The 48,148-nt window shown below is 71.1% G+C and carries 46 protein-coding genes; 32 read left to right on the forward strand and 14 right to left on the reverse strand.

Annotation, left to right across the window (positions count from 1 at the left end):
- Positions 1-327 precede the first annotated feature (327 nt).
- Positions 328-930: a carbonic anhydrase gene (locus tag D3P35_RS11510; protein ID WP_118134869.1), complete on the forward strand. Its 603-nt coding sequence runs from the start codon at positions 328-330 to the stop codon at positions 928-930.
- A 31-nt stretch (positions 931-961) separates the two neighbouring features.
- Here the strand turns inward: D3P35_RS11510 and D3P35_RS11515 are convergent, their stop codons facing one another.
- The 4 genes from D3P35_RS11515 to rpsF form a co-directional block, all read right to left on the reverse strand.
- Positions 962-2,437 (reverse strand): replicative DNA helicase, encoded by a 1,476-nt coding sequence (locus D3P35_RS11515; protein WP_118134870.1) that lies wholly within the window; start codon positions 2,435-2,437, stop codon positions 962-964.
- Positions 2,438-2,579: 142 nt separating this feature from the next.
- Entirely contained in the window at positions 2,580-3,203 is a 624-nt protein-coding gene (gene rplI, locus D3P35_RS11520; protein WP_118134871.1) for a 50S ribosomal protein L9, read from the reverse strand.
- A gap of 12 nt (positions 3,204-3,215) precedes the next feature.
- Positions 3,216-3,443, reverse strand: coding sequence for a 30S ribosomal protein S18 (rpsR, locus tag D3P35_RS11525; protein ID WP_118134872.1), 228 nt, complete (start codon positions 3,441-3,443; stop codon positions 3,216-3,218).
- A 17-nt stretch (positions 3,444-3,460) separates the two neighbouring features.
- Entirely contained in the window at positions 3,461-3,847 is a 387-nt protein-coding gene (gene rpsF / locus D3P35_RS11530) for a 30S ribosomal protein S6 (protein WP_118134873.1), read from the reverse strand.
- Positions 3,848-4,061: 214 nt separating this feature from the next.
- On the opposite strand from rpsF, the gene fabD reads away from it, so the two are divergent.
- The 23 genes from fabD (at position 4,062) to D3P35_RS11640 (ending at position 23,678) form a co-directional block, all read left to right on the forward strand.
- Positions 4,062-5,000 carry an ACP S-malonyltransferase gene (gene fabD / locus D3P35_RS11535; protein ID WP_118134874.1) on the forward strand — a complete coding sequence of 313 codons (939 nt, stop codon included), beginning with the start codon at positions 4,062-4,064 and terminating at the stop codon, positions 4,998-5,000.
- 10 nt (positions 5,001-5,010) lie between these two features.
- Positions 5,011-5,748, forward strand: coding sequence for a 3-oxoacyl-[acyl-carrier-protein] reductase (gene fabG, locus D3P35_RS11540; RefSeq protein ID WP_118134875.1), 738 nt, complete (start codon positions 5,011-5,013; stop codon positions 5,746-5,748).
- A 187-nt stretch (positions 5,749-5,935) separates the two neighbouring features.
- A complete protein-coding gene (locus D3P35_RS11545) occupies positions 5,936-6,169 on the forward strand; it encodes an acyl carrier protein (protein WP_118134876.1) in 234 nt (77 codons plus the stop codon).
- Between the two features lie 147 nt (positions 6,170-6,316).
- A complete protein-coding gene (gene fabF, locus D3P35_RS11550; protein ID WP_118134877.1) occupies positions 6,317-7,576 on the forward strand; it encodes a beta-ketoacyl-ACP synthase II in 1,260 nt (419 codons plus the stop codon).
- 4 nt (positions 7,577-7,580) lie between these two features.
- A complete protein-coding gene (gene mltG / locus D3P35_RS11555; protein ID WP_118134878.1) occupies positions 7,581-8,579 on the forward strand; it encodes an endolytic transglycosylase MltG in 999 nt (332 codons plus the stop codon).
- A gap of 222 nt (positions 8,580-8,801) precedes the next feature.
- Positions 8,802-9,068, forward strand: coding sequence for a hypothetical protein (locus D3P35_RS26160; RefSeq protein ID WP_157982117.1), 267 nt, complete (start codon positions 8,802-8,804; stop codon positions 9,066-9,068).
- A 22-nt stretch (positions 9,069-9,090) separates the two neighbouring features.
- Entirely contained in the window at positions 9,091-10,356 is a 1,266-nt protein-coding gene (locus D3P35_RS11560; protein WP_198670583.1) for a DNA-packaging protein, read from the forward strand.
- Positions 10,357-10,516: 160 nt separating this feature from the next.
- Positions 10,517-11,701 carry a phage portal protein gene (locus D3P35_RS11565; protein WP_118134879.1) on the forward strand — a complete coding sequence of 395 codons (1,185 nt, stop codon included), beginning with the start codon at positions 10,517-10,519 and terminating at the stop codon, positions 11,699-11,701.
- Positions 11,698-11,943: a hypothetical protein gene (locus D3P35_RS11570; protein ID WP_118134880.1), complete on the forward strand. Its 246-nt coding sequence runs from the start codon at positions 11,698-11,700 to the stop codon at positions 11,941-11,943. Before D3P35_RS11565 ends, D3P35_RS11570 begins: the two co-directional genes overlap by 4 nt.
- 44 nt (positions 11,944-11,987) lie before the next feature.
- Positions 11,988-12,539: an HK97 family phage prohead protease gene (locus D3P35_RS11575; protein ID WP_118134881.1), complete on the forward strand. Its 552-nt coding sequence runs from the start codon at positions 11,988-11,990 to the stop codon at positions 12,537-12,539.
- Between the two features lie 99 nt (positions 12,540-12,638).
- Positions 12,639-13,838, forward strand: coding sequence for a phage major capsid protein (locus tag D3P35_RS11580; RefSeq protein WP_118134882.1), 1,200 nt, complete (start codon positions 12,639-12,641; stop codon positions 13,836-13,838).
- A gap of 196 nt (positions 13,839-14,034) precedes the next feature.
- On the forward strand, positions 14,035-14,619 hold the full coding sequence (locus tag D3P35_RS11585; protein WP_118134883.1) for a head-tail connector protein: 585 nt from the start codon (positions 14,035-14,037) through the stop codon (positions 14,617-14,619).
- The gene (locus tag D3P35_RS11590) at positions 14,616-14,966 is read left to right on the forward strand and encodes a phage head closure protein (RefSeq protein WP_232830471.1); all 351 of its coding nucleotides are present in this window, start codon (positions 14,616-14,618) and stop codon (positions 14,964-14,966) included. The genes D3P35_RS11585 and D3P35_RS11590 overlap by 4 nt, the downstream gene beginning before the upstream one ends.
- The gene (locus D3P35_RS11595; protein WP_118134884.1) at positions 14,963-15,385 is read left to right on the forward strand and encodes a DUF3168 domain-containing protein; all 423 of its coding nucleotides are present in this window, start codon (positions 14,963-14,965) and stop codon (positions 15,383-15,385) included. Before D3P35_RS11590 ends, D3P35_RS11595 begins: the two co-directional genes overlap by 4 nt.
- A gap of 105 nt (positions 15,386-15,490) precedes the next feature.
- Positions 15,491-15,904 (forward strand): phage major tail protein, TP901-1 family, encoded by a 414-nt coding sequence (locus D3P35_RS11600; RefSeq protein ID WP_118134920.1) that lies wholly within the window; start codon positions 15,491-15,493, stop codon positions 15,902-15,904.
- Positions 15,904-16,227 carry a gene transfer agent family protein gene (locus D3P35_RS11605; RefSeq protein WP_118134885.1) on the forward strand — a complete coding sequence of 108 codons (324 nt, stop codon included), beginning with the start codon at positions 15,904-15,906 and terminating at the stop codon, positions 16,225-16,227. Before D3P35_RS11600 ends, D3P35_RS11605 begins: the two co-directional genes overlap by 1 nt.
- The gene (locus D3P35_RS11610) at positions 16,220-16,432 is read left to right on the forward strand and encodes a rcc01693 family protein (RefSeq protein ID WP_118134886.1); all 213 of its coding nucleotides are present in this window, start codon (positions 16,220-16,222) and stop codon (positions 16,430-16,432) included. The genes D3P35_RS11605 and D3P35_RS11610 overlap by 8 nt, the downstream gene beginning before the upstream one ends.
- A complete protein-coding gene (locus tag D3P35_RS11615) occupies positions 16,425-17,057 on the forward strand; it encodes a phage tail tape measure protein (RefSeq protein ID WP_232830472.1) in 633 nt (210 codons plus the stop codon). The genes D3P35_RS11610 and D3P35_RS11615 overlap by 8 nt, the downstream gene beginning before the upstream one ends.
- Before the next feature lie 15 nt (positions 17,058-17,072).
- Positions 17,073-17,696 carry a DUF2460 domain-containing protein gene (locus D3P35_RS11620; RefSeq protein WP_118134888.1) on the forward strand — a complete coding sequence of 208 codons (624 nt, stop codon included), beginning with the start codon at positions 17,073-17,075 and terminating at the stop codon, positions 17,694-17,696.
- A gap of 1 nt (position 17,697) precedes the next feature.
- Positions 17,698-18,588: a DUF2163 domain-containing protein gene (locus D3P35_RS11625; RefSeq protein ID WP_118134889.1), complete on the forward strand. Its 891-nt coding sequence runs from the start codon at positions 17,698-17,700 to the stop codon at positions 18,586-18,588.
- Entirely contained in the window at positions 18,563-19,009 is a 447-nt protein-coding gene (locus D3P35_RS11630; protein WP_118134890.1) for an NlpC/P60 family protein, read from the forward strand. The genes D3P35_RS11625 and D3P35_RS11630 overlap by 26 nt, the downstream gene beginning before the upstream one ends.
- A gap of 15 nt (positions 19,010-19,024) precedes the next feature.
- Positions 19,025-22,972 (forward strand): glycoside hydrolase/phage tail family protein, encoded by a 3,948-nt coding sequence (locus D3P35_RS11635; protein ID WP_118134891.1) that lies wholly within the window; start codon positions 19,025-19,027, stop codon positions 22,970-22,972.
- Positions 22,965-23,678 (forward strand): DUF2793 domain-containing protein, encoded by a 714-nt coding sequence (locus D3P35_RS11640; RefSeq protein ID WP_118134892.1) that lies wholly within the window; start codon positions 22,965-22,967, stop codon positions 23,676-23,678. Before D3P35_RS11635 ends, D3P35_RS11640 begins: the two co-directional genes overlap by 8 nt.
- A gap of 41 nt (positions 23,679-23,719) precedes the next feature.
- On the opposite strand, the gene D3P35_RS11645 is transcribed toward D3P35_RS11640, so the two are convergent.
- On the reverse strand, positions 23,720-25,378 hold the full coding sequence (locus tag D3P35_RS11645) for an NAD+ synthase (RefSeq protein ID WP_118134893.1): 1,659 nt from the start codon (positions 25,376-25,378) through the stop codon (positions 23,720-23,722).
- A 221-nt stretch (positions 25,379-25,599) separates the two neighbouring features.
- Between D3P35_RS11645 and D3P35_RS11650 the strand changes: the two genes are divergently transcribed.
- Positions 25,600-27,090 carry an MORN repeat-containing protein gene (locus D3P35_RS11650; protein ID WP_370031058.1) on the forward strand — a complete coding sequence of 497 codons (1,491 nt, stop codon included), beginning with the start codon at positions 25,600-25,602 and terminating at the stop codon, positions 27,088-27,090.
- Positions 27,091-27,094: 4 nt separating this feature from the next.
- Here D3P35_RS11650 and D3P35_RS11655 read toward each other — a convergent pair whose 3' ends face one another.
- Positions 27,095-27,511, reverse strand: coding sequence for a metallopeptidase family protein (locus D3P35_RS11655; protein ID WP_118134894.1), 417 nt, complete (start codon positions 27,509-27,511; stop codon positions 27,095-27,097).
- 185 nt (positions 27,512-27,696) lie between these two features.
- On the opposite strand from D3P35_RS11655, the gene gltX reads away from it, so the two are divergent.
- Both gltX and D3P35_RS11665 read left to right on the forward strand, forming a co-directional pair.
- Positions 27,697-29,040, forward strand: a complete 1,344-nt coding sequence (gene gltX, locus D3P35_RS11660; protein WP_118134895.1) for a glutamate--tRNA ligase — start codon at positions 27,697-27,699, stop codon at positions 29,038-29,040.
- The gene (locus D3P35_RS11665) at positions 29,037-30,032 is read left to right on the forward strand and encodes a glycosyl transferase family protein (RefSeq protein WP_118134896.1); all 996 of its coding nucleotides are present in this window, start codon (positions 29,037-29,039) and stop codon (positions 30,030-30,032) included. Before gltX ends, D3P35_RS11665 begins: the two co-directional genes overlap by 4 nt.
- Positions 30,033-30,441: 409 nt before the next feature.
- On the opposite strand, the gene D3P35_RS11670 is transcribed toward D3P35_RS11665, so the two are convergent.
- Positions 30,442-31,218, reverse strand: a complete 777-nt coding sequence (locus D3P35_RS11670; RefSeq protein WP_118134897.1) for a helix-turn-helix domain-containing protein — start codon at positions 31,216-31,218, stop codon at positions 30,442-30,444.
- Positions 31,219-31,333: 115 nt separating this feature from the next.
- Between D3P35_RS11670 and D3P35_RS11675 the strand changes: the two genes are divergently transcribed.
- A complete protein-coding gene (locus tag D3P35_RS11675; protein ID WP_118134898.1) occupies positions 31,334-32,530 on the forward strand; it encodes an MFS transporter in 1,197 nt (398 codons plus the stop codon).
- Between the two features lie 61 nt (positions 32,531-32,591).
- On the opposite strand, the gene rpoD is transcribed toward D3P35_RS11675, so the two are convergent.
- From rpoD to D3P35_RS11690, 3 genes are all read right to left on the reverse strand, one after another.
- On the reverse strand, positions 32,592-34,598 hold the full coding sequence (rpoD, locus tag D3P35_RS11680; RefSeq protein ID WP_118134899.1) for an RNA polymerase sigma factor RpoD: 2,007 nt from the start codon (positions 34,596-34,598) through the stop codon (positions 32,592-32,594).
- A gap of 90 nt (positions 34,599-34,688) precedes the next feature.
- Positions 34,689-36,722 (reverse strand): DNA primase, encoded by a 2,034-nt coding sequence (dnaG, locus tag D3P35_RS11685; protein ID WP_118134900.1) that lies wholly within the window; start codon positions 36,720-36,722, stop codon positions 34,689-34,691.
- Between the two features lie 416 nt (positions 36,723-37,138).
- Positions 37,139-37,498 carry a DUF6476 family protein gene (locus D3P35_RS11690; RefSeq protein ID WP_118134901.1) on the reverse strand — a complete coding sequence of 120 codons (360 nt, stop codon included), beginning with the start codon at positions 37,496-37,498 and terminating at the stop codon, positions 37,139-37,141.
- Between D3P35_RS11690 and D3P35_RS11695 the strand changes: the two genes are divergently transcribed.
- Both D3P35_RS11695 and rpoH read left to right on the forward strand, forming a co-directional pair.
- The gene (locus D3P35_RS11695; protein WP_118134902.1) at positions 37,497-38,549 is read left to right on the forward strand and encodes an RluA family pseudouridine synthase; all 1,053 of its coding nucleotides are present in this window, start codon (positions 37,497-37,499) and stop codon (positions 38,547-38,549) included. The genes D3P35_RS11690 and D3P35_RS11695 overlap by 2 nt on opposite strands.
- A 104-nt stretch (positions 38,550-38,653) precedes the next feature.
- Complete coding sequence (rpoH, locus tag D3P35_RS11700) at positions 38,654-39,553, forward strand: RNA polymerase sigma factor RpoH (RefSeq protein WP_118134903.1); 900 nt, start codon at positions 38,654-38,656, stop codon at positions 39,551-39,553.
- Between the two features lie 273 nt (positions 39,554-39,826).
- Here the strand turns inward: rpoH and D3P35_RS11705 are convergent, their stop codons facing one another.
- Complete coding sequence (locus D3P35_RS11705) at positions 39,827-40,948, reverse strand: NADH:flavin oxidoreductase (protein ID WP_118134904.1); 1,122 nt, start codon at positions 40,946-40,948, stop codon at positions 39,827-39,829.
- Between the two features lie 204 nt (positions 40,949-41,152).
- On the opposite strand from D3P35_RS11705, the gene D3P35_RS11710 reads away from it, so the two are divergent.
- Positions 41,153-41,512, forward strand: a complete 360-nt coding sequence (locus tag D3P35_RS11710) for a helix-turn-helix domain-containing protein (RefSeq protein ID WP_232830473.1) — start codon at positions 41,153-41,155, stop codon at positions 41,510-41,512.
- Positions 41,513-41,515: 3 nt separating this feature from the next.
- Here D3P35_RS11710 and D3P35_RS11715 read toward each other — a convergent pair whose 3' ends face one another.
- The 3 genes from D3P35_RS11715 to D3P35_RS26935 form a co-directional block, all read right to left on the reverse strand.
- Positions 41,516-43,006, reverse strand: coding sequence for a carboxypeptidase M32 (locus D3P35_RS11715; RefSeq protein WP_118134906.1), 1,491 nt, complete (start codon positions 43,004-43,006; stop codon positions 41,516-41,518).
- A 1-nt stretch (position 43,007) separates the two neighbouring features.
- On the reverse strand, positions 43,008-44,765 hold the full coding sequence (locus D3P35_RS11720) for a M3 family oligoendopeptidase (RefSeq protein WP_232830478.1): 1,758 nt from the start codon (positions 44,763-44,765) through the stop codon (positions 43,008-43,010).
- Between the two features lie 669 nt (positions 44,766-45,434).
- Entirely contained in the window at positions 45,435-46,064 is a 630-nt protein-coding gene (locus D3P35_RS26935) for an OmpA family protein (RefSeq protein ID WP_157982118.1), read from the reverse strand.
- A gap of 542 nt (positions 46,065-46,606) precedes the next feature.
- On the opposite strand from D3P35_RS26935, the gene D3P35_RS11730 reads away from it, so the two are divergent.
- On the forward strand, positions 46,607-48,025 hold the full coding sequence (locus D3P35_RS11730; RefSeq protein WP_118134922.1) for a sigma-54 dependent transcriptional regulator: 1,419 nt from the start codon (positions 46,607-46,609) through the stop codon (positions 48,023-48,025).
- The last annotated feature ends 123 nt before the right edge of the window (positions 48,026-48,148 follow it).

Consider the following 48,148-nt stretch of genomic DNA (forward strand, 5'->3'; position numbering starts at 1 on the left):
GCGATTGTGCACCCCGAGAGTGTTGCCCGGCCTTCATGGCCCGGGTCCGGAAGCTCGACGCGCAAGCGGGCAGCTGTGCGCCGCGGGGCGCCGGTAAGCCATCCTCTCAGCCGGTCACGAAGGGAGCCAGGCCTTCGGCGCCACGGGGCATCGGCGGGCCGGAAGGGGCACGTCATCATGGTGCGGGCCGGGCAGATGCCCGGGGCGGTCGGCGCCCTTGCGGAGGCGCCCGGCGTTCGGAACCCTTGTCAACCGGGCCCCGGGGCGGCATTAGACTGCCAGCGGGGCGTGGCCCCGTTTCGTGGCACAATTGCAGGAGATCCGGGAATGGACAGGCTCGTCGAAGGGTACAGGCGGTTTCGCGAGGGGGTGTGGCCGGAGCAGCGCGCGCGCTACGAGACCCTGTCGGAGATCGGCCAGAGCCCCGAGGCGCTGGTGATTTCCTGCTCGGATTCGCGGGTGGACCCGGCGACGGTGTTCAACGCCCGGCCCGGCGAGATCTTCGTGGTGCGCAACGTGGCGGGCCTGGTGCCGCCCTATGAGCCCGATGGCCGGCGGCACGGCACCTCGGCGGCGCTGGAATACGCCGTGCGGGTGCTGAAGGTCGACCGGATCGTGGTGCTGGGCCATGCCCAGTGCGGCGGCGTGCAGGGCCTGGTGCAGGGCATGCCGGCGGAAGTGAGCGACTTCCTGGAGACCTGGATGAGCACCGCCTCGGAGGTGCTGAAGAACAGCCCGCCCGAGGGCGTGGACCCGCTCGAGTTCTACGAGACCGAGGTGGTGCGCGTGTCGCTTGCCAACCTGATGACCTTCCCCTGGGTGCGCGAGGCGGTGGAGGCCGGGCGGCTGCAGCTCGCCGGGTTCCGCTTCGGCATCGCCGAGGGCAAGCTGCTGCGCCTGGTCGACGGCGCCTTCGTCGAGGTGGAGTGAGCCTCCCGGGGCCGGGCGGCTGCGCCCGGCCTCAGAATTCGCTCTCGTAGCCCTGCTGGTAGGGTTTCACCAGGTTGCCGAACCGGGTGAAGCGGCCTTCGAAGGAGAGTTCCACGGTGCCGATGGGCCCGTGGCGCTGCTTGCCGATGATCACCTCGGCCTTGTTGTGCACGCGCTCCATCGCCTCCTGCCAGGCGATCATCTTCTCGGCGTCGTGTTCGGAGGGCTTCTCGCGCTCCTTGTAGTATTCCTCGCGGAACACGAACATCACCACGTCGGCGTCCTGCTCGATCGAGCCGGATTCGCGCAGGTCGGAGAGCTGGGGGCGCTTGTCCTCGCGGCTCTCGACCTGGCGGGAGAGCTGGGAGAGCGCGATCACCGGCACGTTCAGCTCCTTCGCGATGGCCTTCAGGCCCTGGGTGATCTCGGAGACCTCGTTCACGCGGCTGTCCTTCGCGGTGGCGGGGCGGACGAGCTGGAGGTAGTCGATCACCACCACGTCGAGCCCGTGCTGGCGCTTGAGGCGCCGGGCGCGGGCGGCGAGGGTGGAGATCGGCAGGGCCGGCGTGTCGTCGATGTAGAGCGGCATCTTCTCGAGCGCCTTCGCGGCCTCGACGAAGCGGCGGAACTCCTCCTCGGTCATGTCGCCGCGGCGGATCTGCTCGGAGGGCACCTCGGCCTGCTCGGAGAGGATGCGCGCGGCGAGCTGCTCGGCCGACATCTCGAGCGAGAAGAAGCCGACAACGCCGCCGTCGACCGTGCCTTCGGTGCCATCGGGGCGCAGGCCGCGGCGGTGGGCCTTGGCGATGTTGAAGGCGACGTTGGTGGCAAGCGACGTCTTGCCCATCGAGGGGCGGCCGGCGAGGATCAGCAGGTCGGAGGGGTGGAGGCCGCCGAGCTTGCGGTCCATGTCCACCAGCCCGGTGGAGATGCCAGCGAGGCCGCCGTCACGCTGGTAGGCGGCGTTGGCGACGTTCACCGCCTCGGTGACCGCCTTGAGGAACGACTGGAAGCCGCCCTCGTACTTGCCCTTCTCGGCGAGGGTGTAGAGCTGCTGCTCGGCATCGGTGATCTGCTCGCGGGGGTCGGAGTCCACGTCCACCGTGCCGGCCTTGCCGGTGATGCCCTCGCCGATGCGGATCAGGTCGCGGCGGATGGCGAGGTCATAGACGATCTGGGCGTAGTCGCGCGCCGCGAAGGCGGAGATCGCCGCACCCGAGAGGCGGGTGAGGTAGGCGGGGCCGCCGAGTTCGGCCAGGCCCGGGTCGTCGGAGAGGAAGGTCGCCACGGTGGTGGGCGTGGCGAGCGTGTTCTTGAGCACGCGCTGCTGGATGATCTCGTAGATGCGCTTGTGGACGGGGTCGAAGAAATGGTGGGGGTCGATGATGCTCGCCACCTGGTCGAACACGTCGTTGTTGTTCAGCAGCACGCCGAGCAGGGCCTGCTCCGCCTCGATGTTGTGCGGGGCGGGGGTGGTGCTCTGCGGGGTGTGTGATCCGTCGGCCATGTGAATCGCTCTCCTCGGGCCCGGTATAACCCGGGCGCGCATTTTTCACAGGGTGTGAATGTCGGGGATAACTCGCCCGCACAAAAAAGCACGGCGCCCCGAGGGCGCCGTGCTCGTGTCTTTCCGGCAGGGCCGGGAGCGATCAGACGTTGGGCTGATCGTCGGCCTGGCTGTCGCCGTCCTCGATCGGGGACTCGTCGTCCTCGCGGGTGGCGCCGCCGATGTCGTCGAACAGCTCGGAGATCTCGAACTCGGCTTCGGCATCGGCCTCGGCGCGCAGGTCCTGGATCGAGCGGCCGGCGGCCTGGAGCTCGGCTTCATCCATCGAGCGGGCCACGTTGACCGTGATGGTCGCTTCCACTTCCGGGTGCAGGGACACGACCAGCGGGTGCAGGCCGAGTTCCTTGATCGGGCGGTCGACGACGATCTGCTTGCGGTCGATGGTGACACCGGCCTCGTCGGCGGCATCGGCCACGTCACGCGGGGTGACGGAACCGTAGAGCGCGCCGGATTCGGCGGCGGAGCGGATCACGATGAAGGTGAGGCCGTCGATGCGCTCTGCAGCGGCTTCGGCTTCCTTCTTCGTCTCGAGGTTGCGGGCCTCGAGCTGGGCGCGCTGCGCCTCGAAACGCTCCATGTTGCCCTTGGTGGCGCGGAGCGCCTTGCCCTGGGGCAGGAGGTAGTTGCGGGCGAAGCCATCCTTGACGGCGACGACGTCGCCCATCTGGCCCAGCTTTGCCACGCGCTCAAGAAGAACGATCTGCATGTCGTCTGCTCCTTATTTCACGGCGTAGGGCAGCAGGGCGAGGAAGCGGGCGCGCTTGATGGCGCGCGCGAGCTCACGCTGCTTCTTCGCGGAGACCGCGGTGATGCGGGAGGGAACGATCTTGCCGCGCTCGGAGATGTAGCGCTGCAGGAGCTTCACGTCCTTGTAGTCGATCTTCGGGGCATCGGCACCGGAGAACGGGCAGGACTTGCGGCGGCGGAAGAACGGTTTGCGTGCCATTGTGTCTGCTCCCTTTCTCAGTTGTCGCGGTCGCGGCGGGGACGATCGTCGCGGTCGCGCCGGGGGCGCTCGTCGCGGGCGTTCTTGGCCTGGATGACCGCGGTCGGGCCTTCCTCGTGCTCGTCGACGCGGATGGTCAGCACGCGCATCACGTCGTCGTGGATGCGGGCGAGACGCTCCATCTCGGCGACGGCCGGGGCCGGGGCGTCGGAACGCAGGAAGCCGTAGTGGCCCTTGCGACCCTTGTTGATCTTGTAGGCGAGGGTTTTCAGGCCCCAGTATTCGGTGCCGATGACGGACCCGCCATTGTCCTTGAGGATCTGGCCGAGATGCTCGATGAGCCCTTCGGCCTGCGCGTTGGACAGGTCCTGACGCGCGATGAAGACATGCTCGTAGAGAGCCATGTGCCACCTGTTCTATGGGCGTGCTTCGCCATGCGGTCTGCCGCCCCGGCCGGCCCGCATTCGAGAGGCTACGCGAGTTCATCTGACCCGGGGAAGCGTGCCTTATACACGGAACGCCCCGCTTTGCAAGGCGCGGCCGGGGCTGCGGCACCTTGTTCTGGGCCCCGCGAGTGATTACACGGAGGCCTCGGAGAGCGGAACCGAAAGGAAGCAGATGAGCCGAGCATTCGTATTCCCGGGGCAGGGCGCCCAGGCCGTGGGCATGGGCAAGGACCTGGCCGAGGCCTATCCCGCGGCCCGGGCCGTGTTCGAGGAGGTCGACGAGGCCCTGGGCGAGAAGCTCAGCGCGCTGATCTGGGAGGGTTCCGCCGAGGATCTCACCCTCACCGCCAACGCGCAGCCGGCGCTGATGGCGACCTCGATCGCGGCGCTGCGCGCGCTGGAGGCCGAGGGCGTGACGGTGGCGAGCGCGGCATACGTGGCCGGGCATTCGCTGGGCGAGTACTCGGCGCTGTGCGCGGCGGGCACGCTGGGCCTGTCGGACACCGCGCGGCTGCTGCGCATCCGCGGCATGGCCATGCAGGAGGCGGTGCCGGTGGGCATCGGCGCCATGGCCGCCCTGCTGGGGCTCGACTTCCGCACCGCGGTGGCGGTGGCCGAGGAGGCCGCGCAGGGCGAGATCTGCCAGGCCGCGAATGACAACGACCCCGGGCAGGTGGTGGTCTCCGGCCATCGCCCGGCGGTGGAGCGGGCGGTGGAGATCGCCAAGGAGAAGGGCGCGAAGCGCGCCATCCTTCTGCCGGTGAGCGCGCCCTTCCATTGCGCGCTGATGCAGCCCGCGGCCGAGCGCATGTCCGAGGCGCTGGCGGGGGTGACCTTCGAGAAGCCCGTGGTGCCGCTGGTGGCGAACGTGCTTGCCACCCCGGTGAGCCATCCGGACGAGATCCGCGCCCTGCTGGTGCGCCAGGTAACCGGTGCCGTGCGCTGGCGCGAGAGCGTGGCCTGGATGGCCGGCGAGGGCGGGGTGACCGAGTTCGTTGAGATCGGCGCCGGCAAGGCGCTCAGCGGCATGATCCGGCGCATCGCGAAGGATGCGGCAACGGTGGCGGTGAATCGCCCGGCAGACGTGACCGCCTACGCGGGCGCGCAGTGAGGAGAGACAGATGTTCGAACTGACAGGCAAGACCGCGCTGGTGACCGGCGCCTCGGGCGGCATCGGCGGCGCGGTGGCGAAGGCCCTGCACGCCCAGGGCGCCACCGTGGGGCTGAGCGGCACCCGCACCGCGCCGCTGGAGGAGCTGGCGGCCGAGCTCGGCGAGCGCGCCCATGTGCTGCCCTGCAACCTTTCCGACAAGGATGCCGTGGAAGCGCTGCCCAAGCAGGCCGCGGCCGCCATGGGCTCGGTCGACATCCTGGTGAACAATGCCGGTGTCACGCGCGACAACCTGTTCATGCGCATGTCGGATGATGAATGGCAGACGGTGCTGGACATCAACCTCACCTCCGCCATGCGCCTCGCGCGCGGGGTGCTGCGCGGCATGATGAAGGCGCGCTGGGGGCGTATCGTCTCCGTCACCTCCATCGTGGGCGTGACCGGCAACCCGGGGCAGGGCAACTACGCCGCCTCCAAGGCCGGCATGATCGGCATGTCCAAGAGCCTTGCGCAGGAAGTGGCCAGCCGCAACATCACGGTGAACTGCGTGGCGCCCGGCTTCATCACCACCGCGATGACCGATGCGCTGAACGACGAGCAGAAGGCGCGCCTGCTGGCGGGCATCCCGGCGGGCCGCATGGGCGAGGCCGGTGAAATTGCCGCCGCCGTGGCCTTTCTGGCGAGCCGGGAAGCCGCATATGTCACGGGGCAGACCCTGCATGTGAACGGCGGCATGGCAATGATCTGACGGTGCTTTCCGGCACGCGCAATCAGGATTTGCACGTGCCGGAAGGTGTGGTATAGGCCCGGCAGAATACAAGCCGGGGGCCTTGCCTACGGGTCTGTTTCTGTGCGGCCATCTGACAATCGCCCGGCCGGCCGCACTCCCACATCGAGGCAACCCCCGCGGGGGGTCAAACTGCGAGGACAGGACTATGAGCGATATCGCTGAGCGCGTTAAGAAGATTGTTGTCGAGCACCTGAGCGTTGACGAAGACAAGGTGGTCGAGGGCGCGTCCTTCATCGACGATCTGGGCGCGGATTCGCTGGACACCGTCGAGCTGGTGATGGCTTTCGAGGAAGAGTTCGGGATCGAGATCCCCGACGATGCCGCCGAGACCATCCAGACTTTCGGCGACGCGGTGAAGTACATCTCCGAGAACGCCTGACCCGTTCCGGACTTCCGGAAGGACTGCGGCATCCGGGCGATCCGGATGCCGTTTCTGTTTCGGGCAACATGTCGCCCAAGGGCTTCTTGCCGCCGGCGCGATGACTGCTGTAGAAGGGGCCCGACCAATGAGAGCTGAGGAGCGCTGATGAGACGGGTTGTGATTACCGGGCTGGGTATGGTCACGCCTCTGGCCTGCGGAGTGGAGCAGACCTGGGAGCGCCTGATCGCCGGAAAGTCCGGGGCCGGCAAGATCCGCTATTTCGACGCGAGCCAACTGGCATGCGATATCGCCTGCGAAATCCCGCTGGGCGACGGTACGGACGGCACCTACAATGCCGACGACTGGGTCTCGCCCAAGGACCAGCGCAAGACCGACCGGTTCATCACCTATGCGCTCACCGCGGCCGAGCAGGCCGTGACCGACGCCGGCTGGAAGCCGACGGACGAGGAGGAGTGCCTGCGCACCGGCGTGATGATCGGCTCGGGCATCGGGGGTGTCGAATCCATCGCCGAGACGGCGCTGGTACTGCGCGACCGCGGCCCGCGCCGCGTCTCGCCCTTCTTCATCCCCGGCGCGCTGATCAACCTGTGCTCCGGCCAGGTGTCGATCCGCTACGGGTTCCGCGGGCCCAACCACTCGGTGGTGACCGCCTGCTCGACCGGCGCGCACGCGATCGGCGACGCGGCCCGGCTGATCATGCTCGGCGATGCCGACGTGATGGTGGCCGGCGGGGCGGAGAGCCCGGTGTGCGAGATCGGTGTCGCGGGCTTTGCCGCCTGCAAGGCGCTCTCCACCCATTTCAACGACGAGCCCACGCGCGCCAGCCGGCCCTATGACAAGGACCGCGATGGCTTCGTGATGGGCGAGGGCGCCGGCGTGGTGGTGCTCGAGGAATACGAGCACGCCAAGGCGCGCGGCGCGAAGATCTACGGCGAGGTGCTGGGCTACGGCCTGTCGGGCGACGCATATCACATCACCTCGCCCGCGCCGGACGGCAACGGCGGCTACCGGGCCATGCAGGGCGCGCTGCGCTCGGCCGGCATCTCGGTGGACAACATCGACTACGTGAACGCGCACGGCACCTCGACCCCGCTGGGCGACGAGATCGAGCTCGGCGCCGTGACCCGCCTGCTGGGCTCGGCGGCGGAAAAGGTGACCATGTCCTCGACCAAGTCGTCGATCGGGCACCTTCTGGGGGCCGCGGGCGCGGTGGAGGCGATCTTCTGCCTGCTCGCCATGCGCGACGGCATCGCCCCGCCGACGCTCAACCTCGAGAACCCCTCGGTGGAGACGGTGCTCGACCTCGCGCCGCTGAAGGCGCGCGAGCGCAAGATCGACATCGCTCTGTCGAACTCCTTCGGCTTCGGCGGCACCAATGCCTCGCTGATCATGGGCAAGGTGTGATCGCATGCGCCATCTCGCGGCGAACGGGCTGAACCTGCTGATCGTCGTCCTGCTGGTGGTGCTGGGCATCATCGGCTGGGGCGTGAGCGAGTTTCGCGGCGAGGGGCCGTTGAAGGAGGAGGCGATCGTCGTGCTTGATCGCGGCGAGAGCCTGCAGGCGATCACCGCGAAGCTCGAGCAGGAGGGCGCGATCTCCAACGGCACGATCTTCCGCATCGGCGCGCGCTACACCGAGCGCGCGACGACGCTGAAGTTCGGCGAATACGCCATCCCCGCCGGGGCCTCGATGGACGAGATCCTCGCCCTGCTGGCCTCGGGCCGGTCGATCCTCCACCCGGTGACCATTCCGGAGGGGCTTACCTCCTTCCAGGTGGTGGAGCGGCTGAAGGAAGCGGATTTCCTCACCGGAGAGGTGGCCACCGTGCCGCTCGAGGGGATGCTGGCGCCCGACACCTACAACGTGCAGCGCGGCACGCCGCGCCAGGCGGTGATCGACCAGATGCTGGCCGCGCAGCAGCGCATCCTCGCCGCCGCCTGGGAGGGCCGCCAGGCCGACCTGCCGCTGGAGACGCCCGAGGAGGCGCTGGTGCTCGCCTCCATCGTGGAGAAGGAAACCGGCATTCCGGGCGAACGGCCCGAGGTGGCCTCGGTGTTCATCAACCGCCTGCGCGCCGGCATGCGGCTGGAGACCGACCCCACGGTGATCTACGGCATCACCGGCGGCAAGGAGGTGCTGGACCGCGGGCTGCGCCGCTCCGAGCTCGCCGCGCGCACGCCCTACAACACCTACCAGATCGACGGGCTGCCGCCGACGCCGATTGCCAACCCCGGCCGGGCCGCCATCGCCGCGGTGATGCAGCCGGCGAAGACGGAGTACCTGTTCTTCGTGGCGGACGGCACCGGGGGGCATGTGTTCGCCACCACCCTTCGCGAGCACAACCGCAATGTGGCCGAATGGCGGCGCATCGAACGCCAGCGCCAGAGCGAGCAGCAGCAGAACTGAGGCCTCCGGGAGAGGCGCTCAGATTGCGCTTGACATACCGCGCGCTCTTCTGTATAGAAAGAGCACGCTGGACGAAATGGGCGCCGAAACCCCGGGATCAAACGATCCCGGGGTTTTTGGTTTTCGTGGCAAGTTCCGCACAAGGCTCGTTTCCATATGAATTCTGGTTCAAGTGATACTGACGACAACAGGACTGCGGCGCTGATCGGTCGGGCGCGCTGCATGTACGAAACACTTTCCGAAGCCCTGGCCGCGGCAATCGCCGACCTGCGGGACGAGGCTGGCCAGGACCCCGCCACCGCGCGGGCGCGGCTGGACCTGATCCGCTCGCATCACAAGGCACTTCAGACAGTCATTGATATCGAGGTGAGTCTTGAGAAACGCAGCAAGGAACCCGGTGGCGCGGGGGCGGGAGCCCTCGACCTCGACGCCGCCCGTACGGAAGTGTGGCGCAGGGTTGCTCGCCTCCAGGGGGCAGGAGGAGATTGAGGCCTTTCTCGGCACGCTTAGCATGAACGCGCTGCTGGCACTGCCCTGGCTCTTCGAGTTCTGGGCGATGGAGCACCAGCTTGCGCCGCAGGGCGACTGGTCGACCTGGGTGGTGATGGGCGGTCGCGGCGCGGGCAAGACCCGCGCCGGGGCCGAGTGGGTGCGCTCGCAGGTGGAGGGGCCCGCGCCGACGGCGCCGGGCGCCTGCCGGCGCGTGGCCCTGGTGGCGGCCACGCTCGACCAGGCGCGGGAGATCATGATCGAGGGGGACTCGGGCCTGATGGCCTGCACCCCTCCGGACCGCCGGCCGCAGTGGATCGCCACCCGGCGCCTGCTGGTGTGGCCCAACGGGGCGGAGGCGCGGATCATCTCGGCCGCCGACCCCGAAAGCCTGCGCGGGCCTCAGTTCGACTGTGCCTGGTCGGACGAGCTGGGCAAGTGGAAGAAAGGGCGCGAGACCTGGGACATGCTGCAGTTCGGTCTGCGGCTGGGCGACAACCCGCGCCAGGTGGTGACGACGACGCCGCGGGTGAACAGCCTGCTCGAGGACATCCTGCAGGATGCGCACACCGTGCAGAGCGCGGCGTCGACGCGGGCGAACCCGCACCTGGCGCGCAGCTTCATCCGGGTGATCGAGGAGAGCTACGCCGGCACCTTCCTGGGTCGGCAGGAGATCGACGGCGAGATGTGTGAGAGCATCCCCGGGGCGTTGTGGTCGCGCCGGGGGCTGGAGGGCATGCGTTCGGAGACGCAGGGGCTCACGCGCATCGTGGTGGCGGTGGACCCGCCGGTGACCGGCGGCAAGACGGCCGATGCCTGTGGCATCGTGGTGGCCGGCGTGCAGGCCGAGGGCCCTCCGCGGGACTGGCGGGCCTGGGTGCTGGAGGACGCGAGCGTCGTCGGCGCCCACCCCAGCGCGTGGGCCGCGGCGGCAGTGGCCGCGGCGCGGCGCTGGAACGCCGATCGCGTGGTGGCCGAGGTGAACCAGGGGGGCGACCTGGTGGAGAACATCCTGCGCCAGGTCGACCCGATGCTGCCCTACCGGGCAGTGCGGGCGGCTCGGGGCAAGGTGGCGCGGGCGGAGCCGGTCGCCGCGCTCTATGAGCAGGGCAGGGTCCGGCATGCGGGGATCTTCCCCGAGCTCGAGACGCAGATGTGCGCGATCGGGCCCGAGGGGTATTCCGGCCGCGGCAGCCCGGACCGTGTCCATGCGCTGGTCTGGGCGCTCACCGACCTGATGATCGTGCCCGCCGGGAAATGGCAGGCACCGAGACTGCGTTCGCTCTGACGCGGGACTGACATTCCGGAACCGGCTGCCCCTCCGGGTGCCCGCCCTTGCGGCGGTGCGCCGGGGAGCGGCCTGCGCGGGCGGCGGCTGCCGCCTGCCGCGACGCCCTCCGCCATGCGGGGCGGCGAAGGATTTTTGACATTTGCGGGAGAGGCGGAACATGCTTCTGGGATTGCGACGCAGCGCGCGGGAAGAGCCGCGTGAACAGAAGGCCTCGGCCGCGGGGCCGGTCATCGCCTTTCAGGCCGCCGGGCGGCCGGCCTGGACACCACGCGACACCGCCTCGCTCACCCGAAGCGGCTTCATCGGCAACCCGGTGGGCTTTCGCTGCGTGAAGATGATCGCCGAGGCCGCCGCCGCCGTGCCGGTGATCGTGAGCCGCGACGGCGCGCGCTACGAAACCCATCCGCTTGCCGAACTGCTGGCCCGGCCCAACCCGGCCCAGTCCGGCCCGGCGCTTTTCGAGAGCTTCTACGGGCACCTGCTGCTGAGCGGCGATGGCTACCTGGAGGTCTCCGGGCTCGACGGACGCGGCCGGCCGATGGAACTGCACGTGCTGCGTTCGGACCGGATGCGGGTGGTGCCCGGTGAGGATGGCTGGCCGGTCGCGTACGAGTACTCGGTCGGCGCGCGCAAGGCGCGGTTCGACATGCGTGACGGGGCGCGGCCGGTGCTGCACCTTCGCGCCTTCCACCCGCAGGACGACCATTACGGCATGTCGGCGCTGGAGGCCGCGGCCTCGGCCGTGGACGTGCACAACGCCGCCTCGCGCTGGTCGAAGGCGCTGCTCGACAATGCCGCGAGGCCTTCGGGCGCCATCGTCTACCGCGGCGCCGACGGCATGGGGCAGATGGCCTCGGACCAGTACAACCGCCTGGTGGAGGAGCTGGAGAGCTACCACATGGGCGCGCGCAACGCCGGGCGGCCGATGCTGCTCGAGGGCGGGCTCGACTGGAAGCCGATGGGCTTCTCGCCCTCGGACATGGAGTTCCACAAGACCAAGGAGGCGGCGGCGCGGGAGATCGCGCTCGCCTTCGGCGTGCCGCCGATGCTGCTGGGCCTGCCGGGCGACGCGACCTATTCGAACTACCAGGAGGCTAACCGCGCCTTCTACCGGCTCACCGTTCTGCCGCTGGTGAACCGGCTGTTCACCGCGCTCTCGGGCTGGCTGCCGGAGTTTTACGGAGAGCGGCTGTCGCTGAGCCCCGAGCTCGACGCCGTGCCCGCGCTCTCGGTGGAGCGCGAGGCGCTGTGGCGCCGCGTGTCGGAGGCGGATTTCCTCAGCGCCGCGGAGAAACGCGCGCTGCTCGGCCTGCCGAGGGCCGAGGAGGGTGGCGGCGAATGAGCAAGGAGCAGCTCAGGAGCGGCTCACGGTTCCTCTACGAGCCCTTCGACAGCGCCCACGCCAGGATCGAGACCCACGAGAGGGTGAGCGAGGAGCGCTGGGGCGCGCTGGAACGGCGGCTCTCGGCCATCGAGGCGGCCATCGACCGGCTGGAGCGGCGGCTGTGGATCGCCGTCTACGGCGTGGCGGGCGCCATGCTCAGCCAGCTCGTCTACGAATTCGCGACCCGCGCCGGCCCCTGAGGCCCGCGGCCCCGTCCTCGTTTCAGCATTCGGGACAAGAGCTTATGACATCAGTATCCGATTTCGGCCTGGAGACGAAGTTCCAGACCTTCGACACCGGCACGGGCCTGGCCGGGGAAACCGGCATCGCCGGCTATGCCTCGCTGTTCGGCGAGGCGGACCAGGGCGGCGACGTGGTGCGCCGCGGTGCCTATGCCAGGAGCCTCGCCTCGCTCACCGCGCAGGGGCGCAAGGTGAAGATGCTCTGGCAGCATGACCCCGCCCAGCCGATCGGCGTGTGGGACGAGATCCGCGAGGATGAGCGGGGCCTGCACGTGCGCGGCCGCATCCTCGCAGACGTGCAGCGCGGCGCGGAGGCGCTGGCGCTGCTCAAGGCCGGTGCCATCGACGGGCTGTCGATCGGCTACCGCACCGTCCGGGCGGCGAAGACCTCGCTCGGGCGGGCGCTCGAGGAAATCGAGCTCTGGGAAGTCTCGCTCGTGACCTTCCCGATGCTGCCTTCCGCGCGGGCCAGTCTCGGCGCGGGCGAGGCGGAAGACGCGCTCGCACGCGCACTCACCGAGGCCATCGCCGAGGCGCGGGCCGACCTGACCTGAAGCTTCGCGGCCATACCCGGCCCGTGCCCCTCGGGAGGCCCGGGGCCGGGAGCCACGCAGTCCAACCCAGCATCCATGCGATCTCACGAAGGATCTCCCATGTCTCATTCCGATGCAGACCGTGAACAGGCGGCCGCGACGCCGCAGCCCGGTACGGCCGTGGAGGTGAAATCCGCCATGTCCGGTTTCCTCAAGGAATTCAGTGCATTCCGCAGTGATATTAAGACCCGGTTGAACGAACAGGAAGAAAAGCTCGCCATGCTGAACGCGAAATCCGTTTCCGCGGCCCGTCCGCATCTCTCCCAGGCCGCCGAGCCGGGCGTGCCGCACAAGAAGGCCTTCGCGGCCTACCTGCGCAGCGGCGACGACGACGCGCTGCGTCACCTGCAGGTCGAGGAGAAGGCGCTCTCGACCGCGGTCTCGGCCGATGGCGGCTACCTCGTCGACCCGCAGACCTCCGAGCAGATCAACGGCGTGCTGCGCGGCGCGCACTCGATCCGGGCGATCGCCAACGTGGTGACGGTCGAGGCCTCGGCCTATGACGTGCTGGTCGACCATTCGGACATCGGCGCCGGCTGGGCCGACGAGAGCGGCTCGATGAACGAGACCACCACGCCGCAGCTCGACCGCATCTCGATCCCGCTCTTCGAGCTCTCGGCGATGCCCAAGGCCTCGCAGCGGCTGCTCGACGACAGCGCCTTCGACGTGGAAGGCTGGCTCGCGGAGCGCATCGCCGACAAGTTCGCCCGTGCCGAGGGTTCGGCCTTCGTGGCCGGCGACGGCGACGGCAAGCCGCGCGGCTTCCTCGACCACCCGGCGGTGGGCAACGACAGCTGGGCCTGGGGCAGCATCGGCTATGTGCCCACCGGCCAGAACGGCGACTTCAACGGCGTGGAGCCGGCGGACGCGATCGTCGACCTCGTCTACGCGCTCGGCGCGCGCTACCGCGCCAAGGCGACCTTCGTGATGAACTCGAAGACCGCCGGTGCCGTGCGCAAGATGAAGGACGCCGACGGCCGCTTCCTGTGGTCCGACAGCCTCAGCCAGGGCCAGCCCTCGCGCCTGATGGGCTATCCGGTGCTGATCTCCGAGGACATGCCCGACATCGCCGCGGATGCCTTCGCCATCGCCTTCGGCGATTTCGGCGCCGGCTACACCGTGGCCGAGCGGCCGGACCTGCGCATCCTGCGCGACCCGTTCTCCGCCAAGCCGAACGTGCTGTTCTATGCCACCAAGCGCATCGGCGGCGACGTGAGCGACTTCGCGGCGATCAAGCTGATGAAATTCGCGGTGGCCTGAGGCCGTCCGCGGACGCGGCCCGGGCTCCCCCGCCGGGCCGCAACCGGCGCCTCCGTGCCGTCCAGCACGTTTCTCCCCCCTCTGCCCGTGGGGCGCGGGGGCGCCATCCAGATTTGCGCCGTTTCCGCCGCGCGGCCCCGAGGGGCCCGGCAGGGACGGCACCTCCCGCCACGCGGTTGCCTGAGGAGATCCACCCATGATGCTGACCGAGCTTGAACCGCCCGTGCTGGGAACCAAGGCCGTGCGCGACCTCGCCGACCATCTGCGCCTCGGATCGGGGTTTGCCGATGACGGCGCGCAGGACGCGCTGATCGAGCTCTACCTGCGCACGGCCATGGCCGCCATCGAGGCGCGCATCGGCAAGGCGCTGGTGCAGCGGGCCTTTTCCTGGACCGTGACCCGCTGGCGCGAAACCGGCCGGCAGGCGCTGCCCATCGCCCCGGTGCGCCAGGTGACCACGGTGCGCATCGTCTCGGCGAGCGGCACCGAGCAGGAAACGGATTCCTCGCTCTGGGTGCTGGTGCCCGATGGCCAGGCCCCGTCGCTGCAGGGAAGCTGGGGGCGCGCGCTGCCTGGCATCCCCGACCTGGGCCGCGCCGAGATCGAGTTCAGCGCCGGATACGCGGTGAGCTGGGAGGAGCTGCCGGCCGACCTGCGCCAGGCGACGCTGCTGCTGGCCGCGAGCTACTACGAGAACCGCAGCGCCGACGAGGGCCGCGAGGGCGCGCTGCCCTTCGGCGTTCTCGCGCTGCTCGACCCCTACCGCCCGGTGCGGCTGTGAGCGCGGAGAAATCGCGCCCCGCGCTGCGACGGCTGCTGGTTCTGGAAACCCCGGAGCGGGTTGCGGACGGGGGCGGCGGCGCCGGGGTGGCCTGGAGCGCGCTCGGCGCGCTCTGGGCCGAGGTGCAGGCGGTCTCGGGCAGCGAGACCATCTCCGGCGCGCGCGAGCGGGTGCGCATCTCGCACCGCATCATGGTGCGCGGCGCGCCCGAGGGCTCGCCCGCGCGGCCGCTGCCCGACCAGCGCTTTCGCGAGGGCGGGCGCATCTATGCCATTCGCGCGGTGAGCGAATACGACCAGGAGGGCCGGTTCCTCACCTGCTGGACCGAGGAGGGAGCGGGCGCATGACCTATGCAATGTCATGGGCGCTGCAGAAGGCGGTGTTTGCCCGGCTGAGCGGCGACACGGCCCTGGGCGCCCTCGTGGGCGGCGCCATCCACGACGCGCCGCCGCATGCCGCGCGCAGTGCCGACCCGCTGGCGGTCTACGTGACGCTGGGCGACGAGACCGCCCGGGCCTGGGACACCGCCGACAGCCACGGCTGCACCCATGATTTCGACGTCACGGTGCATTCGGGCGCCGAGGGCTTCGCGGCCTCCAAGGAGGTGGCGGAGGCGGTGTGCGACGCGCTGGTCGACGCCGATCTCGCGCTTGAGCGCGGGCATCTCGTGGCGCTGCGCTTCGTGCAGGCGCGGGCCCAGCGGGGCCGCAGCCCGGAGAAGCGGCGCATCACCCTGCGCTTTCGCGCGGTGATCGAGGACACATGAGTTTCGCAGCCCCCGCGCGCCGCGGCGATGATGCCGGTGCGCGGGGGCGGGGCAGGGCGCGCGGCGCCGGCCTCCATCCGGCATTTCACAGACGAGGAACACGACATGGCCGCCCAGAAAGGCAAGGACCTGCTCATCAAGCTCGACATGGACGGCGGAGGCACCTTCCAGACCGTCGCCGGCCTGCGGGCCACCCGGCTCGGCTTCAACGCCCAGGCCATCGAGGTGACCTCCATGGAGAGCACCGGGCGCTGGCGCGAACTGCTCGGCGGGGCGGGCGTGCGCTCGGCGACGCTCTCGGGCTCCGGCGTGTTCAAGGACGCGGCGACGGACGAGCGCGCGCGGCAGATCTTCTTCGACGGCGCCACGCCGGATTTCCAGGTGGTGATCCCGGATTTCGGCACCGTGACCGGGCCGTTCCTGATCACGGCGCTGGAGTTTTCCGGCAGCCATGACGGCGAGGCGGTCTACGAGATGTCGATGGCCTCGGCGGGCGCGCTGAGCTTCGTGGCGCTGTGATGGCCAACCCGTGGCGCGGCGAGGTGGAGCTGGTGGTCGACGGCGCGGCGCACCGGATGCGGCTGTCGCTCGGCGCGCTGGCCGAGCTGGAGGCCCGGCTCGACAGCGGCTCGATCGTGGAGCTGGTGGAACGGTTCGAGCGCGGCGACGTGCGGGCCCGCGACCTGCTGGCGCTGCTGAGCGCGGGGCTGCGCGGGGGCGGGCTCGACATCGACGAGGCGGCGCTCGGCGCGGCCGAGATCGGCGGCGGGCCTCTGCGCGCCGCCCGCGCGGCGGCGGAGCTGCTGCGCCTCACCTTCGCGCTGCCGCAGGGCGATGGCTGAGCGCGTCGCCTGGGCGCGGCTGATGCGGCTGGGGATGGTGCAGCTCGGCCTCGCGCCGGAGCGCTTCTGGGCCCTCACGCCGGCCGAGCTCTTCCTGCTCGCCGGGCTCGACGACGGCTCGGCGCAGGGCATGACACGCGGGGCGCTGGAGGCGCTGGAAGCGCGCTTCCCCGACCGCCCGAATGGAGAGAGATCCGATGGCTGACCCCATATCCGACGATGAATTCGGCGGGCTCGAGGAGGGGTTCTCGGGCGCGCAGAGCCTGGCCTCGGCCTTCCGGGCCGAGCTGGAGCAGGTGCAGGCCGCAATGCGCAGCACCGAGCGGGAGAGCCGCTCGCTGTCGCGCACCATGGGCTCGAGCCTGCGCGGCGCCTTCGAGGGGCTCGTGTTTGACGGTGCCCGGGTGTCCGACGTGCTGTCGGGGATCGGGCGCAGCGTGGGCAGCGGCGTGTTTTCCGCCGCCATCCGCCCGGTGCAGAACGCGCTCGGGACGGGGGTGGAGGCGCTGGTCTCCGGGCTGATGCCCTTCGCACAGGGGGGCGTGTTCGGCGCGGGCCGCGTGCGCGCCTTCGCCCAGGGCGGCATTGTCGACAGCCCTACCTATTTCGGCATGCGCGGCGGCACCGGGCTGATGGGCGAGGCGGGGCCGGAGGCGATCATGCCGCTGGCCCGCGGCCCCGACGGCAAGCTGGGCGTGCGCGGCGCCGGCGGCGGCGTGCAGGTGAACGTGACGGTGAACACGCCGGACGTGGAGGGCTTCCGCCGCTCGCAGGCGCAGATCGCCGCGAGCCTGGGCCGCGCGATGCGCCGCGGCCAGCGCAACCTCTGACGCGGGGAGAGACACATGAGCTTCCATGAGACGCGCTTTCCGGCCGGGCTGTCCTTCGGCTCGACCGGGGGGCCCGAGCGGCGGGTGGAGATCGTCACCCTCGCCAACGGGTTCGAGGAGCGCAACGCGCCCTGGGCGCAATCGCGCCGCAGTTTCGATGCCGGGATCGGGCTGCGCTCGCTCGACGACCTGGAGGAGATCGTCGCCTTCTTCGAGGCGCGCGGCGGCCAGCTCAACGGATTTCGCTGGAAGGACTGGACGGACTACAAGTCCTGCAAGCCCTCCGGCACGCCGGCGCGCACCGACCAGCCGCTCGGCACCGGCGACGGCAGCCGCACCACGTTTCAGCTCGTGAAGCGCTATGCCTCCGGCGGCTCGGTGTACCTGCGCGATATCCGCAAGCCGGTGCAGGGCACGGTGCTGGTGGGGGTGAACGGGGCGGCCGCGGCCGGTGTGAGCGTGGATACCACGACCGGTGTCGTGAGCTTCGCCAGCCCGCCGGCGAACGGGGCCGCGGTGACGGCGGGCTTCGAGTTCGACGTGCCGGTGCGGTTTTCGGCCGAGCGGATCGACACCTCGCTCGCCGCCTTCCAGGCCGGCGAGATGCCCTCCATCCCCGTGATCGAAGTGAGGGTGTGACATGCGCGCGATCGACCCCGCCCTGAGGGCGAAGCTCGACAGCGGTGCGACCACGCTCTGCCGCTGCTGGATCCTGGTGCGGGCCGACGGCGCGACCTTCGGCTTCACCGACCATGACCGCGACCTGGAGATCGAGGGCGTGAGCTGTGCCGCGGCGAGCGGGCTGTCGGCCACGGCCGTCAGCCGCTCCACCGGGCTGTCGGTGGACAACGCCCAGGTGGCCGGCGCGCTGCAATCCGCCGGCATCACCGACGCGGACGTGCTGGCCGGGCGCTACGACGGCGCCACCATCTCGCACTGGCTGGTGGACTGGACCGAGCCCGCGCTGCGGCTGCGGGTGTTCGCCGGCAGCATCGGCGAGATCACCCGCGAGGGCGCGGCCTTCCGCGCCGAGATGCGCGGTGTCTCGGAGGTGCTCAACCTCGCGGCCGGCCGCTCCTACCTGCGCGATTGCGATGCGGTGCTGGGCGACGCGCGCTGCGGGGTGGACCTCGACAGCCCGGCCTATTCGGGCGAGGCCACGGTCGCCGATGCCTCCGACCCGCTCGAGTTCACCATCGACGGGCTCGGCGGGTTCGAGGGCGGCTGGTTTGCCCGCGGCCACGTGGAGTGGCTGAGCGGGGCGAATGCGGGCACCCGGGTGCGGGTGCGCCAGGACCTCGTGCAGGGCACGGGCAGGCGGCTGCGCCTGTGGGAGCAGCCCGGCGCGCCGGTGGCGGCCGGCGATACGCTGCGCCTGCGAGCGGGCTGCGACCGGCGGGCAGAGACCTGCCGGGGGAAATTCGCCAATTTCAGAAACTTCCGGGGCTTTCCTCATCTTCCTGGCGAAGACTGGATGACCTCCTACGTGCGCGAGGGAGATCGCCATGACGGCGGATCGCTCTACCGCTGAGGCGGCGCTGGCCATCGCGCGGGCCTGGATCGGCACGCCCTACGTGCACCAGGCGAGCTGCCGGGGCGCGGGCACCGATTGCCTCGGGCTGCTGCGCGGGGTGTGGCGCGAGCTCTACGGCTGCGAGCCCGAGCCGGTGCCGGCCTACACGCCGGACTGGTCGGAGGCTTCGGGCGACGAGCGCATGCTCGCCGCCGCGGCGCGGCACATGCGCGAGATCGCGCCCTGCGAGCGCCGGCCCGGCGATGTGCTGGTGTTCCGCATGCGCGCCCGGGCGGTGGCCAAGCATGTCGGCATCCTCGGGATGCGCGACGGCGGGGCCACGGTGATCCATGCCTATTCTGGCCAGGCGGTGATCGAGTCGCCGCTGGGCCCTGCCTGGGACGCGCGCATCGCCGCGGTGTTCCGCTTCCCTGACTGACGACGGAGACGTTTCATGGCAACTCTGCTCCTCTCTGCGGCCGGTGCCGCGGTCGGCGGCTCGTTCGCGGGTACGGCCTTCGGGCTGGGCGGCGCGGTCCTGGGCCGGGCCGTGGGCGCCACGGTGGGCGCCGTGCTCGACCAGAAGCTGCTGGGCGAGGGGTCGGACCCCGTCGAGACCGGCCGGCTGGGCAGCCTGCGGCTGCAGGGCGCGCGCGAGGGCGCGCCCGTGACCCGCATGGCGGGGCGGGCGCGGGTGGCCGGGCAGCTCATCTGGTCGACGCGGTTTCTCGAGAGCGTCTCCACCCGGGGCGGCGGCGGCAAGGGCGTGGCGCCCAGCCAGCCGGAGGTGCGCGAGTATTCCTACTCGGTGAGCATCGCCATCGGGCTCTGCGAGGGCGAGATCCTGCGCATCGGCCGGGTGTGGGCCGATGGCAAGCCCTTCGCGCTGGAGCAGGCGCAGTACCGCCTCTACCGCGGCGGGCAGGACCAGCAGCCGGACCCGCTCATCGAGGCGGTGGAGGGCGCTCAGAACGCGCCGGCCTATCGCGGCACCGCCTATCTCGTGTTCGAGAACCTCGGCGTGGGCGAATTCGGCAACCGGATACCGCAGTTCAATGTGGAGGTCTTCCGCCGACCGGAGGTGCCGGCGCAGTATCTCGTCGACGGGGCCATCGACCCCGGGCAGGCGGTGCGCGGCGTGGCGATGACGCCGGGCACCGGCGAGTATTCGCTGGCGCCGGACCCGGTGAGTTATTCCTACGGCCGGGCGAACCGGAAGGTGGCCAATGTCAACAACACCACCGGCGAGACCGATATCGAGGCCTCCACGGCGCAGCTTTCGGCGGAGCTGCCGGCCTGTGACGGGGTGTCGCTGATCGTCTCCTGGTTCGGCACCGACCTGCGCTGCGCGAGCTGTGTCATCCGCCCCAGCGTGGAGCAGCGCGACTTCGACAGCCCGGAGATGCCCTGGAGCGTTTCCGGCCAGAGCCGCAGTGCCGCCCGGGTGGTGAGCCAGAAGGACGGCCGCCCGAATTTCGGCGGCACGCCCACCGACCAGTCCGTCGTCCGCGCCATCAAGAGGCTGCGGGCGCAGGGGCGGCGGGTGACCTTCTATCCGTTCATCCTGATGGACGTGACCGAGGACAACAGCCGCCCCGACCCCTGGAGCGGCACCAATGGCCAGCCGCCCTTTCCCTGGCGCGGGCGCATCACGCTGTCGGTGGCGCCCGGGCGGCCCGGCTCGCCCGACATGACGGCCGCGGCGGCGGCGGAGGTGGCGGAGTTCTTCGGGACGGCGGCGCCGGAGGATTTCACCACCTCCGGCGAGACGGTGGGCTATACCGGCCCGGCGGAGTGGAGCTTCCGGCGCTTCATCCTGCACTATGCGCATCTGTGCAAGGCGGCGGGGGGCGTGGACGCCTTCCTCATCGGCTCGGAGATGCGCAGCCTCACCTGGATCCGCGACGGGCAGGGCAGCTATCCCGCCGTGGTGGCGCTGCGCGCGCTCGCGGCCGATGTGCGCGAGATCCTGGGGCCCGACGTGAAGATCAGCTACGCGGCCGACTGGTCGGAGTATTCCGGGCACCGGCCGGATGACGGTTCGGGCGACGTGTATTTCCACCTCGACCCGCTCTGGGCGCATCCGGCGATCGATTTCGTGGGCATCGACAACTACATGCCGCTGTCGGACTGGCGCGACGGCGATGCGCATCTCGACGCGCAGGTGGCGCGCTCGATCTACGACCTCGACTACCTGCGCGGCAACGTGGCCGGCGGCGAGGGCTATGACTGGTATTACGCCGATGCCGCGGCGCGGGACGCGCAGGTGCGCACGCCGATCATCGACACGGCCTACGGCGAGCACTGGGTGTTTCGCTACAAGGACCTGGCGAACTGGTGGGGCCAGCCGCACCACAACCGCGCGGGCGGTGTGCGGGCGGCGAACCAGACCGCCTGGGTGCCGCAGAGCAAGCCGGTCTGGTTTACCGAATACGGCTGCCCGGCGGTGGACCGGGGCACGAACCAGCCGAACGTGTTCGTCGACCCCAAGTCGTCGGAGAGCGCGCTGCCCTACTATTCGCACGGCGCGCGGGACGACTTCATCCAGCTGCGCTACCTGCAGGCGGTGCTGGGCTACTGGGGCGATGCGGGGAACAACCCGGTGTCGGGCGTCTACGGCGGGCCGATGATCGACCTCGCGAATGCCTATATCTGGGCCTGGGACGCCCGGCCCTGGCCGGATTTTCCGGCGCGCACCGATGTCTGGGCGGACGGGCCGAACTACGAGCTGGGCCACTGGATTTCCGGGCGGATGGGCTCGGCCGGGCTTGCCGAGCTGGTGGCGGAGCTGTGCCTCTATGCGGGGCTGGAGGAGATCGATGTCTCCGGCCTCTACGGCGTGGTGGACGGCTTCGCGCTCGAGGCCACGCAGAGCACGCGCCAGGCGCTGCAGCCGCTGATGCTGGCCTGCGGGTTCGACGCGTTCGAGCGCGACGGCACGCTGGTGTTCCGCATGCGCGAGGGCGAGGTGGATCATGTGCTGGAGTCCGGCGCGTTCGCGGTGGAGAAGGGCGACGGAGACTTCGGCCCGGAACTGGTGCGCGGGCCGTCGGCGGAGATGCCGGAGGCGGTGCAGGTGAGCTTTCCCGACACCGGGAATTCATACCAGGTATCGACCGTGGAAGCGGTGCATCCGGCCGGCCGCACGGGCACCCGGGCGGACCGCAGCGAGCTGCCGGTCACGCTTTCGGCCGCGCAGGGGCAGGCGATCGCCGACCGCTGGCTGTCCGAGGCGCGTGTGGCGCGGGACACGGCGCGCTTCGCGCTGCCGGCCTCGCGCATCGACGTGGAGCCGGGCGACGTGGTGAGCATTGCCGCGGGGCAGGGCATCGCGCGGTACCGGGTGGACCGGATCGAGGATATCGGCATGCGGCGGGTGGACGCGCTGCGGGTGGATGCCTCGGTCTACGGGGCGCATTCGGGCGCGGGGCGCAGCTACACGATCGAGAAACTGCCGCAGGTGGGGCCGGTGTGGTCGACCTTCCTCGACCTGCCGCTGCTGCGCGGCGACGAGGTGGCGCATGCGCCCTGGGTGGCTGCCGCGGCCGAGCCCTGGCCCGGGCCGGTGGCGGTGTACGACGCCGCGCAGGACGATGGCTACGAGCTCGACACCGTGCTGCGCAGCTCGGCCGTGGTGGGCGAGACGCTGGACGTGATCCCCGCCGCGCAGCCCTGGCTGTGGAGCCGGGGGCCGGCGGTGCGGGTGAAGGTGGCGGGCGGGGCGCTGGAGGCGCGCAGCACCATCGACGTGCTCAACGGCGCCAACGTGGCCGCGCTGCGCGCACCGGGCGCGGAGGACTGGGAGATCGTGCAGTTTCGCCAGGCCGACCTGGTGGACGCGGACACCTGGGCGCTCTCGGGCCTGCTGCGCGGGCAGGCGGGGACCGAATTCCTCGCCGGCACCGACCTGGCCCCGGGCACGGATTTCGTGCTGATGGGGCCCGGCTGCGCGCAGGTCGACCTGCCCGCCTCGATGCGGGGCATCGAGCGGCACTACCGCATCGGGCCGACGGCGCGGGGCTATGACGACGCGACATACACCCATGTGGTGGCGGCCTTCGAGGGCGTGGGCCTGCGGCCCTGGGCGCCGGTGCATGGCGCGGCGCGGCGGCAGGCGGATGGCGATATCGACATCCGCTGGGTGCGCCGCACCCGGCGCGACGGCGATGCCTGGACACGGGGCGACGTGCCGCTGGCCGAGGAGCGCGAGGCCTATCTCGTGCGCGTGCTCGGCGGTGGCGGCGCGGTGCTGCGCGAGGTGGAGACCGCCACGCCCTTCCTGCTCTACACCGCGGCCGAACAGGCCGCGGACGGCCTCTCGGCGCCCTTCGCGATCGAAGTGGCGCAAATCTCGGCCAGCTACGGCCCCGGACCCAGCCTGAGGATGGAATTCGATGAGTGAAACCCGGAGAATGGCCCTGCCGCTGATTGCCGCGGGGCAGGCACAGAAGCATGTCACGGTGAACGAGGCGCTGGCGCGGCTCGACGCGCTGGTCTGGCCGCAGGTGCTCTCGGCCGATCTCGCCGCGCCGCCGGCCGCGCCGGCGGAGGGCGACGCCCATGTGGTGGGCGCGGCGCCCACCGGCGCCTGGGCGGGGCAGGCGGGCAGCATCGCCTTTCGCATCAACGGCGGCTGGGACTTTGCCGCCCCGCGCCCCGGCTGGCGGACCCATGACCTCGACAGCGGCGCGATGCTGACCTTCGACGGGGCCGACTGGGTGGCCGATGCGGTGGCCTTCGGGAGCGGTGGGGCGGCGACGCTGGGCCGGGTGATCGAGATCGACCACGCGGTGGCGGCCGGTGCCGTCTCGACCGCGGCGGGGGCGATCCCGGCGGGCTCGGTGGTGCTCGGGGTCTCGGCGCGGGTGACCTCGGCGCTCACGGGCGGGGCGACCTCGTGGTCGCTCGGGGTCGCGGGCTCGGCGGATCGCTACGGCTCGTCGCTGGGCGTGGCGCAGAATTCCTACGCGGCCGGGCTCACCGGCAGCCCGCAGGCCTATTACAACGACACCGCGCTCACCCTCACCGCCGCGGGCGGCAGCTTTACCGGCGGCGCGGTGCGGCTGGCGGTGCACCTGTGGCAGCTGCGCCCGCCGCGGCAGGTGTGAGGCCCGCCGCGCCGCCCGGGAAGGCCGGGCGGCGCGGCGGGTCAGCGCCGGTCGCGCCAGCGCATCACGATGGGGTAGCGGCGGTCGAGCCAGAAGGCCTTGGGGCTGACCTTGGCGCCGGGGGCGGCCTGGAAGCGCTTGTATTCGGAGAGGTAGAGCAGGCGCTCGACCTTCTCGACCGTCTCGCGCTCGAAGCCCTCGGCCACGAGGTCGCCGACCGCGAGGTCGCGCTCGATGAGCCCGTCGAGGATGGCGTCGAGCATCTCGTAGGGGGGGAGCGAATCCTCGTCCTTCTGGTCGTCGCGCAGCTCGGCGGAGGGCGGCTTGGTGATCACCCGCGGCGGGATGACCTCGCCCCCGGGGCCGAGCATCCAGGGCCGGTGGTTGGCGTTGCGCCAGCGGCAGGTCTCGAAGACGCGGGTCTTGTAGAGATCCTTGATCGGGTTGTAGCCGCCGGCCATGTCGCCGTAGATCGTGGCATAGCCCACCGCCACCTCGGACTTGTTGCCCGTGGTGAGCAGCATCTCGCCGAACTTGTTCGAGAGCGCCATCAGCATCAGCCCGCGCAGGCGCGACTGGATGTTCTCCTCGGTGATGTCGGGCGCGAGCCCCTCGAAGAGCGGCGCCAGCGTGGCCTCGACCGCGGCGCGGGCGGGGTCGATCGGCACGGTGTCGAGCCGGCAGCCGAGCGCGCGGGCGACGCCCTCGGCATCCTCGAGCGACTCGGGCGAGGTGTGCCGCGAGGGCAGCATCACGCAATGCACGTTTTCCGCCCCGATCGCATCGGCGGCGATGGCGGCGACCAGCGCCGAATCCACTCCCCCCGACAGGCCCAGCACCACTTTCGAGAAGCCCGACTTGCGCAGGTAGTCCCGCGTGCCTTCCACGATGGCGCGGTAGTCCTGCTCCCAGGTGTCGGGATGGGCGGCGCGCTCGGCGGGCAGGCAGGCCCAGCCCTGCGGGCCCTTCTCGAAGTCGAGATGCGCGATGGCCGTATCGAAGACCGGCATCAGCGCGGCGAGCTTGCCGCCGGGGTTGAGCGCGAAGCTGCCCCCGTCGAAGATCTGGTCGTCCTGCCCCCCCACCATGTTGAGATAGACCAGCGGCAGCCCGGTCTCGACCACGCGCGAGACCATGTGGGTGAGCCGCACGTCCCACTTGCCGCGGAAATAGGGCGAGCCGTTGGGCACCACCAGGATCTCGGCGCCGGTCTCGACCAGGGTCTCGGCCACTTCCGGGTGCCAGGCGTCCTCGCAGATCGGGATGCCGACGCGGATCGGGCCGATGCGCACCGGGCCGCTGATCTCGCCGCTGGTGTAGAGGCGCTTCTCGTCGAACACCTCGTTGTTGGGCAGGTCGTGCTTGAGGATCTGCGCCGTCACCTTGCCGCCCTGCAGGATGTGGTAGGCATTGTGCAGGTCGGCGCCTTCCATCACCGGGGCGCCGATGCCGAGCGCCGGGCCGTCGGACACCTGTGCGGCGAGTGCCGCGAGCGCGTCCATCACGTCGGCGATGAAGGCGGGCTTCAGCACCAGGTCCTGGATCTGGTAGCCGGTGAGGAACATTTCCGGCAGCATCACGAGATCGGCCCCGGCCTCGCGCCCGGCGCGGTGCGCCGCGAGGGCCTGCTCGGCGTTCCCGGCCAGGTCTCCCACCACCGGGTTGAGCTGCGCGAGAGTCAGCCTGAAGCGTTCGGACATTCGCAATTCCCCCTCACTTTCGGACCGTTGCGCTATATCGCCTTGGTCCGGGCAAAACCAGAGGTGACGCTTAACCTCGTTCAAAACCAGAGTTGTCACCGCAGGGGCGGGTCTTTAGACTTCGCGCAGGCAACCCGGCGCTGCACCGGGCGACCGGGAGCGAAAGTGTATGGGGTGCCGGCGCGCCCGGAACTTCCCCGTGCCGGCTCCGGTGGAGGAATATCGTGACGCTGAGTAGACCGACCCTGATCCTGGCCTCCGGCCTGCTTCTCGTGCTCGTGGGCAGCGGGGTGGTCGCGCAGTCGGACTCCACCGTCCAGACCAAACAATACGACACCGGCGACATCTACGAGGGCGAGTTCAGGGACGGCAAGCAGCACGGCCACGGCACCTACAAGCGCCCCGGCGGCTTCGAGTACACCGGCGAATGGGTGGACGGGCGCATCGAGGGCGAGGGGGTGGCGACATATCCCAACGGCTCGGTCTACGAGGGGCATTTCAGGAACGGCGGCCCGGACGGCCACGGCAAGATCACCTATGCCGACGGCGGCTGGTACGAGGGTGACTGGGTCGACGGCGTGATCGAGGGCAAGGGTGTCGCGGAATACGCCAACGGCGTGCGCTACGAGGGCGAGTTCAAGGCCGCGGTGCATGACGGCTTCGGCATCATGACCTCGCCCAACGGCTACCGCTACGAGGGCACCTGGGTGAAGGGCACCAAGGACGGCACCGGCAAGATCACCTATGCCGATGGCGCGGTCTACGAGGGCGACATCGCCAACGGGGTGCGCGAGGGGCAGGGCAGCATCACCATGCCCGACGGGCTCACCTACACCGGCGCTTGGAAGGGCGGCCAGATCAACGGCACCGGCACGCTGGTGCAGGCCAACGGCGACCGCTACGAGGGCGAATTCGTGAACGGCCGCCGCGAGGGCCAGGGCAAGACCATCTTCGCGAACGGCGATGTCTACGAGGGCGGTTTCCACAACGACCAGAATTCGGGGCAGGGCGTGTTCACCGCCGCGGACGGCTATCGCTACGAGGGCGAATGGGTCGAGGGCCGGATGGAGGGCCAGGGCACCATCCATTACGCCGATGGCGCGGTGCACGAGGGCACCTTCGCCAACGACCAGCCCAACGGCCAGGGCAAGATCACCTATTCCGACGGCTCCTCCTACGAGGGCGATTGGGTGAACGGCGTGATCGAGGGCCAGGGTGTTGCGCGCTACGAGAACGGCATGGTCTACGAGGGCGAGTTCGCCAACGCGAAATACGAGGGCCGGGGCCGGATGACCTACGGCGACGGCTACACCTACGAGGGCGAGTGGAAGAACGGCCTGCGCCATGGCGAGGGCGTGACCACCTATGCCGACGGCACGGTCTACGAGGGCGATTTCGTGAACGGCCAGCGCGAGGGCCAGGGCACCATCACCATGGAAGACGGCTTCAGGTACGTGGGGGAATGGAAGGCCGGCGAGATCGACGGGCAGGGCGTGGCGACCTATCCCAACGGCGATGTCTACACCGGCATGTTCCGCAAGGGGCAGCGCCAGGGGCGCGGGCAGATGACCTATGCCTCGGGCGAGGAATACGACGGCTACTGGGTGGACGGGCAGATCGGCACCCAGGGGGACGCCGGGAACGCTCCCGCCGCGCCCGAGACCGAGGACGCGCCCGAAGCGACGGAGCCGCCGGCCGGGCCCTCGAACTGAGGGCTCAGAGGGTCCAGTCGTCCACCCGGCGGATGTCGTCGTCGCTCCAGCCCAGGTGGTGGGCGATCTCGTGCACCAGCACATGGGTGACGAGGGCGGCGAGCCCCACGTCGCCCCGCTCGATCCATTCATCGAGAATCGGCCGGCGGAACAGCCACACGGTGTCGGGCGCCATCGGCGCGTCCCAGGTGGATTTCTCGGTGAGCGGCACGCCCTGGTAGAGGCCGGTGAGGTCCCAGGCGCTTTCCAGCTCCATCTCCTCCACGATGTCCTCGGCGGGGAAATCCTCCACCCTGAGCGCGAGATCGGCACAGGCCCCGCGCACCTCCGGCGGCAGGCTGGCGAAGGCGGCGTGCATCATCTCCTCCATCATCGCGAGATCGGGGGCGAGCGGGCCGTCGGGAGAGTCGGGTTCTGTCATGGCGCGAGAGTAGGCCAGCGCCGCGGCAGGCTCCAGAGGGGCGTGCCGCCCCGTGGGCCCCAGTGGAGCGTGCCGCCCGGGGGGCTCCAGTGGAGCGTGCTGCCCCGGGGCCCCGGAAGGGCTTAAAGCCCGGCGCGGCCCGGTGTAAGAGGGGGGCGAGAGACACCCCAGCGCCCGGAGGCCCCATGATCACCACGCGCTTCGCGCCCTCGCCCACCGGATACCTGCACGTGGGCAACCTGCGCGCGGCCCTGTTCTCATGGGCGCTGGCGCGCAAGGCCGGCGGCCGCTTCATCCTGCGGCTCGACGACACCGACACCGAGCGCTCGCGCCCCGAGTATGCCGACCAGATCCGCCGCGACCTCGAGTGGCTGGGCCTCACGTGGGACCGGGAGGAGCGCCAGTCGGAGCGGCTTGAGCTCTACCGCGCCGCGGCCGAGCGGCTGAGCGCGGAGGGCCGGCTCTACGAGTGTTTCGAGACACCGGTCGAGCTCGACATCCGCCGCCGCAAGCAGCTCAACATGGGCCGCCCCCCGGTGTATGACCGCGCGGCCCTCGCGCTCACCGGGGCCGAGCGCGACGCCCTGCGCGCCGAGCGCGGGCCCGGCCACTGGCGCTTCCTGCTCGATCTCACCCGCATCGGCTGGGAGGACGGCATTCTTGGCGCCCAGTCCATCGACGCGGGGTCCGTCTCCGACCCGGTGCTGATCCGCGGCGACGGGCTGATGCTCTATACCCTCGCCTCGGTGGTCGACGACGCCGACATGGGCGTGAGCGACATCGTGCGCGGCGCCGACCACATCACCAACACCGCCACGCAGCTGCAGATCTTCGAGGCGCTCGGCGCACCGCGCCCGCGCTTCGCGCATCACTCGCTGCTCACCGGGCCCGGGGGCGCGGGGCTGTCGAAGCGCGAGGGGGCGCTGGCGCTGAAGGACCTCGCCGCGGCGGGGGTGGAGCCGCTCGCGCTGCTCTCGCTCATCGCCCGGCTCGGCTCGGCCGACCCGGTGGAGCCGCGGACCTCCCTCGCGGAGCTGGTGGAGGGGTTCGACCTCAGCCGCTTCGGCGCGGCCCCCACGGGCTTCGACGCGGACGATCTCGGCCCGCTCACCGCCAAGGTGCTGCACGCGCTGCCCTGGGAGGCGGTGGCGGAGCGCGCCGCCGCCCTCGGGGTGCCGGAGGCGGAGGGCCGCGCGCTCTGGGAGGCGGTGCGGGGCAATCTCGAGCGGTTCGACGAGCTCGCCGGCTGGTGGCAGCTCTGCCGCGAGGGGGCCGCGCCGGTGGTGGCGGAGGAGGACGCGGAGTTTGCCGCCGAGGCGCTCGCGCTGCTTCCCCCCCGCCCCTGGACGGCGGAGAGCTGGCCGGCCTGGACCGCCGCCGCGAAGGCCGCGAGCGGGCGCAAGGGCCGGGCGCTGTTCCTGCCGCTGCGCCGGCTGCTCACCGGGCGTGACCGCGGCCCGGAGATGGACCGGCTGATGCCGCTGCTCACCCATGTGCCCGACCTTTCCCGGAAGGAGCTCCCCCGATGACCGACGCGCTCCCCTTCTCGCATTTCGTCCGCCATCTCGGCCGCGGCCCCGGCCGCTCGCGCCACCTCACCCGCGAGGAGGCACAGGAGGCCATGGCCCGCATTCTCGAGGGCTCCGTGGCCCCCGAGGCGGTGGGGGCAATGCTGATGCTGATGCGCTACCGCACCGAGAACGCCGAGGAGGTGGCCGGCTTCATCGGCGCGATGCGCGAGCGGGTGGCAGCCTGGGCGGGCCTGCCGGTGGACCTCGACTGGCCGTCCTACGCCTCCGGTCGCAGCCGCGGCATGGCCTGGTTCGTGCTCTCGGCGCTGCTGGTGTCGCGCGCGGGCGTGAAGGTGCTGCTGCACGGCTACAACAGCCATCATCTCACCAACCCCGTGGCCCCCGGCCACGTGATCGGCGCGCTCGGCCTGCCGGTGGTGCATGACCCCGCCGCCGCGCGGGCGGCGCTGGAGGCGCAGGGCATCGCCTACGTGCCGCTGAAGAGCCTGGAGCGGCGCTTCCTGCAGCTCGTCGATTTGCGCGATGTCTTCGGGCTGCGCTCGCCGGTGAACACCTGCCTGCGCGGGCTCAACCCGGCGGGCGCGCCCGCCTCCGTGCAGGGCGTCTTCCACCCGCCCTACCGCGACCTGCAGCGCGACGCGGCCCGGCTGCTGGGCCAGGAGACGATGATCGTGATCAAGGGCGGCGGCGGCGAGGTGGAGCGCCATCCCGGCAAGCCGGTGGAGGTCTACGGCCTGCGCGGTGGCGAGACCATCGACCTCACGGTGCCGCCCTTCGCCGACCTGCCGGCGCGGCGGCTCGCGGGTGACGAGGACGCGCCCGATCTCGCCCGGGTGACCGATCTCTGGCACGGCCGCGCCGAGGATCCCTTTGCCGAGGCGGTGGTGCTGGGCACCGCGGCGCTCGCGCTCTACACCGCCGGCAAGGCCGCCGACCTGCCGGCCGCCGAGGCGCTGGCCGCCGGGCTCTGGGCCGCGCGGCGCGGCTAGGCCCTGGCCCGGCGGATGCGGGCCGCGAGGGCCGCCGGCGCGCGGCGGCGTCACCGTTCCGCCTCGGACCCGACCGGGGGGACGCCCGCCGTGCCGAGGGGGCTTTCGCCCCCGCAGCCCGGCGGGCGTGGCGAAGGCCCGTGCGGGCCTCCGCCCTGGCGGCGCCGGGGGCGATGCGGGCCGCGGGCCCGGGGGCGGATGTGACGCGAGACGCGCGGCCTTCCGCTTCCGCCGGTCGACCGGTCCGGGCCGCGCCTCAGGCAGGGCGAGACGGCGATGTCGACCATGGTCGGGCCGTGAACCGGGGCTTTGGGGGAGAATGGCGCCCGGCACGCGCGTGGCTTGCGCCGGGGGGAGGGCCGGTTGCCGTTCGGGAAGGCCGGGGGCAGGGACGCTCCCGCCGTCCGGCCTATTGCGTCTCCGCCAGCCAGGCGCGAGGCGAGGCGCCGAGGACGCGGCGGAACATCGTGGTGAAGGCGGCCGGATTCTCGTAGCCCATGTCGAGGGCGATGCTCGTCACCGCCTCACCGGCGGCGAGGCGTGGCAAGGCCGCCATCACGCAGGCCCGGCTGCGCCAGGCGACGAAGCTCAGGCCCGTCTCGCGACGGAACGCCCGGGTGAAGCTGCGGCGGCTCATGCCGAGGGCGGCGGCCCAGTCGTCGATGGTCTCGTGGGTTCCGGGGCTGCGCAGGAAGGCGCGGCAGCGTCGGGCCAGGCCCTCGCCGCGCGGCAGCGGCAGGGCGAGGGGCAGGGGCGGCAGGCGGCGCAGCTCGTGCAGGATCAGCGTCATCAGCGCGCCCGCCCGGCCGGCCTCGTCATAGGCGCGCGGCAGGGTCACCGCTTCGGCCAGCAGGCTGCGCATCAGCGCGGGGATCTCCACCACCTCGCAGGCGCCCGGCATGTCGGAGAGCAGCTCCGGCGCCACGTAGATGCTGCGCATCCTCACCGCGCCCAGCATGCGCACCGAGTGCTCGGTGCCCGGCGGGATCCACAGCCCGCGCTGCGGCGGCATCATCCAGGCACCGGAGGCGGTGGTCACGCTCACCACCCCCGTGGAGCCGCTGAGCAACTGCCCGCGCCGGTGGCTGTGCGGCGCGATGACATGGCCGTCGGGGTAGTCGCTGCCGCGCGCGATCACCGGCCGCGCGACCTCGGGGATATCGGGATGTCCGCTCTCGTCCTGCATGGCCCGCTCTCGTAGGTGTCTGACCCTAGCCGGGTGGCGGGCCGCCGTCTACCGGGCGATAAGCCCGGAGATGGGCGCGCCCGCCGGGCCGCCACCGCACAGGAAAGGTCCCCGCATGAGCGATGTCACGGCCGGGCGCGCAGCCCCGGCGCCCACGGTCTTCCCGGTGCTGGGGGCGGCGAGCTTCTGCCACATGCTCAACGACATGCTGCAGTCGCTGTTCGTCGCCGCCTACCCGGTGTTCCGGAGCGGCTTCGACCTGAGCTTCTCGCAGATCGGCGCGCTCACCCTCACCTACCAGGTCACCGCCTCGCTGCTGCAGCCGCTGGTGGGGCTCTACACCGACCGGCGGCCGCAACCCTTCTCGCTGCCGGTGGGGATGGGGGCCTCGGCGGCGGGGCTTCTGCTGCTGTCGGTGGCCGGCAGCTACGCGATGCTGCTGGCGGCGGCGGCGCTGCTGGGGGTGGGCTCGTCGATCTTCCACCCCGAGGCCTCGCGCCTCGCAAGGCTGGCCTCGGGCGGGGCGCACGGGCTGGCGCAATCGGTGTTCCAGGTGGGGGGGAATCTGGGCTCCTCGCTCGGGCCGCTGCTGGTGGCCTTCATCGTGCTGCCGGCGGGGCAGGCGAGCCTGGGGTGGTTCGCGCTCGCGGGGCTGGGGGGCATGCTGGTGCTCACGGCACTGGGGCAATGGTATCGCCGCCAGGGCCACGCGGCGCGCCCGGCGCGGGGCCGGGCCCTGCCGGCCGCCACGCTGCCCCGGCGGCAGGTGCTGGGCGCGCTCGGGGTGCTCTTCTGCCTCATCCTGTCGAAATGGTTCTACCTCGCCAGCTTCACCAGCTACTACGTGTTCTACCTGATGCAGGAGTTCGCGGTGCCCGAGGCCGAAGCCCAGCTCTGGCTGTTCCTGTTCCTCGCCTCGGTGGCGGCGGGCACGCTGATCGGCGGGCCGCTGGGCGACCGGATCGGCCGCAAGCCGGTGATCTGGGGCTCCATCCTCGGCACGCTGCCCTTCGCGCTGGCCCTGCCGCATGTGGGGCTCTCGGGCACGGTGGCGCTGAGCGTGCCGATCGGGCTGATCATCTCTTCGGCCTTCTCGGCCATCGTGGTCTATGCGCAGGAGTTGATGCCGGGCCGGGTGGGGATGGTCTCGGGCCTGTTCTTCGGCCTCGCCTTCGGGCTGGGCGGCATCGGGGCGGCAGCCCTCGGCGTGCTGGCGGACGCAACAAGCATCGGCTTCGTCTACGATGTCTGCGCCTTCCTGCCCGCTGCCGGCGCGCTGGCGCTGCTGCTGCCCGAGCCGCGCAGGGCCTGAATGCAAACGCGCCCGGGGGCTGGACCCCCGGGCGCGTTTCAATGGCTTCGGTGCCGGCTGCTCAGCTGTCGAGGAAACTGCGCAGCTTGCGCGAGCGGCTCGGGTGCTTGAGCTTGCGCAGCGCCTTCGCCTCGATCTGGCGGATGCGCTCGCGGGTCACCGAGAACTGCTGGCCGACCTCCTCGAGGGTGTGGTCGGTGTTCATGCCGATGCCGAAGCGCATGCGCAGAACCCGCTCCTCGCGCGGCGTGAGGGAGGCGAGCACGCGGGTGGTCGTTTCCTTCAGGTTCTGCTGTATGGCGCTGTCGAGCGGCAGCACGGCGTTCTTGTCCTCGATGAAATCGCCGAGCTGGCTGTCTTCCTCGTCGCCGATCGGCGTTTCGAGGGAGATCGGCTCCTTGGCGATCTTCATCACCTTGCGGACCTTCTCGAGCGGCATCTGCAGCTTGGCGGCCAGCTCTTCCGGGGTCGGCTCGCGGCCGATCTCGTGGAGCATCTGGCGGCCGGTGCGCACCAGCTTGTTGATGGTCTCGATCATGTGCACCGGGATGCGGATGGTGCGGGCCTGGTCGGCGATCGAGCGGGTGATCGCCTGGCGGATCCACCAGGTGGCATAGGTCGAGAACTTGTAGCCGCGGCGGTACTCGAACTTGTCCACCGCCTTCATCAGGCCGATGTTGCCCTCCTGGATGAGGTCGAGGAACTGCAGCCCGCGGTTGGTGTATTTCTTCGCGATCGAGATCACGAGCCGCAGGTTGGCCTCCACCATCTCCTTCTTGGCGATGCGGCTTTCCTTCTCGCCCTTCTGCACGGTCTGCACGATGCGGCGGAACTCGGGGATGTCCACGCCCACATGCTGGCCGATGGAGCCCATCTCGTTGCGCACGCCGTCCACACGGTCGCGGAAGCGGCCGCCGATGTCGGCCCAGCCGCGGCCCTTGAGGGCGGCGACACGGTCGATCCAGCCCGGGTCGAGCTCGGAGCCGCGGTACTCCTCCACGAAGTCGCGGCGGTTGATCTTCGCCAGGTCGGCGATCTTCACCATCTGGCCGTCGAGGGTCATGATGCGGCGGTTGATGCCGTAGAGCTGATCGACCAGAGCCTCGATGCGGTTGTTGTGCAGGTGCAGCGAGTTCACCAGCTCGACGATCTCCGAGCGCAGGCGCTGGTAGTCCCGCTCCTGGAAGGCGGAGAAGGTCTGGGCCTGGTTCAGGGCGGCGTTGATGCGGCTGTCCTGCATGTCCGACAGGCGGGCATAGTTTTCCGCGATGCGCTCGAGGGTCTCGAGCACCTGCGGCTTCAGCGCCGTCTCCATCGCCGAGAGCGAGAGATTGGACTGCTCGTCCTCCTCGCCCTCGCTCTCGCCTTCGCCGTCACCCTCGCCGTCGCTGTCGGCCTTCGGGCCGGCGGGCGCGGCACCGGCGGCGGGCGCCGCGGGTTCCTCGGCGCCGTCCTCGTCGGCATCGCCCTCGCCGTCGACCGCCATCTCCTCCTCGACATCGCCCTCGAGCGAGGCGCCGAAGGTGGTCTCGAGGTCGATCACGTCGCGCAGCATGATCTTCTCCTCGAGAAGCTCGTCGCGCCAGATCGTGATGGCCTGGAAGGTGAGGGGGCTCTCGCACAGGCCCGAGATCATCGTGTTGCGCCCGGCCTCGATGCGCTTGGCGATGGCGATCTCGCCCTCGCGGCTGAGCAGCTCGACCGAGCCCATCTCGCGCAGGTACATGCGCACCGGGTCATCGGTGCGGTCCAGTCCCTCGGACGTGCTGGAGGTGGTCGCGACCTCGCGGCTCTCCTCCTTCTGCTCGCCCTCGCCCTCGCCGTCGCTTTCCTCGTTCTCGATGACATTGATGCCCATCTCCGAGAGGAGGGACATCACGTCCTCGATCTGCTCGGAGGAAAACTGGTCGGACGGGAGCGCCTGGTTCAGTTCCTCGTAGGTGATGTACCCGCGCGCCTTGGCCTGGGCGATCATCTTCTTGACGTTCGCCTGGCTCATGTCGAGCATCGAGGCATTGCCGTCCTGCTGGTCCTGTTCCTTGTCTTGCTCCAAGTCCTTGGCGGCCATGCTGCACTCCGTTCTGGAAACACTCGGGGCCGATGAGCGTGCGACTCACCGGGGGCGGCTCTACCGAATCGTCGATTCGGACGACAGGGTCTAGCGCTTTTTCTTTACCCAAATCTGGTCGTCGATGAAGCTTTGCAAGTGTGCAGAGAGAGATTCTTCGTCGACTGTTGCTGATTCGGCAGCCCGGGAGTGCCCCCTGGCCGCCCGGTTGCGGGCTTCCGCCGCCTGGCCGATGCGCCAGGTGAGATCGGCGGCCTCCCCCGCAGCCGTATCGCCGCGCCCCGCGAGCGCCTGCAACGCCTCGCGCAGCTCCGCCCCCATGCCCACGGTCGCGGCCTGCCAGGCCAGCGTGTCCGCCAGCGCGGTGCGGGCGTGCTGGGGCTCCGCCCCGGGGCCGAGATGGGGATTGAGCCGCACCTGCCCGATCGCCATCAGCCGCGGCATGGGGTCTTCGCCCAGTGCCGCGCGCACGCAGTCCATGAGATGGGTGCGGGGCTCCGGTTTGTCCAGACATTCCGAAAGGGCGGCGAGCAGGGCGGCGCGCAGCGCGGCGAGATCGGGGTTGAGGAACGGCGTGCGGTCGAGCGGGTCGTCGTACTCGGCGGCGAGGCCGGGGTGGTTGAGGCACACGCACAGGATGGCGGCCTCGCGCACCCGCGCCTCGGCCTCCGGCCCCGCGTCGGAGCGGGCGAGCAGCGAGGCCTTGGTGCCCGCGGTGGGCAGGGGCTGCGGCGCGGGGCGGCGCATGCCCGGCTGCCAGGCGCGGCGGAAGCCGCCCTCGGGCTGGAAGCCGCCGTCAGGGCGGAAACCGCCCCCGGCGCGGCCCCCCTCCGGACGCTCGCGGCGAAAGAAATCGGCCCGCCGGTCGCGGATCTCTGCGGTGTAATGGGCGCGGATCGAGGGGTCGGCGATGCGGCCGAGGGTTTCGCGCAGGGTCTTGTCGAGGGCGGCACGGCGCTCGGGGCTGTCGAACACCTTGCCCTCGGTCTCGCGCTGCCAGAGCAGGTCGACCATCGGGCGCGCACCGTCGAGCAGGGTCTGCATCGCCTCCGGGCCCTGGGCGCGCAGCAGGTCGTCGGGGTCGAGCCCCTCGGGCAGCACGCAGAAGCGCAGCGACTTGCCGGCGGTCACCAGCGGCAGGGCGATGTCGATCACCCGCATCGCGGCGCGCAGGCCGGCGGCATCGCCGTCGAGCGCGATCACCGGTTCGTCGGCCATGCGCCACATGAGCTGGAGCTGGTCCGGCGTGATGGCGGTGCCGAGCGGCGCCACGGCATGGGCGAAGCCGGCCTCGCAGAGCGCGATCACGTCCATGTAGCCCTCGGCCACGATGAGCGAGCCGGCCTTGCCCGCCGCCTCGCGCGCGCGCTGGTGGTTGTAGAGCGAGCGGCCCTTGTCGAAGAGCGGGGTCTCGGGCGAGTTGAGGTATTTCGCCCGCGCCTCCGGGCTCATCGCCCGGCCGCCGAAGGCGATGGCGCGGCCGCGCACGTCGCGGATCGGGAAGATGATGCGGCCGCGGAAGCGGTCGAACGGCCGGCCGCCGTCCTCCGGCACGATGGTGAGCCCGGCCTCGGCGAGCAGCTCGACGCCGATGCCCTTGGCGGTGAGGGCGGAGGTGAGGGCGGTGCGGTCGTCCGGGGCGAAGCCGAGCTCGTGGCGGGCCTGTGCCGCTTCGCCCAGCCCGCGGCCGGCGAGATAGTCCCGCGCGGCCTGGGCCCGGGCGGTGCGCAGTTGCAGGCGGTAGAACTGCACCGCCTGTTCCATCACCTCGACCAGTTTCGTGCGGCTGTCGGCGCGCTCCTGGGCGCGGGGGTCGCGGGCGGGCATCTGCATCCCGGCCTCGCGGGCGAGGATCTCCACCGCTTCCATGAAGCCCACGTTCTCGGTGTCCTTCACGAAGGAGATGGCGTCACCCTTCGCGTGGCAGCCGAAGCAATAGTAGAAGCCCTTGCGGTCATCCACGTGGAAGGAGGCGGATTTCTCCTGGTGGAACGGGCAGGGCGCCCAGTGGTCTCCCTTGCCGGGGTTGGACTTGCGCGTGTCCCACGTGACCTTGCGCCCCACCACCTGGGCGAGGGAGACGCGGGTGCGCAGCTCATCGAGGAATCCGGGTGGGAGCGACATGGCGCCAATATCTTCCGTCGGGCGGGGGAGCGCAAGGCGAAGCCTGCGGCGCGTTGCCGATCTGCGGGGCAGGATGCGTGGCGGCGCGCGGTGTCCCTCGGCGCCGGCTCAACCGTCTCCCCCGGGCGACCAGCCCGGGCCGCGCCCGACCCTCCCCCCGGGAGGGCGCGATGGCGATGGCAGTTCCCGCACAGCCGTCGTCCGGGGCTTTTGAGATGAATCGCTGACCACGGGCGGTGCAGCGCCCACCCAGGGTCGGGCGCGGCCCTCGGCACCCTGCATCGAGGTTGCGACGGGATCTTGGGAGGACAGAGGGGTCCGGCGGCCCTTGCCGGCCGTTCAGCCCTCGCGCGGGCTGCGAGAGAATTCGCCGGTCACGAGCGGTGCTGCGCCCTCCCGGTGGCGCGCGCCGGGCCTTACTGCGCCGGCGCGGGGGTAGGCGTCACCAGCAGGCTCTGGCGCTCCTCGCCGGTGGCGGCGTCGTAGATGCGGATGTATTCCGGGCCGCCGGGCGCCGCGGTCACCAGCAGCACCCAGTCGGTGCCGAAGGTGGCCGAGCGCAGCTCCTCGCCCTCGGGCAGGGCGATGCTCTCGGGCAGGGCCACGGCCCGCGGGGCGGCGGGGATTTCCAGCACCTTGATGACAAGCAGCGAAATGATCGCTATCACCGCGATCACGAGGGTCGCGGTCAGCCCCGTCACCAGCCAGCGCAGCAGGCGCAGGCGGGGGTGCTCCTCGAGCTCGTCATCCTCGGCAACCTCCCGCACAGGGCCCATGCAAGATCCTCTCCACATCACGCTTCCCGACGGCTGCGACAGCCGCCTCGACAAGGCCCTCGCCGCGGCGCTCGCCGCCACGGACGGCGAGGGGGCCGGCCTGTCGCGCTCGCGCCTCAGGGCGCTGATCGAGGAGGGGGCGGTCGCCCGCGCGGGCGGCGAGACCGTCACGGAGCCGAAGACCAAAGTCAAGCCCGGGGAGAGCTGGGTGATCCGCCCGCCCGCCCCGGTGGCCGCCGAGCCGGAGCCGGAGGCGATCCCGCTCGACATCGTCTTCGAGGATGCCGACCTCGTGGTGGTGAACAAGCCCGCCGGAATGGTCGTGCATCCCGCGCCGGGGGCGGAGCGCGGCACGCTGGTGAACGCGCTGCTGCACCATTGCGGCGACAGCCTGTCGGGCATCGGCGGCGTGCTGCGCCCGGGGATCGTGCACCGGATCGACAAGGACACCTCCGGCCTGCTGGTGGTGGCGAAATCGGATGCCGCGCACCAGGGGCTCGCGGCGCTCTTCGCCGCCCATGACATCGAGCGCAGCTACCAGGCCGTGTGCCAGGGCGCGCCGGACCGGGGGGACCCGCGGCTGCTCGGCCTCGAGGGGGTCACGCCCGAGGAGGGCTGGCTGCGCATCGAGGGCGACATCGACCGGCACCGCAGCGACCGCAAGCGCATGGCCGTGGTGCCCGGCGGGCGGCACGCGGTCACCCGGGTGCGGGTGCTCGAGCGCTTCGGCGCGACGCGGGCGGTGGCGGCGCTGGTGGAATGCCGGCTGGAGACCGGGCGCACGCACCAGATCCGGGTGCATCTCGCCCATGTCGGCCATCCGCTGGCGGGAGACCCGGTCTATGGCCGGCCGCGGGCGGTCTCGGCGCGCGATCTCGACCCGGAGGCGGCCGCGGCGCTGCGCGGCTTTCCGCGCCAGGCCCTGCACGCGGCCTCGCTGGGATTCGTGCACCCGGTGAGCGGGGAGCGGGTGGCCTTTCGCGCCGATCTGCCGGCGGACATGGATCACCTTCTCGCGAGCCTGCGTCGGAATCACACCCCCGGCGCGTAATACCTTAGGATACAAACTGTATCCGCCCCGTACGGTTGATGACGGGGCCTGCAGTGCCTAGATGGAAATGCTCGGGTATTCAGAGCCCGAGATGGAGGTGTGAGATGTCGACATATACTTCTCTTCCGGCGCCCTCGCCGGAGCAGGGGCTCAGCCGCTACCTCAGCGAGATCCGCAAGTTCCCGATGCTGGAACCGGACGAGGAATACATGCTGGCGAAAGCCTGGGTCGACCACGAGGACAAGGACTCCGCCCACAAGCTGGTGACGTCGCACCTGCGGCTCGCCGCCAAGATCGCCATGGGCTATCGCGGCTACGGGCTGCCGACGGCCGAGGTGGTGTCGGAGGCGAACGTGGGCCTGATGCAGGCCGTCAAGCGCTTCGACCCGGAGAAGGGCTTTCGCCTCGCCACCTACGCGATGTGGTGGATCCGCGCCTCGATCCAGGAATACATCCTGCGCTCGTGGTCGCTGGTGAAGATGGGCACCACCGCCTCGCAGAAGAAACTGTTCTTCAACCTGCGCAAGGCGAAGAACCGGATCGGCGCGCTCGAGGAAGGGGACCTTCGCCCCGAGCATGTCGAGAAGATCGCCCATGACCTCGGGGTGGCCGAGGACGACGTGATTTCGATGAACCGCCGGCTCACCGGGGGCGATGCCTCGCTGAACGCGCCGCTGAAGACCGATGGCGAGGGCTCCGCCGAGTGGCAGGACTGGCTGGCCGACGATGACGCGGACCAGGCCTCGGCCTATGCGGAGCAGGACGAGCTCGAGAGCCGGCGCAGCCTGCTGATGGACGCGATGCAGGCGCTCAACGAGCGCGAGCGCCACATCCTGACCGAGCGCAAGCTGCGCGACGAGCCGGTGACGCTGGAGGAGCTTTCGAGCGTCTACAACGTGAGCCGCGAGCGCATCCGCCAGATCGAGGTGCGGGCGTTCGAGAAGCTGCAGAAGAAGATGCGCGAGCTCGCCGCCGACAAGGGGATGATCCCGCAGTTCGGCTGAGCCACAGGCCGGCGCCTGCCGCGCCGACGCCCTTGAAGCAGGCCCCCTCCCGCCGGGAGGGGGCCTGCGGCGTTTGCGGGCGCGCGACGGCCGGGGCGGTCGTGGCCGAAGAGCTTGCCGCCTCCCCGGCCTGAGGCGCTTCCGGGCCCGCGGCCGGCACGCTTCGTGCCCGTGACGGCAAGGGTGCGGGCCCCGTGACGGGGCCTGGCGGACGGCGCGTGCCGCGCCGACCCCTCCTGAGCGCCCCGGCCGCCGGCCGGGGCGCGCGCCGTCTCAGACCAGGGTCGCGAGGGCGGCCGGGTCGAAATCGCCGAGGGCCGCGGTGTCGCCCTCGCGGATCTTGCGCACCCAGTCCGGGTCGCCGATCAGGGCGCGGCCGACGGCGATGAGGTCGAACTCGCCGCGCTCCATGCGCTCGACCAGCGTCCCGAGCCCGGCGCGGCCGGCGCCGACCCCCGAGAAGGCCTCCATGAAGTCGCCCGTGAGGCCCACGGAGCCGACGCTGATCGTGGCCGCCCCGGTGAGCTTCTTCGCCCAGCCGGCGAAGTTCAGCCCGCCCGCACCGTCGAGCTCGGGGAACTCCGGCTCCCAGAAGCGGCGCTGCGAGCAGTGCAGGATGTCGGCGCCGGCCTCGACCAGCGGCAGCAGCCAGTCGGCCATCTCGTCGGGGGTGGTGGCGAGGCGGGCGGAGAAATCCTGCTGCTTCCACTGGCTCAGGCGCAGGATGATGGGGAAGTCCGGGCCCACGGCGCGGCGCATGGCGGCCACCACCTCGGCGCCGAAGCGGGCGCGGCGGCCGATGGTCTCGCCACCCCAGGCATCGCTGCGCCGGTTGGTGCCGGGCCAGAAGAACTGGTCGAGCAGGTAGCCGTGCGCGCCGTGGATCTCCAGCGTGTCGAAGCCCAGGCGCTTCGCGTCCGCCGCGGCGCGGCCGAAGGCATCGAGCGTGTCGGCGATGTCGGCGTCGGTCATGGCGCGGCCGCGCGGGCTGCCGGGGCCGGCGAGGCCGGAGGGGCCCTCGGGCTCGGCGTCGGGCACCCAGTCGGTGAGGAAGCTCGCGACGGCGCCGACGTGCCAGAGCTGCGGGCCCATGCGGCCGCCGGCGCCATGCACCGCGTCGATCACGCCTTTCCAGCCCTCGAGCGCCGCGGCGCCGTGGAAGAAGGGGATGCCGGGGTCGTTGCGCGCGGCGGGACGGTCGATCACCGTGCCCTCGGAGAGGATGAGCCCGACATCGCCCTCCGCCCGGCGGCGGTAATAGGCGGCCTGCGCGGGGCCCGGCAGGCCCCCCTCGGCAAAGGAGCGGGTCATCGGCGCCATCACGATGCGGTTTTTCAGCGCGAGGCTTTTCAGGCGGAAGGGGCTGAAAAGGGGAGTGTCCTGTAGGGATGTCATCCGGCTGCGCGTCCTTGCTGCAGGTTGAAGGAGGCTCCTAGGTATCCATTGTATATCTGGTTTCAATCAGGCACTTTGTTGCCACCAGATATACGGAGGGAAACCGCCATGCCCGCGATCATCGCCGAAGCCGGGCCCGGAGCCGCAGACGGCGCCGAAACGGCTGCCGGGGCGTCGCCGCAGTGCAGGGACGCTGCGCGGGAGGTGCTGAGCGCTGCCGACTGTCCGTGCCGGCTGCTGCTCGACCAGATCGCGGACAAGTGGTCGGTGCTGATCCTGGCGGCCCTCTGCCCGCGGCCGCTGCGCTTCAACGAGCTGCGCCGGCAGCTCGAGGGCATCACCCAGAAGGCGCTCACGCAAGGGCTGCGCAAGCTCGAGCGCAACGGCATCATCTCGCGCCGGGTGATCGCCACCTCGCCCGTGGCGGTGGAATATGCCATCACGCCACTGGGCCGCACGCTGGAGCAGCCGATCTCGGCGCTCCACGGCTGGACGCACACGCATTACGACGCGGTGGCCCGCGCCCGGGAGGAGTACAACCGGCGGATGGCCGGCGAGAGCTGAGGCTCAGAGCCCGTAGAGGCCGGCGAATTTCGCCTCGAGATAGCCGAGCAGGGCGCCGGCCTGCGGGGCGTGGCCCGTGGCGTCCTCCACCAGCTGCATCGGCGGCTTGAGGCTGCCGTGCACATGCACGTTGCGGCGCAGCCAGCCGAGGGCGGGGCCGGCATCGCCGCGCGCCAGATCGGCCTCCAGCGTCGGCACCGCGGCGCGCAGGGCGGCGAAGAGCTCACCGGCGAGGATGTTGCCCAGCGAATAGGTGGGGAAGTAGCCGAACAGGCCCACCGACCAGTGCACGTCCTGCAGCACGCCGTCGGCGGGGTCGGTCACGGGGCGGTGGAAGTCGCGCAGGAAGGCGGCGTTCCAGGCCTCCTCCAGGTCCTCCACCGCGAGCGCGCCGGAGATCAGCGCCTGCTCCAGCTCGAAGCGCAGCAGGATGTGGAGGTTGTAGTGCACCTCGTCCGCCTCGGTGCGGATGAAGCCGGTCTCCACCCGGTTCACCGCGGCGTGCAGCGCGTCCGGGCCGGTGACGCCGATGTCGCCGTAGACCGCGCGCATCTGCGGGTAGAGCCATTCGCAGAAGGCGCGCGAGCGGCCGATCTGGTTTTCGAACAGGCGCGACTGGCTCTCGTGCACGCCCATCGAGGCCCAGCGGCCGGCGGGCGAGAGCAGGAGCGCGGGGTTGATGCCCTGCTCGTAGCAGGCATGCCCCACCTCGTGGATGGTGGAGTAGAGGCAGTTGAGCGGGTCGGTCTCGACCACCCGCGTGGTGATGCGCGCGTCACCCCCGGTGCCGGAGGAGAACGGGTGCACGCTGAGGTCGAGCCGCCCGGCCGACCAGTCATAGCCCAGCGTGGTGGCCACGCGCCGGGCGAGCTCCATCTGCGCGGCCTTGGGGAAACTCCCCTCGAGCCGCGGCGCCACATGGCCGGAATGGGCCACGCGCTCGGCCAGCGCGGTGAGGCGCGGGCGCATGCCGGTGAGGAGCGGCGAGAGCACGGCAGTGGTCATGCCGGGCTCGTAATCCTCCAGCAGGGCGTCGTAGCGGCTCTGGCCCGGCTCGGCGATGCAATCGGCCTCCTCGCGCCTCAGCGCCACGATCCGGCCCAGAGAGGGGGCGAAATCGGCGAAGCGGCGGGCGGCGCGGGCCCGCGCCCAGATGCCTTGCGAGAGCGCGGTCACCCGGGCGATCTCCTCGGCCAGCGCGGCGGGGATGCGGGTGGCGCGGCGATGGGCGCGCACCGCCTCGCGCAGGGTGACGCAGCCGGCGGGGTCGAGGGTCTTCGGGTCGATCGCGGCGGCCCAGTCGGGGATGCGCGGATCGGCGCGCAGGCGGTGGATGCAGGCCTCCACCGCCGCGCATTGCTCCGAGCGCAGCTCGGCGCCGCGCTCGGGCATCATGGTCTCCTGGTCCCAGGAGAGCAGGCCCGACACCTGGGAGAGCGCGGTGACCTGCCGGAAGTGGCCGCAGAGCTCGGAGAAGGCGTCGGGTGCCCGCATGTCAGTCCTCCATCGCCTCGAGCTCGTCGATCATGCTCTCGATCAGGCCCAGGCCCTTGTCCCAGAAGGACGGGTCGGAGAGGTCGAGGCCGAAGGGGGCGAGCAGCTCCTTGTGGTGCTTCGAGCCGCCCGCTTTGAGCATGTCGAAATACTTCTCCTGGAAGCCCGGCTCGCCGTTCTCGTAGACCGCGTAGAGCGCGTTCACCAGCCCGTCGCCGAAGGCATAGGCGTAGACGTAGAAGGGCGAGTGGATGAAATGCGGCACGTAGGACCAGAAGGTCTCGTAGCCCGGCGCGAAGTTGAACACCGGCCCGAGGCTCTCGCCCTGCACCGACATCCAGATCTCGTTGATCTGGTCGGGGGTGAGCTCGCCCTCGGCCCGCGCCGCGTGCAGCTTGCACTCGAAGTCGTAGAAGGCGATCTGGCGCACGACCGTGTTGATCATGTCCTCCACCTTGCCGGCGAGCAGCGCCTTGCGCGCCGCCTTGTCGGGGGCGGCGGCGAGGAGCTTGCGGAAGGTGAGCATCTCGCCGAAGACACTCGCGGTCTCGGCCAGCGTGAGCGGGGTGGAGGAGAGCAGCTCGCCCTGTCCCGCCGCCAGCACCTGGTGCACGCCGTGGCCCAGCTCATGCGCAAGCGTCATCACGTCGCGCTGCTTGCCGAGGTAGTTGAGCAGCACGTAGGGGTGCGCGTCGGTCACCGTGGGATGGGCGAAGGCGCCGGGGGCCTTGCCGGGCTTTGCCGGTGCGTCGATCCAGCCCTTGTCGAAGAAGGGCTCGGCGATGGCGGCCATCTCGGGCGAGAAATCGGCATAGGCGTCGAGCACGGTGCTGCGCGCCTCGGCCCAGGGCACCTCGCGGTCCTCGCGCTCGGGCAGGGGGGCGTTGCGGTCCCAGTACTCGAGCTTCTCCAGCCCCAGCCATTTCGCCTTGAGCGCGTAGTAGCGGTGCGAGATGCGCGGGTAGGCGCCCACCACCGCGTCGCGCAGCGCCTGCACCACTTCCGGCTCCACATGGTTGGAGAGGTGACGGCCGGTCTGCGGCGTGGGCATGCCACGCCAGCGGTCCTCGATCTCCTTTTCCTTGGCGAGCGTGTTGGTGATGCGCGCGAACAGCGGCAGCCGCTCGGTGAACACGGCCACCAGCGCCTCGGCGCCGGCCTGGCGGCGGGAGCGGTCGGTGTCGGAAAGCAGGTTCAGCGTGGCTTCCAGCGGCAGGGTCTCGCCGTCGACCTCGAACTCGAGCCCGGCCATGGTCTCGTCGAACAGCCGGTTCCAGGCCGAGGCGCCGACGACGGACTGGTCATGCAGGAACTTCTCCAGCTCGTCGGAGAGCTGGTAGGGCTTGAAGGCGCGCATGCGCTCGAGCACCGGGCGGTAGCGGGCGAGCTCGGCGCTCTCGGAGTAGCGCGCCTCCAGCACCGCGTCCTCGATGCGGTTGAACTCCAGCGAGAAGAACACCAGCGGGGTGGAGATGTCGGTGAGCTTGCCCTGGCAGTCGGAGAAGAACTTCGCCCGCGAGGGGTCGATGGTGTTCTGGTAGTAGCGCAGGCCGGCGAAGGACATCACCCGCCCGGCGATCTGCTGGATGCGCTCGTAGCGCTTCACGCAGGCGGCAAGCGAGGGGGCGTCGAGCCCGGCGAGCTGGCCCTCGTAGTCGGCGGCGAAGGCGGTGGCCTCCTCGGCGAGCCAGGCCATGTCCTCGGCGAGCGCCGGGCTGTCCTCGCCGGGGTAGAGATCGTCGAGGTTCCACTCGGGCATCGGGCCGAAATCGCCTTTGCCCGCGCGCCCCGGGGCGGCCGTGTCGGCGGTCTCGGGCAGCGGGGCGAAGGACTGGAAGAACTGGGCCATCGGGGTCTCCGGATCGGCTGGAAGGGTCAGTGGGTGGCCGGGGCGCGCGGGGCGGGCTCCGGCCTGCGCGGGGCGGCGTCGGGCCGGCCGGGCAGGGTGTCGGGGGCGAGCCGGTCATAGACCGGCAGCGGGCTGTTCTCCTCCGCGTCCGCACGGCTGCCGGGCCGGCGACGCCGCGGCCCGCGGCCCTGCGCGGTGACGGACCGGGCCCCGCGCTGCGCGCGCGGCGAGGCTGTGCCCGCGTGGCCGGCCGGGGGCAGGCCGGCCGGCGGCGGGGCGGACGGAAGGACGCGAGGTCTGAACATGCGGCAAATATAGCCCCGGTGTCCGGCGAATGCATCCCCGCAGGGTGAAGATCCCTCGCGGCCCGTGCATGCATCGCCCCGGGTCCGGGCCTGCGGGCGGCAGGCGCCGCTCCGGGCCTGCGAGCCTTCTCCCGGCGCAGGGGCGTGCGGCCGGGCCCCGGTCTGCCTGTCGCGTGTCGGGCGCGGCCGTCCGGGGGCAGAGCCCCGGCTGTGCAACGGAAAACGGCCCCGCATTTCTGCGGGGCCGTCGAAGCCTTGGTATCGCCGGTATCGCTTACTGCGAGATGGCGATCGTGGCGCGGCGGTTGCGGGCCTCGCGCACGTTCGGGCCGGTGTCGACCGCGGGCTCGGTCCAGGAGCGGCCGGCCGTGGTGATGGTGCCGGTGGTCACGCCCTCGGCCGAACCGCGCGACAGGATCGCGTTGCGGACGGTGTTGGCGCGGCGCTCGGACAGGGTCTGGTTGTACTGGAGCGAACCGACGGTGTCGGTGTGGCCCACGACCGAGACGAGCGGGGTGGTGTAGCTCTTCAGCGCGTCGACGACCTGGTCGATCACTTCGGAACCGGCGTCGGTGAGGTCGTAACGGTCGAAGCCGAAGTAGACCACGTAGTCGCCCGGAGCGGCGCCCTTACAGGCGGCGAGCGCCTCGTCGAGCATCGCTTTCGCGTCGTCGGTGTTGATGCAGACGCCCGAGTAATCGGTCATCGACTCGAGGTACTGGTCCCACATGGCCTGCGCCTTGGCGCACTCGGCCGGGCGGGCTGCCTTGTTGGCGGCCACGGTCGCGACGACGTCCTCGTAGAGGCCCGCCGGCGCGGACACGCCGAGCTCTTCCGGGGTCCAGGCCGGGGCGCTGCCGGAAGCGGCGGCTTCGGACTTGGACACGTAGGCGGTCGCATCCATCCAGTTGACGTCCTGGGTCGCCGACCGGGTTGCGAGAGCCTGGTATTCCCGAGCCAGCGCAGAGTCAAAATCGCTCCCCGAGATGGTCTCGCCCAGGTAGTTTTCTGCCGTGAAGGTGCCGCCCAGGTTTGCGCCGGGGAGCGAGCTGCACCCTGCGAGCGCGACCACTGCGCCGGCCATCATCAAACGGGAAATCGCTTTCATCCCTCTCTCCGTCTCTCTCAAGTTGTGCAGCACTTGAACGGCTGCCACTCTGGTGTGTCATGCCGGGAACAGTGCCCCCGGCGTCGGCTCAAGGTTCGACAACGTGCGAGTCTGCAACGTGCTGGTCTGCGACGCTCACCCTGCCGGACGTGACATAGGTTAGTGTGTAGCTCGCACACATCAAATCCACAACAGAACTTTGACCGAACCCCGTCCGAGGAAAGAGCTTTTTCACCGGTTTATGCACAGAAGTTCAGCGGGTGAGACAATCTTGCAACGGGTATCGCGGCCATCGGGGCCCGTGTGCCCCGATGTATACCGGCACGGGAGCGTGGATGATGGCGCGTAGGATTCTGGTTGTGGAGGACGACGCGGCGCAGCGGCGGGTGATCGCTGCGCTGCTCCGGGCACAGGGCGGCGAGGTGACGGAGGTCGCCTGCGCCCAGACCGCGCTCGAGGCGCTTGACCGGGACCCGGGACCCTGGGTGGTCCTGCTCGACATCGGCCTGCCGGGCATGGGCGGGCTCGACCTGCTCTCGGTGATGCGCGGCCGGGGCGATGACGCGCGGGTGATCATGCTCACCGCCGACGGCGGGGTCGACACGGCGGTGCGCGCGATGCAGCGCGGCGCGGTCGACTACCTGGAGAAGCCGGTGGCGATGGACCGGCTGCGCGCGGTGGTCTCGCGTCATGCGCTGGCGGCCGCGACACCGGCGCCGCAGGGTGCCTTCGCAGGGCTCGTCGCCGGGGCGCCGGCCATGGTGGCGGCGCTCGACCTCGCGCGGCGCGTGGCGCCCTCGCGCATGCCGGTGCTGGTGGCCGGGCCGAGCGGCAGCGGCAAGGAGCGGCTGGCCCGCGCCATCCACGAGACCTCCGGGCGCACCGGCGCCTTCGTGGCGGTGAACTGCGGCGCGCTGCCCGAGACGCTGGTCGAGAGCCTGCTGTTCGGCCACGAGAAGGGCGCCTTCACCGGCGCCGACCGTGCCCAGCCCGGCCGCTTCCGCGAGGCGCAGGGCGGCACGCTGTTCCTCGACGAGGTGGGCGAGCTGCCGCTTTCCGCGCAGGTGTCGCTGCTGCGGGTGGTGCAGGAGGGCGAGGTCGACCCGCTGGGAGGGCGCGGTCCGGTGCGGGTGGACGTGCGGCTGCTGGCCGCGACGAATCGCGATCTCGGCGAGGAGATCGCCGCCGGCCGGTTCCGCGAGGATCTCTACTTCCGCCTCGCCGGGGTCGAGATCGGCCTGCCGCCGCTGGCGGAGCGTGGCGAGGACATTCCGGCCCTTGCCGCCGCCCATGCCGCCCAGGCGGCGCGGCGCGAGGGGCGCCTCTTCCACGGCTTCGGCCCGGGGGTTGCGGAATGGCTCGCCGCACAGCCCTGGCCCGGCAACGTGCGCGAGCTGCAGAACGCGGTGCACCGCGCCGTGGTGATGGCCGAGGGCAGCGAGCTGATGCTGGCGGATTTCGGCCCCGCGGCCCGCGCGCCCGAGCCGCAGCGGGCCCCCGCGCCGCGCCCGCGTCCCTCGGGCCGGGGGGCCGACCGGGTGCGCCCGCTCGCCGAGGTGGAGGCCGAGGCCATCGCCGACGCGCTGATCCTGTGCTCGGGCCAGGTCTCGGAGACCGCCCGGCGCCTCGGCATCGGCCGCTCGACCCTGTATCGCAAGATGGCGCAATACCAGATCGCCCCCTTCAACGACCCGCGCGAGGAGCGCGGCAGCCCTGCCGGAAACGCGGAGGCGCCGCCGGGCCGCCGGGCGAGGTAGCGCCCGCGACGGGCGGAAATGCATGCCGTGCGCGGGCCGGGCAGCAGGCGCAGCCCCTCCCGCCCGCGGCGGGCGGGCGCGGGCAGAGCGCCGCCCGGCCCGGCCGGCGCTGGCCCGGCCCCT

Origin of the sequence: Oceanicella sp. SM1341, from assembly GCF_003448965.1 — a bacterium.
Taxonomy (GTDB): domain Bacteria; phylum Pseudomonadota; class Alphaproteobacteria; order Rhodobacterales; family Rhodobacteraceae; genus Paroceanicella.

Coding starts and splice junctions, on each gene's coding strand:
- D3P35_RS11595 (WP_118134884.1), top strand. CDS start 14,963: ATGACCTATGCAATGTCATGGGCGCTGCAGAAGGCGGTGTTTGCCCGG.
- D3P35_RS11670 (WP_118134897.1), bottom strand. CDS start 31,218: ATGCAGGACGAGAGCGGACATCCCGATATCCCCGAGGTCGCGCGGCCG.
- D3P35_RS11730 (WP_118134922.1), top strand. CDS start 46,607: ATGGCGCGTAGGATTCTGGTTGTGGAGGACGACGCGGCGCAGCGGCGG.
- D3P35_RS11580 (WP_118134882.1), top strand. CDS start 12,639: ATGTCTCATTCCGATGCAGACCGTGAACAGGCGGCCGCGACGCCGCAG.
- D3P35_RS11575 (WP_118134881.1), top strand. CDS start 11,988: ATGACATCAGTATCCGATTTCGGCCTGGAGACGAAGTTCCAGACCTTC.
- D3P35_RS11610 (WP_118134886.1), top strand. CDS start 16,220: ATGGCTGAGCGCGTCGCCTGGGCGCGGCTGATGCGGCTGGGGATGGTG.
- D3P35_RS11545 (WP_118134876.1), top strand. CDS start 5,936: ATGAGCGATATCGCTGAGCGCGTTAAGAAGATTGTTGTCGAGCACCTG.
- dnaG (WP_118134900.1), bottom strand. CDS start 36,722: ATGTCGCTCCCACCCGGATTCCTCGATGAGCTGCGCACCCGCGTCTCC.
- rpoH (WP_118134903.1), top strand. CDS start 38,654: ATGTCGACATATACTTCTCTTCCGGCGCCCTCGCCGGAGCAGGGGCTC.
- D3P35_RS11690 (WP_118134901.1), bottom strand. CDS start 37,498: ATGGGCCCTGTGCGGGAGGTTGCCGAGGATGACGAGCTCGAGGAGCAC.
- D3P35_RS11630 (WP_118134890.1), top strand. CDS start 18,563: ATGACGGCGGATCGCTCTACCGCTGAGGCGGCGCTGGCCATCGCGCGG.
- D3P35_RS11565 (WP_118134879.1), top strand. CDS start 10,517: ATGCTTCTGGGATTGCGACGCAGCGCGCGGGAAGAGCCGCGTGAACAG.
- rpoD (WP_118134899.1), bottom strand. CDS start 34,598: ATGGCCGCCAAGGACTTGGAGCAAGACAAGGAACAGGACCAGCAGGAC.
- D3P35_RS11585 (WP_118134883.1), top strand. CDS start 14,035: ATGATGCTGACCGAGCTTGAACCGCCCGTGCTGGGAACCAAGGCCGTG.
- D3P35_RS11715 (WP_118134906.1), bottom strand. CDS start 43,006: ATGCGGGCACCCGACGCCTTCTCCGAGCTCTGCGGCCACTTCCGGCAG.
- D3P35_RS11570 (WP_118134880.1), top strand. CDS start 11,698: ATGAGCAAGGAGCAGCTCAGGAGCGGCTCACGGTTCCTCTACGAGCCC.
- gltX (WP_118134895.1), top strand. CDS start 27,697: ATGATCACCACGCGCTTCGCGCCCTCGCCCACCGGATACCTGCACGTG.
- rpsR (WP_118134872.1), bottom strand. CDS start 3,443: ATGGCACGCAAACCGTTCTTCCGCCGCCGCAAGTCCTGCCCGTTCTCC.
- fabG (WP_118134875.1), top strand. CDS start 5,011: ATGTTCGAACTGACAGGCAAGACCGCGCTGGTGACCGGCGCCTCGGGC.
- D3P35_RS11655 (WP_118134894.1), bottom strand. CDS start 27,511: ATGACAGAACCCGACTCTCCCGACGGCCCGCTCGCCCCCGATCTCGCG.
- D3P35_RS11720 (WP_232830478.1), bottom strand. CDS start 44,765: ATGCCCGAGTGGAACCTCGACGATCTCTACCCCGGCGAGGACAGCCCG.
- D3P35_RS11620 (WP_118134888.1), top strand. CDS start 17,073: ATGAGCTTCCATGAGACGCGCTTTCCGGCCGGGCTGTCCTTCGGCTCG.
- D3P35_RS26160 (WP_157982117.1), top strand. CDS start 8,802: ATGTACGAAACACTTTCCGAAGCCCTGGCCGCGGCAATCGCCGACCTG.
- D3P35_RS11705 (WP_118134904.1), bottom strand. CDS start 40,948: ATGACATCCCTACAGGACACTCCCCTTTTCAGCCCCTTCCGCCTGAAA.
- D3P35_RS11675 (WP_118134898.1), top strand. CDS start 31,334: ATGAGCGATGTCACGGCCGGGCGCGCAGCCCCGGCGCCCACGGTCTTC.
- fabD (WP_118134874.1), top strand. CDS start 4,062: ATGAGCCGAGCATTCGTATTCCCGGGGCAGGGCGCCCAGGCCGTGGGC.
- fabF (WP_118134877.1), top strand. CDS start 6,317: ATGAGACGGGTTGTGATTACCGGGCTGGGTATGGTCACGCCTCTGGCC.
- mltG (WP_118134878.1), top strand. CDS start 7,581: ATGCGCCATCTCGCGGCGAACGGGCTGAACCTGCTGATCGTCGTCCTG.
- rplI (WP_118134871.1), bottom strand. CDS start 3,203: ATGCAGATCGTTCTTCTTGAGCGCGTGGCAAAGCTGGGCCAGATGGGC.
- D3P35_RS11640 (WP_118134892.1), top strand. CDS start 22,965: ATGAGTGAAACCCGGAGAATGGCCCTGCCGCTGATTGCCGCGGGGCAG.
- D3P35_RS11600 (WP_118134920.1), top strand. CDS start 15,491: ATGGCCGCCCAGAAAGGCAAGGACCTGCTCATCAAGCTCGACATGGAC.
- D3P35_RS11665 (WP_118134896.1), top strand. CDS start 29,037: ATGACCGACGCGCTCCCCTTCTCGCATTTCGTCCGCCATCTCGGCCGC.
- D3P35_RS11515 (WP_118134870.1), bottom strand. CDS start 2,437: ATGGCCGACGGATCACACACCCCGCAGAGCACCACCCCCGCCCCGCAC.
- D3P35_RS11635 (WP_118134891.1), top strand. CDS start 19,025: ATGGCAACTCTGCTCCTCTCTGCGGCCGGTGCCGCGGTCGGCGGCTCG.
- rpsF (WP_118134873.1), bottom strand. CDS start 3,847: ATGGCTCTCTACGAGCATGTCTTCATCGCGCGTCAGGACCTGTCCAAC.
- D3P35_RS11510 (WP_118134869.1), top strand. CDS start 328: ATGGACAGGCTCGTCGAAGGGTACAGGCGGTTTCGCGAGGGGGTGTGG.
- D3P35_RS11625 (WP_118134889.1), top strand. CDS start 17,698: ATGCGCGCGATCGACCCCGCCCTGAGGGCGAAGCTCGACAGCGGTGCG.
- D3P35_RS11645 (WP_118134893.1), bottom strand. CDS start 25,378: ATGTCCGAACGCTTCAGGCTGACTCTCGCGCAGCTCAACCCGGTGGTG.
- D3P35_RS11605 (WP_118134885.1), top strand. CDS start 15,904: ATGGCCAACCCGTGGCGCGGCGAGGTGGAGCTGGTGGTCGACGGCGCG.
- D3P35_RS11615 (WP_232830472.1), top strand. CDS start 16,425: ATGGCTGACCCCATATCCGACGATGAATTCGGCGGGCTCGAGGAGGGG.
- D3P35_RS11695 (WP_118134902.1), top strand. CDS start 37,497: ATGCAAGATCCTCTCCACATCACGCTTCCCGACGGCTGCGACAGCCGC.
- D3P35_RS26935 (WP_157982118.1), bottom strand. CDS start 46,064: ATGGATGCGACCGCCTACGTGTCCAAGTCCGAAGCCGCCGCTTCCGGC.
- D3P35_RS11560 (WP_198670583.1), top strand. CDS start 9,091: ATGAACGCGCTGCTGGCACTGCCCTGGCTCTTCGAGTTCTGGGCGATG.